The organism is Streptomyces sp. NPDC001027 (genome assembly GCF_040299045.1).
Taxonomy (GTDB): Bacteria; Actinomycetota; Actinomycetes; order Streptomycetales; family Streptomycetaceae; genus Streptomyces.
In genome coordinates, this window is sequence record NZ_JBEPBI010000049.1 from 1 (window position 1) to 48,258 (window position 48,258).

At 72.8% G+C, this 48,258-nt stretch carries 38 protein-coding genes and 1 pseudogene; 25 read left to right on the plus strand and 14 right to left on the minus strand.

Features of this window, described 5'->3' with window-relative positions; genetic code table 11:
* Window positions 1-136: 136 nt before the first annotated feature.
* The 5 genes from ABT300_RS16410 to ABT300_RS16430 all read left to right on the plus strand — a co-directional run bounded on the left by ABT300_RS16410 (window position 137) and on the right by ABT300_RS16430 (window position 5,490).
* Window positions 137-796: a TetR/AcrR family transcriptional regulator gene (locus tag ABT300_RS16410; protein WP_351675780.1), complete on the plus strand. Its 660-nt coding sequence runs from the start codon at window positions 137-139 to the stop codon at window positions 794-796.
* A gap of 152 nt (window positions 797-948) precedes the next feature.
* Window positions 949-1,563: a hypothetical protein gene (locus tag ABT300_RS16415; RefSeq protein WP_351675782.1), complete on the plus strand. Its 615-nt coding sequence runs from the start codon at window positions 949-951 to the stop codon at window positions 1,561-1,563.
* Window positions 1,564-1,734: 171 nt separating this feature from the next.
* Window positions 1,735-2,829, plus strand: a complete 1,095-nt coding sequence (locus ABT300_RS16420; RefSeq protein WP_351675784.1) for a GNAT family N-acetyltransferase — start codon at window positions 1,735-1,737, stop codon at window positions 2,827-2,829.
* Window positions 2,830-3,118: 289 nt separating this feature from the next.
* Window positions 3,119-4,474 (plus strand): hemolysin family protein, encoded by a 1,356-nt coding sequence (locus tag ABT300_RS16425; RefSeq protein WP_351675787.1) that lies wholly within the window; start codon window positions 3,119-3,121, stop codon window positions 4,472-4,474.
* A complete protein-coding gene (locus ABT300_RS16430) occupies window positions 4,471-5,490 on the plus strand; it encodes a hemolysin family protein (RefSeq protein WP_351675790.1) in 1,020 nt (339 codons plus the stop codon). The genes ABT300_RS16425 and ABT300_RS16430 overlap by 4 nt, the downstream gene beginning before the upstream one ends.
* Window positions 5,491-5,586: 96 nt before the next feature.
* Here ABT300_RS16430 and ABT300_RS16435 read toward each other — a convergent pair whose 3' ends face one another.
* Window positions 5,587-7,455, minus strand: a complete 1,869-nt coding sequence (locus ABT300_RS16435) for a thiamine pyrophosphate-requiring protein (protein ID WP_351675793.1) — start codon at window positions 7,453-7,455, stop codon at window positions 5,587-5,589.
* Between the two features lie 414 nt (window positions 7,456-7,869).
* On the opposite strand from ABT300_RS16435, the gene ABT300_RS16440 reads away from it, so the two are divergent.
* The 4 genes from ABT300_RS16440 (at window position 7,870) to ABT300_RS16455 (ending at window position 12,617) form a co-directional block, all read left to right on the plus strand.
* The gene (locus ABT300_RS16440; protein WP_351675796.1) at window positions 7,870-8,676 is read left to right on the plus strand and encodes an RNA polymerase sigma factor SigF; all 807 of its coding nucleotides are present in this window, start codon (window positions 7,870-7,872) and stop codon (window positions 8,674-8,676) included.
* A 481-nt stretch (window positions 8,677-9,157) separates the two neighbouring features.
* A complete protein-coding gene (locus tag ABT300_RS16445) occupies window positions 9,158-9,898 on the plus strand; it encodes a hypothetical protein (RefSeq protein WP_351675799.1) in 741 nt (246 codons plus the stop codon).
* A gap of 332 nt (window positions 9,899-10,230) precedes the next feature.
* Window positions 10,231-11,478, plus strand: a complete 1,248-nt coding sequence (locus ABT300_RS16450) for an aminotransferase class I/II-fold pyridoxal phosphate-dependent enzyme (RefSeq protein WP_351675802.1) — start codon at window positions 10,231-10,233, stop codon at window positions 11,476-11,478.
* On the plus strand, window positions 11,475-12,617 hold the full coding sequence (locus ABT300_RS16455; protein WP_351675804.1) for an MBL fold metallo-hydrolase: 1,143 nt from the start codon (window positions 11,475-11,477) through the stop codon (window positions 12,615-12,617). The genes ABT300_RS16450 and ABT300_RS16455 overlap by 4 nt, the downstream gene beginning before the upstream one ends.
* A 9-nt stretch (window positions 12,618-12,626) precedes the next feature.
* Here ABT300_RS16455 and ABT300_RS16460 read toward each other — a convergent pair whose 3' ends face one another.
* Together ABT300_RS16460 and ABT300_RS16465 are read right to left on the minus strand one after the other, a co-directional pair.
* Window positions 12,627-13,259 carry a DedA family protein gene (locus tag ABT300_RS16460; RefSeq protein WP_351675865.1) on the minus strand — a complete coding sequence of 211 codons (633 nt, stop codon included), beginning with the start codon at window positions 13,257-13,259 and terminating at the stop codon, window positions 12,627-12,629.
* 2 nt (window positions 13,260-13,261) lie between these two features.
* Entirely contained in the window at window positions 13,262-14,035 is a 774-nt protein-coding gene (locus tag ABT300_RS16465) for an MBL fold metallo-hydrolase (protein ID WP_351675807.1), read from the minus strand.
* A gap of 85 nt (window positions 14,036-14,120) precedes the next feature.
* On the opposite strand from ABT300_RS16465, the gene ABT300_RS16470 reads away from it, so the two are divergent.
* From ABT300_RS16470 to ABT300_RS16480, 3 genes are all read left to right on the plus strand, one after another.
* Window positions 14,121-14,531: a hypothetical protein gene (locus ABT300_RS16470; protein WP_351675809.1), complete on the plus strand. Its 411-nt coding sequence runs from the start codon at window positions 14,121-14,123 to the stop codon at window positions 14,529-14,531.
* Between the two features lie 143 nt (window positions 14,532-14,674).
* Complete coding sequence (locus tag ABT300_RS16475; RefSeq protein ID WP_502977949.1) at window positions 14,675-16,858, plus strand: phage holin family protein; 2,184 nt, start codon at window positions 14,675-14,677, stop codon at window positions 16,856-16,858.
* 225 nt (window positions 16,859-17,083) lie between these two features.
* Window positions 17,084-17,512 (plus strand): OsmC family protein, encoded by a 429-nt coding sequence (locus ABT300_RS16480; RefSeq protein ID WP_351675815.1) that lies wholly within the window; start codon window positions 17,084-17,086, stop codon window positions 17,510-17,512.
* A gap of 85 nt (window positions 17,513-17,597) precedes the next feature.
* Here the strand turns inward: ABT300_RS16480 and ABT300_RS16485 are convergent, their stop codons facing one another.
* The 4 genes from ABT300_RS16485 to ABT300_RS16500 form a co-directional block, all read right to left on the minus strand.
* The gene (locus tag ABT300_RS16485; RefSeq protein ID WP_351675818.1) at window positions 17,598-18,062 is read right to left on the minus strand and encodes a hypothetical protein; all 465 of its coding nucleotides are present in this window, start codon (window positions 18,060-18,062) and stop codon (window positions 17,598-17,600) included.
* The gene (locus tag ABT300_RS16490; protein WP_351675820.1) at window positions 18,059-19,819 is read right to left on the minus strand and encodes a right-handed parallel beta-helix repeat-containing protein; all 1,761 of its coding nucleotides are present in this window, start codon (window positions 19,817-19,819) and stop codon (window positions 18,059-18,061) included. Before ABT300_RS16490 ends, ABT300_RS16485 begins: the two co-directional genes overlap by 4 nt.
* A gap of 248 nt (window positions 19,820-20,067) precedes the next feature.
* Window positions 20,068-20,931, minus strand: coding sequence for a Sco1979 family transcriptional regulator (locus ABT300_RS16495; protein WP_351675823.1), 864 nt, complete (start codon window positions 20,929-20,931; stop codon window positions 20,068-20,070).
* Between the two features lie 111 nt (window positions 20,932-21,042).
* Window positions 21,043-21,909, minus strand: a complete 867-nt coding sequence (locus ABT300_RS16500) for a helix-turn-helix domain-containing protein (RefSeq protein ID WP_351675826.1) — start codon at window positions 21,907-21,909, stop codon at window positions 21,043-21,045.
* Window positions 21,910-22,225: 316 nt separating this feature from the next.
* Between ABT300_RS16500 and ABT300_RS16505 the strand changes: the two genes are divergently transcribed.
* The 3 genes from ABT300_RS16505 (at window position 22,226) to ABT300_RS16515 (ending at window position 25,425) form a co-directional block, all read left to right on the plus strand.
* On the plus strand, window positions 22,226-22,528 hold the full coding sequence (locus ABT300_RS16505) for a 4a-hydroxytetrahydrobiopterin dehydratase (RefSeq protein ID WP_351675828.1): 303 nt from the start codon (window positions 22,226-22,228) through the stop codon (window positions 22,526-22,528).
* A 35-nt stretch (window positions 22,529-22,563) separates the two neighbouring features.
* Entirely contained in the window at window positions 22,564-23,352 is a 789-nt protein-coding gene (locus tag ABT300_RS16510) for a class I SAM-dependent methyltransferase (RefSeq protein WP_351675831.1), read from the plus strand.
* 213 nt (window positions 23,353-23,565) lie between these two features.
* Complete coding sequence (locus ABT300_RS16515) at window positions 23,566-25,425, plus strand: rhamnogalacturonan lyase (protein ID WP_502977950.1); 1,860 nt, start codon at window positions 23,566-23,568, stop codon at window positions 25,423-25,425.
* 118 nt (window positions 25,426-25,543) lie between these two features.
* On the opposite strand, the gene ABT300_RS16520 is transcribed toward ABT300_RS16515, so the two are convergent.
* Both ABT300_RS16520 and ABT300_RS16525 read right to left on the minus strand, forming a co-directional pair.
* Window positions 25,544-28,210 (minus strand): cellulose binding domain-containing protein, encoded by a 2,667-nt coding sequence (locus ABT300_RS16520; protein ID WP_351675834.1) that lies wholly within the window; start codon window positions 28,208-28,210, stop codon window positions 25,544-25,546.
* A 384-nt stretch (window positions 28,211-28,594) separates the two neighbouring features.
* Window positions 28,595-31,510, minus strand: a complete 2,916-nt coding sequence (locus ABT300_RS16525; RefSeq protein ID WP_351675837.1) for a glycoside hydrolase family 48 protein — start codon at window positions 31,508-31,510, stop codon at window positions 28,595-28,597.
* A 266-nt stretch (window positions 31,511-31,776) separates the two neighbouring features.
* Between ABT300_RS16525 and ABT300_RS16530 the strand changes: the two genes are divergently transcribed.
* The 4 genes from ABT300_RS16530 to ABT300_RS16545 all read left to right on the plus strand — a co-directional run bounded on the left by ABT300_RS16530 (window position 31,777) and on the right by ABT300_RS16545 (window position 37,204).
* A complete protein-coding gene (locus ABT300_RS16530; RefSeq protein ID WP_351675840.1) occupies window positions 31,777-33,306 on the plus strand; it encodes a cellulose binding domain-containing protein in 1,530 nt (509 codons plus the stop codon).
* Window positions 33,307-33,366: 60 nt separating this feature from the next.
* Window positions 33,367-35,100, plus strand: a complete 1,734-nt coding sequence (locus ABT300_RS16535) for a glycoside hydrolase family 6 protein (protein WP_351675843.1) — start codon at window positions 33,367-33,369, stop codon at window positions 35,098-35,100.
* Between the two features lie 355 nt (window positions 35,101-35,455).
* Complete coding sequence (locus ABT300_RS16540) at window positions 35,456-36,388, plus strand: class I SAM-dependent methyltransferase (protein ID WP_351675846.1); 933 nt, start codon at window positions 35,456-35,458, stop codon at window positions 36,386-36,388.
* A gap of 114 nt (window positions 36,389-36,502) precedes the next feature.
* Window positions 36,503-37,204 (plus strand): SDR family oxidoreductase, encoded by a 702-nt coding sequence (locus tag ABT300_RS16545; protein WP_351675849.1) that lies wholly within the window; start codon window positions 36,503-36,505, stop codon window positions 37,202-37,204.
* Window positions 37,205-37,265: 61 nt separating this feature from the next.
* Here ABT300_RS16545 and ABT300_RS16550 read toward each other — a convergent pair whose 3' ends face one another.
* The 3 genes from ABT300_RS16550 to ABT300_RS16560 all read right to left on the minus strand — a co-directional run bounded on the left by ABT300_RS16550 (window position 37,266) and on the right by ABT300_RS16560 (window position 41,236).
* Window positions 37,266-38,102 (minus strand): aldo/keto reductase, encoded by an 837-nt coding sequence (locus ABT300_RS16550; protein WP_351675851.1) that lies wholly within the window; start codon window positions 38,100-38,102, stop codon window positions 37,266-37,268.
* A gap of 125 nt (window positions 38,103-38,227) precedes the next feature.
* Window positions 38,228-40,054, minus strand: a complete 1,827-nt coding sequence (locus ABT300_RS16555) for an AMP-dependent synthetase/ligase (RefSeq protein ID WP_351675869.1) — start codon at window positions 40,052-40,054, stop codon at window positions 38,228-38,230.
* A gap of 297 nt (window positions 40,055-40,351) precedes the next feature.
* Complete coding sequence (locus tag ABT300_RS16560) at window positions 40,352-41,236, minus strand: LysR substrate-binding domain-containing protein (RefSeq protein ID WP_351675853.1); 885 nt, start codon at window positions 41,234-41,236, stop codon at window positions 40,352-40,354.
* Window positions 41,237-41,546: 310 nt separating this feature from the next.
* Here ABT300_RS16560 and ABT300_RS16565 point away from each other — a divergent pair, with 310 nt between their 5' ends.
* Both ABT300_RS16565 and ABT300_RS16570 read left to right on the plus strand, forming a co-directional pair.
* Window positions 41,547-42,536 carry a bile acid:sodium symporter family protein gene (locus tag ABT300_RS16565; protein WP_351675871.1) on the plus strand — a complete coding sequence of 330 codons (990 nt, stop codon included), beginning with the start codon at window positions 41,547-41,549 and terminating at the stop codon, window positions 42,534-42,536.
* Window positions 42,537-42,684: 148 nt separating this feature from the next.
* Complete coding sequence (locus ABT300_RS16570; RefSeq protein WP_351675855.1) at window positions 42,685-43,212, plus strand: isochorismatase family protein; 528 nt, start codon at window positions 42,685-42,687, stop codon at window positions 43,210-43,212.
* 8 nt (window positions 43,213-43,220) lie between these two features.
* On the opposite strand, the gene fdhD is transcribed toward ABT300_RS16570, so the two are convergent.
* Entirely contained in the window at window positions 43,221-44,069 is an 849-nt protein-coding gene (gene fdhD / locus ABT300_RS16575; protein WP_351675857.1) for a formate dehydrogenase accessory sulfurtransferase FdhD, read from the minus strand.
* Window positions 44,070-44,076: 7 nt separating this feature from the next.
* A pseudogene (locus ABT300_RS16580) lies at window positions 44,077-44,190 on the minus strand (2Fe-2S iron-sulfur cluster-binding protein); the annotation flags it as partial.
* Window positions 44,191-44,306: 116 nt separating this feature from the next.
* Between ABT300_RS16580 and ABT300_RS16585 the strand changes: the two are divergent.
* From ABT300_RS16585 to ABT300_RS16600, 4 genes are all read left to right on the plus strand, one after another.
* Complete coding sequence (locus ABT300_RS16585) at window positions 44,307-45,641, plus strand: OFA family MFS transporter (protein WP_351675859.1); 1,335 nt, start codon at window positions 44,307-44,309, stop codon at window positions 45,639-45,641.
* Entirely contained in the window at window positions 45,607-45,744 is a 138-nt protein-coding gene (locus tag ABT300_RS16590) for an MFS transporter small subunit (RefSeq protein ID WP_351675861.1), read from the plus strand. The genes ABT300_RS16585 and ABT300_RS16590 overlap by 35 nt, the downstream gene beginning before the upstream one ends.
* A 181-nt stretch (window positions 45,745-45,925) precedes the next feature.
* Window positions 45,926-46,873, plus strand: a complete 948-nt coding sequence (locus ABT300_RS16595; RefSeq protein WP_351675873.1) for a beta-ketoacyl-ACP synthase III — start codon at window positions 45,926-45,928, stop codon at window positions 46,871-46,873.
* A gap of 498 nt (window positions 46,874-47,371) precedes the next feature.
* Entirely contained in the window at window positions 47,372-48,064 is a 693-nt protein-coding gene (locus tag ABT300_RS16600; RefSeq protein ID WP_351675863.1) for a GntR family transcriptional regulator, read from the plus strand.
* Window positions 48,065-48,258: the final 194 nt, after the last annotated feature.

Genomic DNA, 48,258 nt, shown 5'->3' on the forward strand with positions numbered 1-48,258 from the left:
GCCGTGCCGCCCATGCCGCCGCCGGCCCTGCCGCCGCTGACTATGACAGCGGTCATAGTAGCCGGTTCTATGACGGCGGTCATAGGGTGGGCGTCGAAGGGGCGGGAGCCGGACGGTGTGGCGTGGGAGGCGGGCGATGGCGGTGTCGGAGCGAGGACCGCGTGAGCGGATGGTCTTCAGTGCCGCACAGCTGATCCGGCGCGACGGCGTCGCCGCGACCGGGATGCGCGAGGTCGCCGCCCACGCGGGAGCGCCCCGCGGTTCGCTCCAGCACTACTTTCCCGGCGGCAAGGAGCAGCTGGTCAACGAGGCGGTGGGCTGGGCGGGCCGGTACGCGGGCAACCGGGTCGCCCGCTTCCTCGCCGCGCTGCCCGAGCCGACGCCCGGCGCCCTGTTCGCCGAGATGGTCCGGCAGTGGACGGACGAGTACGCGGCCGACGGCTTCGCGGGAGGCTGCCCGGTGGCGGCCGCCACCGTGGACTGCGCCCGTACCGCGCCGTCCAGCCGGGCGGCCGCGGCCGCCGCGTTCGCCGCCTGGACGGAGCCGGTGGCCCGCGCGCTCACGGACATGGGCGTGCCCGAAGAGCGGTCCGGCGCGCTCGCCACCCTCATGGTCAGCGCCCTGGAGGGCGCGCTGCTCATCGCCCGCGCCGAGCAGGACGTACGGGCGTTGCGGGCCGTGACCCGGGAACTGCGCCCCCTCCTGGACGCAGCGGCCGGCCAGGACGCGGCGTCGACAGGCCAGGACGCGGCGTCGACAGGGCAAGACGCGGCGCCGACGCGGCAGGACGGCTGACGGCAGGTCCGGCCGTCCGCTCGTCCGCCCTCTCCCGCCCTGCGCCCGTCCGGGTTCACCCGCAGACGTGACCGGTCGCCCGAACGTTCGCCCCCGGGGGTTTCGCCGTTCCGGACCGTCGGCACGCGTGTCTCCTCGACCATGGACGAGACATGACCGTGCACCCGCTCCCGCTCGCCTGCCGCGGCCTTCCGCACGCCGACGGCGCGGCCGGCGCCGGAGCGCTGTCGGCCGTCGGCCTGGCCGCGACCACGACGGCCCTGGCCGCCGCCGGCTATCACCTGGTCTTCGCGTGCACCGCCTCGTTCGCCGCCTGCCTGGCGGCGGCCCTGGTGTTCTTCACGGTCGCCCTGCTGCGGTCGGGCGCCGCAGGGTCCGGCACCCTGCTGTCCGACCTCGGCGCCATGGTGTCGGCGCAGGTCGCGGCGTGCTGCTGGTTCTCCTGCGCGGCCGCCGGCCCCGGCCCCGGCCCCGGCCCCGCCGAGGGGACGCTCCACGAAGGCGCGGGCGGTGCGATCCATCTGGCGACGACCCTCGTCACGGTCTGCGCGCTGCGCGCGGTGGCACGCTCGCGGTTCCGGCTCCCGGGCCGCGTCCAGTCGGGTCTGCGCAGCCTCTTCCGCCGTCTGTGCGCCCTGCTGTCCGCGCGGACGGCCACGGCCCCGGCCGGGGACCCGAGCCGCCTCCCGGGCGCCCGCCCGGCCGACGAGCGGTGCCTCTCCGAGGTGCTGCTCACCGGCGCGGCCGGTCGTCGCGGCCCTCCCTAGCACCGCCGCCGCACCCCGACGCCTGCACACCCCCGACGCGTCGTCGCACGCCGTCGCGCCGAACCCCCCGAACCCTCCCCCCCCAGGTCCGACCCGTCGCGCGCCTCGCAGGCCCCGGCGGGACGACCCTCTTGCCGCGAACCAGGAAGCCAGGGACCCCCCATGACGCCCATGACGACCCCCCGCATCGACATCGTGCACGCCCGCGACCTCACCCCGGGCGACCTCGCCCGCTGGAACGAACTCCGGGGCGCCGCGACCGCCGCACCCGCCAACCCCTTCATGAGCGCCGAGTTCACCCAGGCCATCGGCCGGGTCCGCCCCGACGCCCGCGTGGCGGTGCTGCGCCGCAAGCGGCAAGCGGTCGGTTACTTCCCCTACCAGCGGGGCCGATGGGGTCACGGCCGTGCGGTCGGCCTCGGGGTGTCCGACTGCCAGGGCGCCGTCCTGGACCCCGACGACGCGCTTCTCGACCCGCACCATCTCATGCGCGCCTGCTCCCTGAACGCCTGGGAGTTCAACCACCTCGAGAACGGCCAGGACCTCTTCCTGCCGTACGCGACGGGCCGGTTCGCGTCTCCCGTCGTCGACCTCGCCCACGGATACGCCGCGTACGAGACCCACCTGCGCGCCCACTCGCGCAGCCTGCTGAAAACGACCCGGGCCCAGGAGCGCCGCCTGGCCCGGCACCTCGGCCCGCTGCGGTTCGTCCACGGCGAACGCGACCCGGCGGCCCTGCGGACCCTCGTCGGCTGGAAGTCCGCCCACTACCGGCGCACCGGCCGCCGCGACCCCTTCACACAGCCGTGGATCGCCCAGCTCATCGCCCTGCTCGCCGCCTCGGACTCGCCCCACTGCTGCGGCGACCTCTCGGTGCTCTACGCCGGCGACCGGCCCGTCGCCGCCCACTTCGGTCTGCGCTCCCGCACCGTCCTGTCCTGCTGGTTCCCCTCCTACGACCGCAGCGTCGCCACCTTCTCCCCGGGCCGGATCCTCTACCTGCGCATGATCGAGGCGGCCGCCGCGTCCGGCATCGCTCTCGTCGACTTCGGCAGGGGCGAGGCCGCCTACAAGAACTCCTTCAAGACCGGCGATCTCATGGTCCACGAAGGAGCACTGCGCACGTCCGGCCCGGGCGCCGCCCTGCACTGGCTCCGCCGGGAGCCGCTGCGGGCGGTCCACCGGCTGGTGCGCGAACACCCCGCCCTCAAGGGAGCGGCGGTACGCACGCTGAGGGCCGTCGGCACGGTCCGGAACACGCCCTAGTTTCGCGAGGGGCCGGCGTGCGCGCGGGGAAACGCGGGATGGGGAACGGGGAGCGGGACGGTCTCAGCCGTCACGCGAACCGCACGAGCCTTCCCGCTTGCTTCACCGGGCGCCGGGAACTCGGACGTGGCCACGGTCGTTCCTCCTGTCACACCGCTACTTCAGGAGAGCAACGCTTGTCCGCCACGTCGACGGACCCCTCGGGGCACGATCCCCGGTCATCCAGCCACGTCCTGTCATCCCGCCACGCCCGGTCGCCGCGTGACGCACGGCAGGGCGGTGATGCCGCGTGAGCGCGACGAGCGCCGTGCTGGGCCTGCTGGCGGTCCTCGTGCTGACCGCCGGCACCGGCTACTTCGTCGCCCAGGAATTCGCCTACGTCTCCGCCGACCGGCTCGCCCTCGCCCGTGAGGCGCAGGCGGGGGACAGGAAGGCCGCCCGCGCGCTGACGGTGCTCGAGCGGCTGTCGTTCATGCTGTCGGGCGCGCAACTCGGCATCACCGTGACGGGCCTGGTCGTCGGCTTCGTCGCCGAGCCGTCGGTGTCCGCGCTCCTGGAGCCCGCGCTGTCCGGACTGGCCCTGCCCGACGCCGCCGTCTCGGTCGTCTCCGTCGTGATCGCCTTCGGCGGCGCGACGGTCGTCCAGATGGTGCTGGGCGAGCTGGCCCCGAAGAACCTCGCGATCGCCGTGCCCGAACGGCTGGCGAAGTCCCTCGCCGGTTCCACGATCGCGTACCTGAGGATCGTCGGCCCGGTGGTGCGCGTCTTCGACGGCGCGGCGAACAGGCTGCTGCGCGGGGTCGGCATCGAGCCCGTCGAGGAGCTGCACCACGGCGCCACCCTGGAGGAGCTCGGCCACCTCATCGGCGAGTCCCACGAGCAGGGAGAGCTGCCCGAGGACACGGCCGCACTGCTCGACCACGCCCTGGAATTCTCCGAGCGCACCCTGGACGAGGTGATGGTGCCGCGTGCGGACGCCGTCTTCGTCCGCAAGGACGCCAGCGCCGCCGAGGCGATCGACCTGATCGGCGTGCACGGGCACTCCAACTACCCCGTCCTCGGCGACCACCCGGACGACGTCGCCGGCGTGCTGGGCGTGCGCGAGCTGACGCGTCTGCCCGCGGGCCTGCTCACCGCCACCGCCGTTGGCACGATCGCCCGCCGTCCGCTCCTGCTGCCCGACACCCTGCCGCTCCCGAACGCGGTCGAGCAGATGCGCGAGCGCGGTGACGAGTTCGCGGTCGTCCTCGACGAGCACGGCGGTGTGGCGGGCATCGTCACCTACGAGGACATCGCCGAGGAGCTGGTCGGCGACATCGTCGACGAGTCCGACACCGTCACCGAACTCGCCCTCGCCGACGGAGAGGGCTGGGTGGTGGACGCCGGGCGCCGGCTCGACGAGGTGGCCGGCGCCACCGGCGTCGAACTGCCCGCCGAGGAGGACTACGACACCGTCTCCGGTCTGATCGTGGACCGGCTGGGCCGCTTCCCGACCATCGGCGACCGCGTCACCGTCGAGCTGCCGGACGGCGGCCGAGCCGTGATCGACGTGCACACGCTCAACCGGCACGTGCCCGAGCGCGTACGGATCGAGCGCGTGCAGATCGAGCGTCTGCGGAGCGAGCGATCGGAGGGGCAGGCATGAGTTTCCCGATGGCGCTCTTCGTCACCGTGCTGCTCCTGATCGGCAGCGGGTTCTTCGTCGCCGCCGAGTTCGCGCTGGTCGCCGCCCGACGGCACCGTGTGGAGAAGGCCGTGGCCGAGGGGCGGCGCGGCGCCCGGGCCGCGCTGGCCGGAATGCGCGAGCTGTCGCTGATGCTGGCGGGCGCCCAGCTCGGCATCACCGTGTGCACGCTGGGGCTCGGCTCGGTCTCCAAGCCCGCGATCTCGCACGAACTCGACCCCCTGCTGCACAGACTGGGCCTGCCCAGCTCACTGAGCTACGCGATCGCGTTCGCCGTGGCGATGATCGTGGTGGTCTTCCTGCACATGGTGGTCGGCGAGATGGCCCCCAAGTCCTGGGCCATCGCCCACCCGGAGCGATCGGCGATGCTGCTCTCGCCCGCCTTCCGCGGCGTGGTGAAGGCCGTACGGCCGGTCATCGGTCTGCTGAACAGGGTGAGCAACGCACTGGTACGACTGTGTCGCGTGACGCCACGCGACGAGCTGACCGCCGTCCACAACCGTGAGCAGCTCACCCATCTCGTCGAGGAGTCGCAGCGGCTCGGTCTGATCAGCGAGACGGACTCGGGGCTGCTCACCAGCTCGCTCACCCAGCCGCACAATCCGGTGAGCGACCTCCAGGTGCCCGCCGCGCAGATCACCTCGGTGCCGGCGCAGGCGGACATGGAGGAGATCCTCGCCCTGGCCGCCGCCCACGACCGCAACCGCCTGCTGGTGCGCGACGGGGACCGCGTCGTCGGCTCGGTGCACGCGCGTGACGCGCTCATCGCCCGAGCCCGCGGACGAACCGCGACCGCCCGTGACCTGGCCCGTCCGCTGCCGGAACTGACGGAGCAGGACACGATCAGCCACGCCATCGAGCAACTGCGCCGGCGCCGCGCCTCGCTCGCCGACGTCCGCGACGGCGCCGGCCGGCTCACCGGCATCGTCACCCTCGACGACCTGCTCGGCCGGCTGACGCACCCGCAGGGGGCGTAGCGGCCGTCGGGCCTCCCGAGCCGACCGCCGCCCCCTGCCCGCGGTGCGTCACACCGTCCCCGTCGGTCTGGGCCGGTCAGGGCCGGTCGCGGTCGGTCACGGCCGGTCGCCGCCCGGCTCCCGCCCCGGCAGGAACTCCTGGAGTTTCGCCTTGAAAGCCCGCCGGATCACCGCGCTCCCCTCGGCGTCGCCCGCGAGGACCGACGCGGCCGTGGCCTCCAGCCGCTCCCAGGTGGTGTGCGGCGGTAGCGGCGGCACGGCCGGGTCGGTGAGGAACTCCACGAGGGCGGGCCCGTCCGCCTCCAGGGCCGTCCGCCAGGCCTGCGCCACGTCCTCGGGCCGCTCCACGCGCACCGCCGTCAGCCCCAGCGAGCGCGCGAACCGCGCGTAGGACACGTCCGGCAGCTGCTGCGAGGGAAGGAAGGGCGGGGCGCCCTCCACGGCGCGCATCTCCCAGGCCCCCTGATTGAGTTCGCGGTTGTTCCAGACCGCGACGACGAGCCGCGGATCCCGCCACCGGTCGCGGTAGCGGGCCGCGGTGACCAGCTCCGCGAGCCCGTTCATCTGCATGGCGCCGTCCCCGAGCAGGGCGATCGCGGGCCGGTCCGGGTGGGCGAACTTGGCGCCGATGGCGTACGGCACCGCGCAGCCCATCGTCGCGAGCGTGCCGGAGAGGGACGCGCGCATACCCGGCCGCAGCGTGAGGCCGCGGGCGAACCACGTCGCCACCGATCCCGCGTCGCAGGCGACGATCGCGTCGCGCGGCAGCAACGGGTCGAGGACCCGGGCCACGTACTCGGGGTTGAGCGGATCCGCCGACAGCCCGGCCCGGCGCTCGGACACCTCCTCCCAGCGCCGGACGTTCGCCCGGACGGTGTCGAACCACTCGCGGCCGCGTTCCGCGCCCCGGATCAACGGGATCAGCCGCGTCAGGGTCTCCTTCGCGTCGCCGACCAGGCTCACCTCGTGCGGATGGCGCCGCTCGTTCGTCCGCGGATCGACGTCGATGCGCACGCCGCGCGCCCTGTCGGGCCCCGGCAGATGCCGCTCGTACGGGAAGGACGACCCGATCGTCAGCAGCGTGTCGCAGTCGCGCATCAGCTCGTAGGAAGGCCGGGTGCCCAACGGGCCGACCGCTCCCGTCACATAGGGGAGTTCGTCGCTGAGGACGTCCTTGCCGAGCAGCGCCTTCGCCACACCCGCGCCGAGCAGCCCGGCGATCCGCTCCACCTCCGCGCCAGCCCCGGCGGCGCCCCGGCCGACCAGGATCGCCACCTTGTCACCTGCGTTGAGGATCTCCGCCGCCTGCCGCAGCGACTCGTCCGACGGGACGTCGGCCTGAACAGGCGGCGGTACGGCCGTCGGGCCGCCCCGGTCCGGGCCGGGCGCCGTCGCCGTGAACTCGTCCTCGGAGGCCGCGGCCACGAGATCCTGGACGTCCGCGGGGATGACGACCACGGCCGGGCAGCGGTGGACGTACGCCGTACGGATCGCCCGGTCCAGGACGTCCGTCAGCTGTTCGGGGGCGGTCACCGTCGCCATGAACTCCGAGGCGACGTCCGCGAACAGCGTGTACAGGTCCACCCCGCGGCGGCCCGCGCCGCGCAACGCCGTGGCGTCCGCCGGCCCGTGCGCGGTCCCGGCCGTCACTCCGTCCGTCGTGCCGACGATCGCCAGGACCGGGACGCGGTCGAGCTTCGCGTCGTACAGACCGTTCAGGAGACGGACCGCCCCCGACTCCGAGGCCGCCGTGCAGACGCCCAGCCGCCCGCTGAACCTGGCGTAGCCGACGGCCTGGAGCGCCGACGCCTCCTCGTGCCGCGCCTGCACGAACCGTGGCTCGTCCCCGGCCCGCCCCCATGCCGCGAAAAGCCCGCGAAGGCCTCTGCCGGGGTACCCGAAGACATGCTCGACCCCCCAGGCGCGCAAGCGCCGCAGGACGTGGTCGGAGACTCTGACGCTCATGGAAGGGGCCTCCCGGGGCCGGGACCCACGCCCACCGGATCTCGGCGCGGGCGCGGGGGCGGGGTGGAGCTCGGGCTGGGGCTGGGGCTGGGGGCGGGTGTGGGTGTGGAGGTGGAGGTGGGTGGGGACGGGGACTCGGGCACGGGCAGGGAGTCGGGCACGGGCAGGGACTCGGGCGACGGGGGAGGGCTCGTGCGCCGGTTTGACGCGTGACGGGTGACCCGGACTCCGGCGGGAAAACCTGGACGGTGTTTGGAGGCGGGCGTCGCGGGCAGGCGCAGCCTCAGTGCTTCGGACCGGAGGCGCCTCCGTGGGAACGCCGCGCCGCGCGGCCCCCGGCAGGCCCGGTCGGGCCGCTGTCGCTTCCTGTGACCCGGCCAATCCCGAGCACGTCCGAGGGAGTTGCTGTACCTCATGTCGAACCGAGCGAACACCAGGCGCCACCCGCACGACGACGCCCCCGACACCGCCGACGCCTTCCGTGAACTGGCCGCCCTGCCCGCGGGAGGCCGGCGCGACGCGCTGCGGGACCGCATCGTCGAGGCCTGGCTCCCCATGGCCGACCGCCTCGCCGGACGGTTCCGCAACCGCGGCGAGAACCACGAGGACCTTCGGCAGGTCGCCGCCCTCGGCCTGGTCAAGGCCGTCGACCGCTACGACCCCGCGCGCGGGCACGCCTTCGAGAGCTACGCCGTGCCGACCGTGACCGGCGAGATCAAGCGGCACTTCCGCGACCACATGTGGACCCTGCATGTGCCGCGCCGGGTCCAGGACCTGCGCAACCGGGTGCGCGTCGCCGGACAGGACCTCTCCCAGACCGTCTCCGGACGCCGTCCCACCGTCGCCGAGATCGCCGAACGCGCGCAGCTCAGCGAGGAGGACGTCCGCACCGGTCTGGAGGCGCTCGACAGTTTCTCCGCCCTGTCCCTGGACGCGGAACTGTCCGGCAGCGAGGGCGGATACTCGCTGAGCGACGCGCTGGGCGCGGCGGACCCGGCGCTGGCCACCGTCGTCGACCGGGAGGCGGTCAGGCCCCGGCTCGCCGCCCTGCCCGAGCGCGAGCGGGCGATCCTGTACATGAGGTTCTACCGGGACATGACGCAGAGCCGGATCGCCGAGCAACTGGGCATCTCGCAGATGCACGTCTCCCGCCTCATCAGCCGGTGCTGCGACCGGTTGCGGGAACAGGTGCTGCAGGAGCCGCCGGAGCAGCCGCTGTAGCAGCCGTTGCTGCGGGAACCGCCGGGGTAGCCGCTGTCGCAACCGTTGTGCATGAGCCGCTGGAGTGACCCCTGCAGCAACCGTTGCTGAAACCCGCGCAGGACCGGCTGCGGAAACCGCTGTCGAAACCGTGGCGGGAGCGGCTTCGGAAACCGTTGCGGGAGCCGTGGGCGGGAGCCGTTGCGGAAACCGCTGTAGAAACCGTTCCAGGAGCCGCTGCGGAAACGGCCGTAGACACCGCTGCAGAAACCCTTGTGGAAACCCCCTGCAGACGCTGCTTCAGAAACCGCCGGCGAAACCCCTTCGGAACCCGCTCGGGAAATCGCCGCGGCGACGGCCGGGGCGGGGCGGCGTCACCCGCTTGGGGGCCGCCCGTCCCGCCAATGGCGTCCGGCCGCGCGCGTCCGGCGAACCCTCGGGCTGTGATGGCGGTGGGGCAGGAACGCCCCGCCCCGCTGTCACCGGCCGAAGGAGCCGTCCCATGGGTCGCACCGCCCACTTCCTCTCCGCCCTCGCCGTGGCCGGTGCCGTGCTGGTCGCCGCCGGACCGGCCGCGGCGGCCGACCCGTCGGCGGAGGTCAGCCCCGGCAGCGTCGCCCCGGGCGGCACCGTCACCGTGTCCGTCTCCTGCGGCGCGCTGGGCGTCGCCGCGCCTGAGACCCTCGAGGCCGCCTCGCAGGCCTTCGCCGACGGCGCCGTCAAACTGACCAAGGTCCCCGGCGGCGACGCGCAGGCGGACGCCGCCTACCAGGGCACCGCCGCCGTCGCCCCCGCCGCCGAGCTCGAGGTGAGCCCCGACGCGGTCGGACCGGACGCCGCCTGGACCGTCGACGGCGCCTGCCCGGCCGCGCCGGGCGGACCGGGGAAGCCGTGGAGCGCGACCCTGGACGTGGCGCGCACCCCGGCCCCGCCGTGCGGAGCGGCAGCCGGAGAGTCCTGCTCCACCGCCAAGCCCTGCCCCCAGCCCCTGACCGCCGCGCAGCCGCACCCCGCCGGCTGCCGCACCGCGCCGCCCTGCGGCCGGCCCGAGGCGCAGCCCCGCGGCGCCGCGTCGCCCACCGACTGCCCGCCCGCGAGCGTCGACCACGGAGTACGGGCCGGCGCGGGCGGCGCCTTCACCGACTCCGTTCCCGCGCTGGCCGCCGGGGGGCTGCTGATCGCCGGCGCGCTCGGCGCCGCCGTGCACCGGCTGCGCCGCCGCGGCCCCTCCGTCGACGCCTGACACCATTGCCCACCAGGCCGTGCTGTGACCGGCGCAACGCGCGAAGCCGACCATGACGCGCGGCCTCACCGGGTACTCGTCACCCAGGGGCACGCACCGCCCCGTACGAGACCTGACGCCCCGTACGAGCGCCGGGCCCCCTCCGAGACGTCACGCCCCCACGCCCCACGGGCCATGCCCCACGACCCGCGACGAGTTTGATGGGCAGGGCAGCGGGCAGCGGGCAGCGGGAAGCACGCGCACAGGCACAGGCACAGGCACAGCGCAAGGCAAGGCAAGGCAAGGCAAGACACCAGGACTGGGCGCCAGGCCGGGACTGCACGGAGGGCCATATGCGGCGGAGCGAACCGGAGGACCACGGCCCCGTCCGCTACGGCCCGCCGCTCCCCCCGGACGGCCTGCCGGTGCTGCCCGAACTCGCCGCGGTGCTCGCCGCGGCCGCCGACCGCGCCGACGGCGAGCCGGTCGGCGGCGGCCGCGACCTCCTCGACGCCGCCCGGGGCTACTGCTCCCGGCGCGGCGGCCCCGCCGAGCCGGGACGGGTCGTCGCCGGACCCGGCGCCCCCGCCCTGCTGCTCGCGCTGACTGCAGCCCTCGGCGGCGACGTCCTGGTGCCGCGGCCCTGTGCGGCCTGGTGGGCGCCGTACGCCCGGCTGCTGGGCAGGCCCGTGTTCCACGTCGCGACGCCCGCGGAGTGCGGCGGCGTCCCGGACCCGTACGCCCTGCTGGAGACCGTGCGCCGGGTGCGCGCCGAGGGGGGCGACCCGCGTCTGCTGGTGCTGTCCGTCGCCGACGACCCGACGGCCACCGTGGCGCCGCCGGAAGTCCTGCACGAGGCCGTGGAGGCCGCCGCGGGGGCGGGCCTGCACCTGGTCAGCGACGAGACCTGGCGCGACACCGTGCACACCCCGCAGGACACCGTGCTGGTCAGCCCCGCCGAGATGCTGCCCGGCGAGGTCACCGTCGTCAGCGACCTCGCCGGCGCCCTGCTGCCCGTCGGCTGGCCGGCGGCCGTCGCCCGGTTCCCCGCCTCAGCTGCCGGAGACGCCCTTCACGCGCGCGTGCTCGACGTGCTGACGGCCCTCGACGCCCGGGTGGCCGGGCCGGTCGCCGCCGCGGCCGCGTACGCGCTGACCGAGCCCGAGCCGGTGACCGCGCGCGCGGCCGCCGCCGTCCGCCTGCACGCGCACGTGGCGCGCGAGATGCACGCCGCCGTGGTCGCCGCGGGCGGCCTCGCCCTGCCACCGCGGGCCGGCCGCCACCTCTACGCCGACCTCGGCCCGCTGCGCGAGGCGCTGTCCGCCCACGGCGTGGGCGACGCACAGGAACTGGAGGACTACCTCTCCGCCCGGCTCGGCATGCCCGCGCCGGGCGGACACCGCTTCGGGGACGACCTCAGCGCCCTGCACGTCCGGTTCTCCACCGGCATGCTGCTCAATGGCGCTGACGCCCGGCGCACGGAACGCCTCACCTCGCCCACACCGTGGGAACTGCCCCACGTGCAACGCGCGTTGACGCTCATGAGATCGGTCTTCGACGATCTCGGTGACGAAGCTCAGCGATGGGAGCCTCCTCGATGACGCAGCAGTCCGAGTCGACCGCCACCAGCACCGTGGCCGGCGGGGCGGTCGGCGCCGCGCCGACCCTGTCCCCCCTCGCGCCGGCGCCCGCCGTCCCGCCGCTCGCCGCACCCCGGCCGCCTGGCGAGCGCCGGATCTGGCCGCGCACCTTCCACGACCGGCTCACCGCGCCGCTGCCCGGCCTCAAGGCCATCGCCCGGTTCGCCCGCGAAGGCTCCGTGCGCCCCGGAAGGGAGGGCCTCGCCGACATCCCCCGACTGCCCTTCGCGCCCGCCCCGCTGCCCCGCGTGGACGCCCGCACCCTCGCCGTCAGCTGGGCGGGGCACGCCAGCTGGGTGGTGAGCATCGGCGGCCTGACCGTCCTGACCGACCCGGTGTGGTCCCGCCGCATCCTCGGCACCCCGGCCCGTATCACCCCCGTGGGCGTCCCCTGGGACGCGCTGCCGCGCATCGACGCCGTCGTCATCAGCCACAACCACTACGACCACCTGGACGCCCCCACGCTGCGCCGACTGCCGCGCGACACACCGGTGTTCGTGCCTGCCGGGCTCGGACGCTGGTTCCTGCGCCGCCGGTTCACCCGGGTCACCGAGCTGGACTGGTGGGAGGCGGCCGAACTGTCCGGCGTGCGCTTCGACTTCGTGCCCTCGCACCACTGGTCCAAGCGCAGTCTCACCGACACCTGCCGCTCCCTGTGGGGCGGCTGGGTGCTGACCGCCCCCGACGGCCGGTGCGTCTACTTCGCCGGGGACACCGGCTACGGCCACTGGTTCTCCCGTATCGGCCGGCGCCACCCCGGCATCGACCTGGCACTGCTGCCGATCGGCGCCTACGACCCGCGCTGGTGGCTGCGCGACGTGCACTGCGACCCCGAGGAGGCGGTCCGCGCCGCCCTCGACCTCGGCGCGCGGCGCATGGCCCCCATGCACTGGGGCGCCTTCGTGCTCTCCGCCGAGCCCGTCCTCGAACCCCTCACGCGCGTGCGCGCCGCCTGGCAGAAGGCCGGCCTGGACCGCGACGACCTGTGGGACCTTCCGGTGGGAGGCTCGCGGGTGCTGGACGAGTCCCCCGACGGGAGGGACGCCCTGGCCGGCCGGGCCCGCGGGACGGGGGCCCTCAGGCCGTCCGGGTCCTCCTGAGGGGGGCGCTCAGGCCGTACGGGTCCCCCTGATCCGGCGCCACAGGGCCGGGGCCGCGCCGATCAGCAGGGTCAGGGCGACCGCGGCGACCACGCCCTCCCAGGGCTCGGGGAACAGCGAGCCGCCGAGGATGCCGATCAGCTGGTACGTCACGGCCCAGGCGAGACAGGCCGGAAGGTTGCCGCGGGAGAAGCGGCGCAGCGGCCACTTCGCCATCAGACAGGCCAGCATCACCGGGATGCGTCCCGCCGGCACCAGCCGGGACAGCACCAGCACCGTCGTGCCGTGGTCGGCGAGCTTGTCCTGCGCCTGCGCCAGCCGCTCCTCGGGCGCCCGCGAGCGGATCGCCTCCAGCCAGCGCGAGCCGTTCTTCGACCCCATCCCTCGCCGCCCCAGCCAGTACAGGGCCGCGTCGCCGCAGAACGCGGCCAGCGACGCCGTCACGAACACCAGGAGCAGCGAGAACGGGGCCTTCTGGTGGAACGCGACCACGGCCGCCGTGCTCACCAGCGCCCCCGTCGGCACCACCGGCACCAGCGCACCGATCAGCACCAGCAGGAACAACGACGGATAGCCGAGCGCCTGCTGCGTAGCCTCGGTCGGTATGACCGCGGTGACAGCGGTTGCCGCGGCGGCCGACACGGTCACCGCGCCTCCTCCAGGCGCACGCTCTCCCCGTGCCCCAGCCGGTGCACGGCCACGTCCGGCGCACGCTCCGCCGCGAGCCGCACGAACTCCTCGCCGGGCGCGTGGAACTCGTGGGGCCGCACCGCGTCCATGCCGATCGGCCAGTACGTGCCGTAGTGCACCGGCACCGCGCTGCGCGGCTCCAGCCGGGCCAGCGCCTCGGCGGCCCGTCCCGCGTCCAGGTGCCCCTCGCCGAGATGCGGGCCCCAGCCGCCCACCGGCAGCAGCGCCACGTCGACCGGCCCGACCTCCTCGGCCATGTCCTCGAACAGGCCGGTGTCCCCGGCGAAGTACGTCCGCGCCTCGCCCTCGACGACGTATCCGAGCGCGGGGGAGGAGCGTCGGCCGAGGGGCAGCCGCCGTCCGTCGTGCCGCGCGGGCACCGCCCGTATCCGGACCCCGTCCACGGTCGTCACGTCACCCGGCTCCATCTCGCTCAGCCGCAGATGCCGCAGCCGCCGCAGCCCGGGGACGGCGCGCGGCGCGCCCCGGGGCACCAGCAGGCGCGTGCCCGGCGCGAGGCGCGCCAGCGACGGCACGTGCAGATGGTCGGCGTGCAGGTGGGAGACGAGCGCGACGTCGGCGTTCCAGGCCCCGGGCGGGGGCAGCGCGCCGCGACGGCGGCGCAGATGTGCGAGGCGGCGGGCGAACAAGGGGTCGGTGAGCACACGCACGTCCGAATCCTCGACCGTGCAGGTCGCGTGACCCCACCACGTGATCTCCACCGGCACCTCTTTGCCTCCTTCGCGCGACTCCCCCGAAGCCTACGGGCAGGAGTAGGGTCGGCGACTGAACCCGGAGGTGAGGGGGGACGCCATGGGACCGCCGCGGGTCATGCGGGTCACCGCGATCGCGAGTCTGACGCCGCTCGAGGAACTGGACGCCGATCCCTTTCTCGTGGACTCCCGCAGCCAGCACGCGATGTGCGCGCGGTGGGCCGCGGAACGCGGACACGTCGTCAGCCGGGAACTGCTGGTGCGCGGACTGCGTCCCGACCACAGCGTGCTGTGGGACGGGGTGGTGCCCGGCGTCGACCTGTTCGTCGCGCCGAGCCGCCGGGTGCTGGAGAGCGCGCTGTCGTCCGTAGAGGAGTTCGCCGCCGAGTGCGCGCGGCGCGGCGTGCGGGTGGAGACGGTCGGCAGCGCCGAACCCGCCTACGACGCGCAGATGAAGGCCCGGGTGCACCGGAGGCTGTCCATGCCGACGGCCGGCTACGACGGCCGGTAGGACCCCCGTCCGCGTCCTCGTCCCCGCTCCGTCCCCGTTCCCTTTCCGTCTGCGTTCCCTCTCCGTCCGTGTCCTTGCGACGCCCGTGAGCGGCGTGATCCGAACGACCGGCCTCGGTCCCCCGGGGTGCCCCTCGCCGCGGTATGGCAGGGTGGAAGACGGCTCCCACGGGCGTCGGGGCCGGAACGCGAGGTGTACGGGGCGTGCGTGGGGTGCGATGGCGGCGGGCCGTCAGTCAGGCCGGGCGGAGCATCGCGGTGTGGGCCGTCTCCACTCTCACGATGCTCGTGCTGGCGGGGATCCTGCCGGACTTCCGGCTGCAGTCGCCCGACGGCGACAGCGCCACCACCGTCGCCGTGACCGCGGCCGTCGGCGCGGGCGTGTTCGGCGTGCTGTCCGCGCTGGCCTGGCCGCTGCTGGTCCGCCTCCTGCTGCTGGTGCCGGCCCTGGTGCTCGGCCTGCTGGTGTTCTTCCTCAACGGCTCGCTGCTGCTCCTCGCCCTGCGGCTGAACCCCTCCGGGCAGAGCGAGGCGGCCCCCGAGACCGCCGTCATCGTCGCCGCCGTGATGTCCGCCGTCGCATCCGCGACGGGCGGAGCCCTGGCCGTACGCGACGACGACGCCTACCGTCGCCGCCTGTACCGCCTCGCCGACCGTCGGCGCAGGGGCGGCCCCGCCTGTCCCGCCACCCACGGCGCCGTCTTCCTCCAGCTCGACGGCGTGGGCCACGACGTGCTGGTCACGGCCGTGCGGAAGGGGCTGATGCCGACGGTCGCCCAGTGGCTGGGCGAAGCGCCCGCCGAAGGCGGCGTGGGCGCACCGGGGCGCACGCCGCGTGCGACGCACCGCCTCACCCCCTGGCGCACCGACTGGTCCAGCCAGACCGGCGCCAGCCAGCTCGGCATCCTGCACGGCAGCAACCACGACGTACCCGCCTTCCGCTGGTACGAGAAGGACACCGGGGAGGTGATGGTCTGCAACCGTCCGACCAGCGCCGCCGAACTCCAGCGCCGCGCGGTCGAACGCACCGGTGACGGCGGACTGCTGTCGGCCGACGGCGCGAGCCGCGGCAACCTCTTCGGCGGCGGCGCCGACGAGCAGGCCCTCGTCCTGTCCATAGCCGCACGTCGGCGCAGCCGGGAGACCCGTTCCCGGGCCGGCTACTTCGCCTACTTCAGCGACCCCGCCAACGCCGTGCGCACCGCCCTGTCGTTCGTCGCCGAGGTCGTCCGCGAGATCGTCCAGTCCACCCGCGCCCGGCTGCGGGGCGACCGCCCGCGCGTGGGACGCGGCGGCCTCTACCCCTTCGTCCGCGCCTTCGCGACCGTCGTCGAACGCGACGTCGTGGTGGCCGCGGTGATGGGCGACATGCTCGCCGGCCGCACCGCCGTCTACGCCGACCTGGTGGCGTACGACGAGGTCGCGCACCACTCCGGGCCGCTCGGCCGGGACACCGAGCAGGTCCTCGGCCGGCTCGACCGGGCGCTCGCGCTGATCGAGACCGTCGCCGAGCACGCCCCTCGCCCCTACCGGATCGTCGTCCTGTCCGACCACGGTCAGAGTCCCGGCGAGACGTTCCGCACCCGCTACGGCCTCACTCTCGGCGACCTGGTGCGGGCCGGCTGCGGGCTGCCCGTGCCGCGCGGGGCGGAACGCACCCACAGCGGCGCCGAGGCCCGCGCGGCCGTCCGTGCGGCGCTGCGCCGCCCCGTGGAGGAGCCGTCCGGCAGCCGGGAGCCGTCCGGCCGCCGCTCGGAGCCGGTCGTGCTGGCCTCCGGCAACCTGGGCCTGATCTCCTTCCCGGACGTCCCGCACCGGATGAGCAAGGAGGAGATCGACGCCCGCCACCCCGCGCTGCTGTCCACCCTCGCCAACCATCCCGGTGTCGGCTTCCTGCTGGTGCGCAGCGACGAGCACGGCGGAGTCGTCCTCGGCGCGCACGGCGCGCACATCCCCCTCGACCGGCTCGACGAGCACCCCGGCCCGCTGGCCGTGTTCGGGCCGGGCGCGGCCGACGCCGTGCGCCGCACCCACACCTTCCCGCACACCGCCGACATCATGGTCAACTCCTGCCACGACCCGGCCGACGGCGAGGTCCTCGCCTTCGAGGAGCAGATCGGCTCGCACGGCGGCCTCGGCGGCGCCCAGGCCCGGCCGTTCCTGCTGTCCCCGCTGGCCCTGTCCGCGCCGGTCGGCGACGGCGGGGAACTCGTGGGCGCGGAACACGTGCACCGCGTCCTGCGCCGCTGGCTGCGCGAGTCCGACGGCCCCCAGGTCCCGCTGAAGACGGCGCGCGAGGAGCCCGCCCGGGAGGAACGCGCCGCCTGACGACGAAGACGCCCGACTGGCCCGCCGGGTCGACGAGTTCGCGCCGCGTCCGCAGCCGGTGGGACGCCGCGCGGGCGCGGCGCGGGCACGCCTGCGCGGCGCCGCCGGACCGACGGCTGCCGTTCACGGCGCGAGGCCCGGTGTTCCGGGTGCGGTGAGCCGGAGTGTGATCGGATGGGGGCACGCAATCCCGTCCACCGGGATCCCCATGCGAAAGGAAGAACCGTGGCCACCACGCGCTCCGCACACACCGTCTGGGAAGGCAACCTGCTCGAGGGCAACGGGGTCGTGACCTTCGACTCCTCCGGCGCCATCGGCCAGCAGCCCGTGACGTGGGCCGCCCGTACCCAGGAGGCGAACGGCAAGACCAGCCCCGAGGAGCTGATCGCGGCAGCCCACTCCAGCTGCTTCTCCATGGCCTTCTCGCACGCCCTGGCCGGTGCGGGCACGCCGCCCGCCAAGCTCGTCACCTCGGCCGACGTGACCTTCCAGCCGGGCGAGGGCATCACCGGCATCCACCTGACCGTGGAGGGCACGGTGCCCGGCCTCGACGAGGACGGCTTCCTCGCCGCCGCGGAGCAGGCCAAGGTCAACTGCCCCGTCAGCCAGGCCCTGAAGGCCGTCCCGATCACGCTGTCGGCCAAGCTCGCCTGACCGGCCGCCCGCGCCGGGCACGCCGGGCCGCTCCCGACGGACGGTCCGCGCGCCCGGCCCGGGCGGGCCCGCCCCGCCTCGCGGTTCAGACGAGGCCGGTCAGGCCTCGGATCGCGGACTGGGCCCATTCCTGCGCCCCCACGGCCGTTCCCGCCGCCAGACCGGTCGCCACGGGGGCGAGGGCTCCCTTGAGCGTGGTGACCGCACGGCGCACGCGCCCGGGCTCGGGGGAGTCCGGGCCGGTGATCTCCGCGATGACCTCCTCGGCCGCCGTCGCCGTGTCCGCGCGGTCGCCGTCGGCGAGGCCAGCTCCGGGCAGCTGCCGGAGCAGATCGGTCACCAGCGCCGAGAGTGCCTCGTAACCGGGCGCGACCGAACCGTCGTTGATCTGCTGGTTCTGGGTGACCGTCTCGTTGTTCCAGGCCAACTGGGCGTTCCCGACGCCCTTGTTGAACACCGGGCCGTCGTAATGGTTCACCTGCTGCGCACGGTTCGCGTCCTGCGCGTCCTGCGCGTCGTTCACGTCGTTCGGCACGTTCGGGTGGTTCACCGGCTGACTCCGTCCGGGTCGATGGCGTCGGTCTGCACGCCGCGGTCGCTGCCGTCGTCCGGGTGGCTCTGATGGGTCTGCTGCTGGACGACGTTGGTGTTGCCCCACGCCAACTGGGCGCTGTGGACGGCCTCCACGAACACGGGGCCGTGGTAGTTGTTCACGATCGTCGGCGGCGGGGCGGGCTCGGTGATCTCCCTCACCGGCAGCTCCGTGCGCAACGAGACCAGCTGGACGCGCCCGTTGTGCTGCACCGCCGTCCCCGACGTGCCCGTCACGCTGCAGTGCGCCAGCCGGCCGCCGCACTTCTCGTCGCAGCGCACCCCCGTGGCCGCGCAGTCCTCGAAGCGGCCGCCGACGACGTCCAGATACGCGGAGCCCGTCCCGCACAGTCCGTACGACTGCGCGCCCCTCACGGTGAGGTCGCGGGCGACGAGCCGCGCCGTGCCGAACGCCAGGGCCCCGCCGGTCTCCACCCCGGTGACGGTGCAGTCGTGCAGGTGCAGTTGGGCCTCCTCGCCCGCGCCGAACCCCAGCAGCCCGCGCTCGGCCGTGACCGACCTGAGCGTCACCCGGGACTGGCCGACGGCGGCCACCGCGATCATGTCGAAGTCGCCGAAGGCCACGCCGGTGAGCTCGGCCGTGGTGCCGCCGTCGCCCTTGGCGTCCAGCCCGAACGGGCAGCGCTCGACGCGGACGTCCTCGAACACGGCCTTGCTGCCGTCCCACACCCGCAGGCCGACGCCCGTCAGATCGCGCACACTGCAGCCGGCGAACCGGCCCCGGGCGCGGTCGGTGACGGCGATGCCCACATTGCCGCCCGAGACGCGGCAGCCGCTCACCAGTGGAGCGCCGCCCCGCGTCGACAGCACCGCGACATTGCCCGCGTCCACGACCTCGCAGCCCTCGAAGGCGCCACGGCCCGCGTCCTGGACGTGGATGCCCGTGTCGCGGCACCCGGTGAACACGCAGTCCCGCACCCGGGGGTCGGCGCCGCTCGCCACCACGATCCCGTTCTCGGCGTCGAGGACGCGGGTGTCCGAGACCGTGCCCCGGGACTGCTCGACGAACTCGAGCGCGGCCCCGTGCACGCCCTCGACACGGCAGCCCTCGACCGTCAGCTCCGCCTGCGCGTCCGCGATCACCGCCGTCCGCTCGGTGCCGGTGATCTCGCAGCCGACGAGCCGCGCCCAGGCGTCGCTGACCCGCACGCCGTGGATGCCGGCGCCGTCGATGCGGCTGTCGCGCACGGTGACCCGGGCGCTCTCGATCGCCGCGAGCGCGTTGTCGGCCGCGTCGGCGAACCGGCAGCGCTCGACGAGTCCGGCGCTGCCGGTGAACACGGTCCGGCCGAACCGGAACGCGCTGTCCGTCAGCGTCGCGGAGGCGCCGGGCGACACGTGCACGCACACCCCGCGGTGTGCCCGCACCTCGGTCCGGTCGAGAGTGAGGAAGCCGGTCCGGCAGTGGACGACCCCGGCGTCGGCCTCCCGGCCGGTGAGCACGAGACCGCGGACCACCACCGACCCGAAGGCGGTGAGCACGGTGCCCCGCGGCCCGCCCACCACCACGGAGCCGGGGTCGCCGGCCGCCGCCAGCTCGACCTCGCCGTGGACGGTGAGCTGCTCCTCGTAACGGCCGGGCGCGATCTCGATCCGCGCGGCGCGTCCGCGTGCGGCCGCGGCCCGCAGGGCGGAGCCGATGTCGGGGTGCGCGCCGCGGCCCCCGCCCGGAGAGACGACGTACTTCCTGACCATGCCCGCCTCCCCCGAAGCGCCCGTCTGTGCAGCACCGTCGACCGCCGACGGCTCGTGCCGCACTGTTGACCGTCCGTCACCGATGCTACCCGAGCGGGGCTGCCGTGCCGGGTGTGCGGCGAGGGGCCTTCACGGAACCTGTGCAGCCCCCGGCCCGGCCGGACTCCGCGACGCGGCAGGCGGCCGGCCGCCGTCGCGGGAGGGCCGGCCGCTGTCGCGGGAGGGGCGCGAGAGCTGTTGCGGGAGGGTCAGAGGCCGTCGCGGGCGTCCCGCAGGATCTGCTTGGTGTGCTCGGCGGACGCGGCGTGCGTCGTCATGTGGTCGAGGACCTCCAGATGGGCGGAGACCTCCTTGCGGACGTCGAGGTAGAGCGCGCCGGTCAGATACTCGGTCACGACCATGTCGGGCAGCTCGGGCTCGCCGAAACGGAACAGCGAGAACGGCGCGGACGTCCCGGGGTGCGGGCCCGCCGCGAACTCGGAGATCTGCAGAGTGATCCGGTCCCGCTCGGCGAACTCCACCAGCTTGTCCAGCTGTTCCGCCATCACGGCGGCGTCGACGCTCACCGGCCGGCGCAGCACCGTCTCGTCCATCACCACCCACAGACGGGGCGGGTCGGCGCTCTCCAGCAGCCGCTGACGCGCCATGCGCAGAGCCACGTGACGTTCGAGGGAGTCCGGCGTCGAGCGCCCGACGGTCCCGGCCTCCAGCACCGCCGTCGCGTAGGCCTCGGTCTGCAGCAGCCCGGGCACGAAGTGCGGCTCGTACGAGCGGATCAGCCGTGCGGCGCCCTCCAGGCTCACGTAGAGGCTGAACCACTCCGGCAGCACGTCGTGGTAGCGCTGCCACCAGCCGGGCCGGTTCGCCTCCTCGGTGAGCGAGACGAACCCCTCTGCCTCGCCCCGGGGGACGCCGTACGCCTCCAGGAGCACCTGCACGTACGGCACCTTCAGCGCGACGTCGGCCGTCTCCATGCGCCGTACGGTCGCCGGGGCGACGTGCAGGGCACGGGCGGCCTCCTCGCGGCTGAGGCCCGCCGCCTCGCGCAGTTCCTGCAGCCGTCTGCCGAGTACCACCTGGCCCACCGTGGGCGCGGGCCGTCGCTCACTCACCCCACGTCTCCCCTGCGTGTCGAGGCACGCGGGTCAGTGTGTCACGTCCGGGCCGCGATCTCACGGATAGCGGAAGGGGGCATTCAACGGGCCGCTCCGGCTGATCGGCCGTCAGCCGGCCAGATGGCGCAGGTACTTGGCCGTCGCGGGGTCGGCGGGCAGGAACGTCTCGACGGCGAGTTCGGCGACCGTCACGTCCATGGGGGTGTTGAAGGTGGCGACCGTCGAGATGAAGGAGAGGATCCGCCCCTCGTGCTCGATCCGCATCGGCAGCGCGAAATACGGGACGGCCTCGCCCGGTTCGCCGTCCGCCCCGACGCCCGCCGCCGCCCCGGCGCCCGGAGCCGCCCCGGTGTCCGCGACCGGATAGGCGGCCACCTCCTCGTACAGCTCCCGCAGCGGCTTCGAGCGGTACAGGGCGATCTGGCGCTCCATCTGCGCGAGCAGATGCCCGCGCCACTCGCGCAGGTTGCGGATGCGCGGTGCGAGGCCCTTCGGGTGGAGGGTGAGGCGCATCGCGTTCAGCGGCGGCTCCAGCAGGGACTCCGGGACGCCCTCCAGCAGCATCGTGATGCCCCGGTTGGCCGCCACCACGTCGTAGCGGGCGTCCATGACCAGCGCCGGATACGGCTCATAGCCCTGGAGCAGCCGTTCCAGGCCCGAGCGCAGCGCGTCCAGCGCCGGGTCGTCGAGCGGGGTCTGCGGATACCGCGGCGCGTATCCGGCGGCGAGCAGCAGGGCGTTGCGCTCGCGCACGGGCACGTCGAGCTGCTCGGCGAGCCGCAGCACCATGTCCTCGCTCGGCCGGGAACGCCCCGTCTCGACGAAGCTGACGTGCCGGGCCGACGAGTCGGCGCGCAGCGCCAGCTCCAGCTGACTCATCCGCCGCCGTTCCCGCCAGGCCCGCAGCAGCGGGCCCACGCCCTCGCCGCCGGGCCCCGCGGGGGCGGACTGCGTGCCGATCGCTGCAACGGTCATGCCCTCGACCGTAGTTCACCGACCGGAAGGGCATGCACCCGGCAGCCGCCCGGCGCGATCGGGGACGTGCCCGGCAGCCGCTCCGGCGCACGGACGCACCCCGCCCCTCGACGCCCGCCCCCCGACGCCCGATGCCCGACCCCCGACTCCCGACGCCTGACGTCCGACGGCGGGTGCGGGGCCGGGGCCGGGGCGGCCCCGGCCGGCGCGGGCGCCCGGATCGTCGTGTTCCCCGCGGAGCCCTGCTGACCAGGGCCGTCCCGGCGTTCCTGTGGCACGCTGGACGGGTACGCGACACCCACGAAGGGAGCCGGTCATGGCCGAACCGCTGTCGCCGAGCGAGATCGAGGAGCGTCTGGGCGAGCTGCCCGGCTGGTCCCTGGACGGCGGCCGCCTCACCCGCGCCTACCGGCTCGGCTCGCACTTCGCCGCGACCTCCCTGGTCATCCATGTCGCACAGATCCAGGAGGAGCTGAACCACCACTCCGAGCTCACCCTCGGCTACAACACCGTGTCGCTCAGCGTGCACACCCACAGCGCGGGCGGCGCCGTCACCGGTCTGGACGTCGAGCTCGCCCGCCGTGTGGAGGCCGTGGCCCCCGCGCACGGGGCGCACTGACCCGCCCGGCCGGGCGAGGGGAGGGGGGAGGGGCGGTGCTGGACTACGACGAGGAAGCCGAACGCTACGACACCCTGCGCGGCGGCGAGCCCCGGGCCGCCGCGGCGGCGGACGCCGTCCTCGGACTGGTGCCCGGCGGGGCGCGCAGCCTGCTGGACGTCGCGTGCGGCACCGGCATCGTCACCCGGCGGCTCGCCGACCGACGTGCCGGACTGCGCGTGACGGGCGTGGACCGGGCCCCGGCCATGGCGGGCCATGCCGCCGCCCGGCTGCCGGACGCGGTGGTCCTCGCCGACGCCCGCCGGCTCCCCTTCGGCGCGGGACGGTTCGACGCCGTCAGCAGCGTCTGGCTGCTGCACCTCGTGGAGGACCCGGCGGACGCGCTGCGGATCGTCGCCGAGTGCGCCCGGGTGCTGCGTCCGGGCGGGGTCTACGTCACCACGGTCGACAAGGGCGCGTCGCACAACGTGGGCAGCGACATCGATGTCGTGCTGGCCTCGCGCCCACCCCGGCCGGCTTCGGACGCCGCCGCGCTCGTGGAGTCGTACGCCGTCGCATCCGGCCTGGTCCCCGCGGGCCAGGCCCGCTTCGCCGGCCGGGGACAGGGTCGCAGCCCGCGTCGGGCCATCGCCGATCTGCGACGCGGCTGGTTCGTCACGCTGCCGCCCGGGCATCCGCTGGCCGACGGTTTCGCCGCCCGCCTCGCGGCCCTGCCCGACCAGGACCGGCCCCGCCCGGACCCCGTATTCGCCCTGAAAGCGTTTCGGAAACCGCTTCCCGGCCAGTTGCCGAAGGGGGGCGATCCAGGGCTGCGGGACGCCTGAACCCGGCCGCCCGACCCGGCAACTCGGGTGTCCGCGGCGGCGACTGGGAGAGCGGAAGCCGTCCGTCCCGCTCAGGAGGCACGCCCCGTGCAACAGCCGCACCCGCACCCGTTCCCCCTTCGGCAGTCGCGACCACCGTGGACGGAGCGGCCCGCGCCGTCGCGTCCGCGCAGGCAGCGCAGGCAGCGCAGACGAAGGGTCGTCCTCACCGCGCTGGCCTGCGCCGCCGTCCTGGTGGGCGCCGGACCGAACCTCCCCGGCGCCGGCGCGGCCCCCGCGCTCGAGCTCACGCGCACGCAGGCAGCCCCCCTGGCCGCCACCGCTCGCCAGGTCGAGGCCCTCGATCGAGGCGTCGTGAGCGTGCACACCGACAGCGGCAACCTGGTGAGCTGGCGCTGGCTCGGAACCGATTCCGACACTGTTTCCTTCAATGTGTACCGGGCCGGCACGAAGGTGAATCCGACGCCGGTCACCGGCTCCACGAACTACTTCCACTCCGGCGCCCCGGCGCAGGCCGACTACACGGTGCGCGCGATCGTGGGCGGCGTCGAACAGGCCGACTCCGTCCACGCGGTGCAGCTGCGCACCGGTTACCGGGACGTTCCGCTCACGCCGCCTGCGGGCGGCGCCACCCCCGACGGCGTGGCCTACACCTACGAGGCCAACGACGCCTCCGTCGGCGACCTGGACGGCGACGGCGCGCTGGACATCGTCCTGAAGTGGCAGCCGACGAACGCGAAGGACAACTCGCAGTCGGGCTACACCGGAAACACGTTCCTCGACGGTCTCACGCTCGACGGGACCCGCCTGTGGCGGATCGACCTGGGCCGCAACATCCGTTCCGGAGCCCACTACACGCAGTTCCAGGTGTACGACTACGACGGCGACGGCCGGGCGGAGGTCGCCGTCAAGACGGCCGACGGCACGGTGGACGGCGCCGGCACGGTGATCGGCAGCTCCTCCGCCGACCACCGCAACTCCAGCGGATACGTGCTGTCCGGCCCCGAGTACCTGACCATGTTCGACGGCCGCAGCGGCCGGGCGATGCAGTCCGTCGGCTACGTCCCGGCGCGCGGCTCGGTCTCGTCGTGGGGCGACTCGTACGGAAACCGCGTCGACCGTTTCCTCGCCGGAACCGCTTACCTGGACGGTTCCCGCCCGTCGCTGATCATGGCACGCGGTTACTACACGCGTACGGTGATCGCGGCCTGGGACTGGCGCGGGGGCGCCTTCACCCGCCGCTGGACCTTCGACACCGACTCCTCGTCCAACACCGGCAAGGGGTACGACGGACAGGGCTCCCACAGTCTCTCCGTCGGGGACGTCGACGGCGACGGCAGGGACGAGATCGTCTACGGCGCGATGGCGGTCGACGACGACGGCAGGGGTCTGTGGACGACGAGGACCGGGCACGGCGACGCCCAGCACCTCGCCGACCTCGACCCCTCACACGCGGGCCTGGAGTACTTCAAGGTCTCGGAGTCCGCCGGTCAGCCCGCCGAGCTGTACATCGACCCGGCGAAGGGCGCCGTGAAGTGGAAGCTGGCGGCCTGCTGCGACAACGGCCGTGGAGTCGCCGGCGACATCTGGGCGGGCAGCGCCGGCGCCGAGGCCTGGTCGGCGTCCGACGGCTCGATCCGCGACGCGTCGGGCGCGGCCAGGGGCCGGGAGCCGTCCTCCGTCAACTTCCTGTCCTGGTGGGACGCCGATCCCGTGCGCGAACTCCTCGACGGCACCCACATCGACAAGTACGGGCCGGCCTCGGACACCCGGCTGCTGACCGGCTCCGGGGTCCACTCCGACAACGGCACCAAGGCGACCCCTTCGCTGTCGGGGGACATCCTCGGCGACTGGCGTGAGGAGGTCGTCTGGCCGACCGTCGACAACCGGGCCCTGCGCATCTACTCGACGCCGTACGAGACGAGCACGCGGATCACGACCCTGCTGCACGACACGATGTACCGCACCGGCCTTGCCTGGCAGAACACCGCTTACAACCAGCCGCCGCACCCGAGCTTCTTCCTCGGGGACGGCATGGCCACCGCACCCAGGCCGGTTGTGTACACGCCCTGACCGTCGACGCGAAGGGCCCCGCCCGACATCCGGACGGGGCCCGTTCCGCGTGACGCGGCGGGTTCGGTTCTGGGGGTTTCTCAGCGTCCCGCAGAACGTGCCGTGCGGGACCCGCGGTTCAGCCCGACGAGCAACTGCGGTCCCCGAGCCGGAACGCCGTCGGTCTGGTGTTGGTACCCGACCAACTGCCCGTGAAGCCGAAGGCGACGGACGAGCCGGCCGCCACGTTGCCGTTCCAGGCGATGTTCTTCGCCGTCACCGCCGCACCCGACTGGGTGTGCTCGGCGTTCCAGATCTGGGAGACGCTCTGCCCGTCGGCGAACGTCCAGCCGAGGCTCCAGCCGGACCAGGCGCTCGTGCCGGTGTTGGTGAGCTTGACGTCCGCCTGGAAGCCGCCCGACCACTGGTTGGTGATCGTGTACGTCACCGCGCAGGCGCCTGTCGGGGTGGGCGTCGGGTCCGTGCCGCCCCCGCCCCCGCCCCCGCCACCGGTGTCGGAGGTGTCTCCGTAGATGACACCCCGGCCGTTGGTCGAGACGTACACCCGCCCGTACACCCGGGGGTCGCCGGTGATCGCCGCGCCCGTCCAACCCCACTGGTGGGCGTCGTCGTTGATGCGGGTCCAGGTGACGCCCTTGTCCGTCGAGCGGAAGACGCCCCGGACCCCGCCGATCTTCGCGCTGGCGTAGAGGGTCTGGTACGAGGCGCCCGCAGCCGCCTTGCCGAATCCGATCGTGTCGGCCTGCTCCACGGACGACAGCTTGGCGAAGGTGGCCCCGGAGTCGGTGGAGTGCCACAGCCCGTACGCCCCGTCGCTCGCCCCGCCGGCCAGCCAGACGTCGCCCTTGACGCCGGGCAGTGCCTTGAAGCGCACGCTGTCCCCGCTGGGCAGACCGCTCGCGGCCGACGCCGTGAAGGTCGCTCCGCCGTCCGAACTCACGTAGAACTTGCCGGACTTGAAGCCGTAGAAGGTTTTCGGGTCGACGCGGTCGGATTCGACGGTCGCGCCGGCGGGGATGCCGCTCGACGCCGACCACGAGGCGCCGAACCCGGTGGTGTACTGCACGCCGGCGCCCGCCGGACTCCACACGAATCGGCCGCCGTCCGCGGATGCGGCGACCGTGCCGCCGCCGCTGACGCCCGAAGGGTCGGTTCCCGCGAACCAGTTGGCGCCGTTGTCCGTGGAGAACGCCACATGCGGTCCCGAGTCGAGATTGCCGACCCGTACCACGGTGTCGGGCTTCGTCTCGGCGTAGTCCAGGCTCGTCGTCGTCGTGAAGTTCGGCGAGGCGAACATCATCGACGGCGCCTTGGTCAGGTCCGTGTGGCGGAAGCCGCCGACGTCGCCGAGGGCGCTCAGCAGCGGGGCGCCGGCCGGGGGAGAGGCGAGGTCGTTGACCGCCGTCTCCTCCAGGCCCTGCACCATCGGCCGGACGGTGAACCGGCCGCCGCTGTCCCACGCGGTGAGGTTCTCCGTGCCGTAGATCGTCGCGCCCGTCCCGTACATCATGCGGCTGGAGTTGAACGGGTCGATCTCCAACGCCTCGGTCATCCAGCCGAGTTTGGGAGACTGCTCCGGCGGCGACGGGTTCGCGCCCCATGTCAGCCACGGCGACGAGGACACGTCCATCGTGAAGCGGTCGGCGCGGTTGGGGTACGAGGTGTAGTCCCATGCCTTCGTCCAGGCTCCGCCGCTGTTCGTGGAACGGAAGATCTGGGTGTCCGGCCACCAGGAACTGTAGGCGGTGGCCATGACGGTGCCCGGCTTCTGACGGTCGACCGTCAGCCCGCTGAAGCCGTAGTAGGTGTCGGCCTCCGCCACCGGGGAGATGTCCGTCCAGGTCCCGGTGGCCGTCGCGTAGCGCCACAGCCGGCCCTTGCCGCCGTCGTACGGGCCGCCCTTGTCGCTGTAGGCCAGGTACAGGTAGCCGTTGACGGCGTCCAGCACGCCCTTGTGCGCGAGGTATCCCGTCGGCTGCCCGGCCAGCCGCGACCAGGTGGCGCCGGCGTCCGTCGAGCGGTACACCGCGTCGTCCTTGTCCGCCACCCCGACGTAGATGGTCTTCGTGGCGGCGCCGGACGTGCCCGTGGACTCGTCGAACGTGACCCACACGATGCCCTGGTTGTCGGACGCGTACCCGCTCGTGTCGGTCGGATCCTGCCGGTAGTCGCCGACGTTGGGGAAGTTCGCCACCTGCGACCAGCTGACGCCCGAGTCCGTCGACCGCCACAGGCCCTTGCCGCTCGGCGCGCCCAGGTACAGCACGCTGTCGCGGTTCGGGTCGACCGCGAGCCGTTCGCCCATGCCCCGGCCCGGCATGTTGCCGCCCAGCTTGAAGGGCAGGTCCGTCTTCTGCCAGCTCGCACCCCGGTCACCGGAGCGCAGCACCGCCCCGTTCCCCGGGTCCCAGCTGTTGGTGTACGTGCCGACCGCCGCGTACACCTTGTTCGGGTCGACGGAGTCGGAGGCCAGGCTCACCACGCCGGTGTGGCCCCAGTCCGCCCAGCCGACCGAGTCCAGCAGCGGAGTCCAGGTCTTGCTCGACTCCTGCCAGCGGTACGCGCCGCCGATGTCGGTGCGCGCGTAGGCGAGGTTCTTCTCCTTGCGGTTGAAGACGATGCCCGGCACGAAGCCGCCGCCGTCGATCCGGGCGTTCTTCCAGGTGTACGACTCGGCGGCCGGCGCCGCCTGCGGGCTGCCGTTCGCGGCCAGCACGGGCGGGCTGCCCGCGATCAGACCGGCGGCGAGCGCCAGTACGGCCGTCAGGATGCGGGTTCTTCGCACGGTGGGGGTCCTTCCTCGCGAAAAGCCAGGGGGAGGAGACGGGTGCGGGGGGAGAGATGCGGGACGTGCGGAGCGCGCGGGCGTCCGGGGCGCGGGCGTCCGGGCGGGACGTGACGTGACGTCGCACGGCGTGGCGTCGCGCGGTGCGGCACGGGCGTGACGTGCGACTGCCGGGCGGCCCCCTGTGCGGGTGGGGGCCGCCCGGCTGGACCCCGTCGTCAGGTGACGGGGCCACGTACGCGGAGCCTCGAGCGCTTCGCCGGAGGGCGGCGCCACCCCGTGTCCCCTGGCCCCGAGGGGCGAGGGGGCGCGGGGAGCCGCGCGGCCGGCCGCATCCGGCCCGCGGTCGGACGCCGCCCGGCCGGCGAGGCGCTCAGCGGGGGCTTATTCGAGAAGCTCCGCGTACGAGCCCATGGCCATGGCGATGTCCGCCTGGGCCCAGAAGCGGTGGTACGTGAACACGGGCGCGGCGCCGCCCGCGAGGTAGGCCTCGATCTTCGACCAGGCGGGGTCGTTCTTGTAGAAGGACCGCAGCGAGGTGAAGGTCGAGGAGGAGCTGATCGTGTCGCCGTTCGGCATCTTGCCGCTGAAGCCGCTCGGGACGTACACGGCGTCGTCGAAGCGGTTGTAGTCGGTGCGGGTCTCCGGGACCGCGACGCCGAGGGCGTCCCGGTTGTTGGCCCACATTCCGTCCAGGAGCGCCTTGGCCGTCGTCTTCGCCTCCGTGTCACCGGACTTGGCGGCGTAGTACGTCAGGGTCTTGGCGTAGGCCGCGGCCACGCCGACGTCGTCGGTGTAGTCGGCGACGGTGACGTGAAGTCCCGTGTTCGCGCCGGGACTCGACGCGTTCCAGGTGTCGGGCTGGCCCGACCACTGGAGCGTGGAGGGGATGCGGAAGGTGCCGTCCGGGTTGATCGTGGTCTTGGACAGCGCCCAGTCGACCCACTTGTCGAGGACCGCCTTCGCGGCGGCGTTCCCCGTCTGCTGGTAGTACTCGGCCACTCGCTCCATGGACCACGCCTGGAACCCGAACCACTGGTTGGACGGCGGGTCGTGGTAGACGGGCTGCTGGTCGTAGTACATGCCGTAGAAGGTCGACGTGCCGGCCGGGGGAGTCGCGTAGCGGCCCGCCCAGCTGTTCGTCGCGCCGCCGGCGATGGCGCCCTCGCTGGACTGCAGCCAGCGGTAGAACTCCATCTGCCGGGTGAGCGACTTCGCCCAGTCCGCCTGGCCCGTCGCCGACTTGGGCTTCAGGTCGGCGTAGCTGCTGAGCGCGTAGGCGGCCAGCGGGTTCTGGTAGCCGCCGTGGGTGTGGCTCGAGCCGATGCGCCACGCCCAGCCGGCGTTGGCGTCGGTGGCGCCGCCCCAGGCGTAGTACCAGGACAGCAGGTAGTGCGAGGCGTCCTTGCCGGCGCCGGCCGGGCAGGCGCTCGGCCCGACGCAGTTGCCGATCTTCTTGAAGTACTTGTCGTACATCGCGTACCGCAGGTAGTCGCCCATCTTGGCGGCCTTGCCGACGGCCGCGGAGACGTCGCCGCCCTTGCCCTGGGCCTTGGCCCAGATGTCCGCCCAGTACGCGGCCTGCACGACGCGTGCGTCGGCGTCCGGGGCGTTGGTGAACTTCCACTGCTTGGCGTAGGAGGCGTCACCGGTGAAGAGGTCCAGGTAACCGTTCTTGCCGCCGTACTTGAAGGCGTCGCACGTCGGTTGCGGAACCGTTTCCCACACCGATTCCTGTGCGCCGCGCTGGAAGGTGTTGATGTAGGAGGGGCCGGTGTCGGCCGGGCCTGCCCCGCACTTGCCGGGCGCGTTGCCGTAGCCGTAGACGTTGTCCACGTCCTGCAGCCAGTGCATGCCGTAGACGTCGTCGGTGCCGTAGGCGGACTTCAGCTCACCGGCGATCGGGTCGGATCCCACGGACACCCCGGTGTCCAGCTTCGCCGGGTACTCGTTCGGCGTGTCCAGCTCGGGGGCGTAGGTGGCCGGCTTGGACGCGTTGTAGAAGGAGTTCGTCGGCTGGTCGGCGTGGGTGGGGATCATGTACTTCTCCATGATGTCCCAGGCGCCGTTGAACTTGGTCCAGTCGCCGGTGATCTTCCCGTACATCGCCTGCAGCCACAGCAGGTAGCTGTAGGCCTCGGACGTGGTCTCGTGGCCCTGGTCCGGGGCCTCGACGATCAGCGTCTCGACCGAGTGGTAGGGAATGCCCTCGGGGGAGAAGTAGCCGTTCGCCGGGTTGGTGATCTTGCCGTAGAGGTCGAGGAACCGGGCGTCGTACGCTTTGGTCCCGGCGATCTCGGTGGCGGTGACCGTCGCCTTCGCGTGCCCGGCGGCGCTCGACTCGAAGGTCGCGGCGCCCGTGCCGGAGGCGTTGGCGGTGATGGTCACGGTCTGGGCGGTGTTCCAGTTCGCCGGGGTGAAGGCGAGGCTCGCGCCGCCGCTCACCGTCAGGCCCGTGTTGCCTGTGGTGCGGGCGGTCGTGACGGTCACGTTGGCCGAGGGCTGGGTCGACAGCTTCAGCGTGAACGTGCCCGTCTTGCCCTGCTGCACGGCCAGTTGGGTGGTGGAGGCGACCACTGCGGGCCCCGAGGCGACCGTGATGCCGACCGGTGTGGACGACGCCGACGCGCCCAGGCTGTCGTAGGCCTTGGCGACCAGGGAGTGGTTGCCCACGGACAGCCCCGAGGCGGACAGCGTGTACGGCGCGCTCGTGTCCGTGCCCAGCAGGGTCGTGTCGTCGTAGAACTCCATCTTGGTGATCGTCGCGTTGTCGGCGGCCGCGGCGGTCGCCGCGAGCGGCACCGCGCTGCCCTGGGTGTAGACGGCGCCCGCGGTCGGGCTGGTCAGCACCGTGACCGGCGGCTGGTGCGCGCCGACGCAGGGCGTGCCGTTGACCGCGAAGGCGGTGGGAGCGGCGTTCGCGCCGCTGTAGCTGAACTGCGCGCCCGTGCCGACGGCCGCGCCGGGGGCGATCGTCCCGTTGTAGGAGGCGTTGTTCACCGTGATCTGCTGACCGGACTGCGACCAGCTGCCGTTCCAGCCGTTCGACAGCTTCTGGTTGCCCGCGTAGGAGTACGTCAGGGTCCAGCCGCTGATCGGGTCGGCTCCCCGGTTGGTGAGGGTGAGGTCGGCGGTGAACCCGGAGCCCCAGTCGTTGGTCTTGTAGTCGACGCTGCACGCGAGCGCGGCCGCCTGGGCGGGTGTCGTACTCGTGCTGAGCATGGCGAGAGGGAGCGCCAGGGCCGCCACGGCGGCGGTCCACAGGCGCCGCGTCCCGCGACGTCTGCGTGAGGGTTTCATGGTGCTGGTTCCTCCTTGCGGCTCGGGGGAGTGGGGGGAGGAGCAACAAGCCTTGAACCAGTGGGAGCGCTCCCATAGTGGGGATGCGGGTGAACGCGGTCAAGATGCTTGAAGAGTCGAAAAGATTCGACGGCGGGAGTTGAGTAAAAGTCAGTCACCGCCACTGTTCTTTGCCAGCCCGTGGCGCTAACTTCAAGTCACCAGTGGGAGCGGTTCCATCAGTCGACGCGTCTGTCACGACGCGCCTGAGCTGCAAGGAGTCGCTCATGCGTCACCCCCCGCGTTCAGTACTTTTAGCCGTCGTCGGCACGGTCGCCCTCGTCGCGGGCGCCCTGTTGCCGGTCGTCACGGCGCAAGGAGCGGCGCCTTCCTGCACGGTGGAGTACTCGGTCGACAGCCAGTGGGACACCGGCTTCCAGGGCGCCGTGAAGGTCACCAACAATGCGGCGGCCATGAGCGGTTGGAGTCTCGCCTTCGACTTCGCGGGAGGCCAGAAGGTCACCCAGGGCTGGAACGCCAAGTGGTCCCAGTCCGGCGCGACCGTCACCGCCGCGAACGAGAGCTGGAACGGCTCCCTGGGCGCCGGCGCGAGCGTCAGCGCCGGATTCATCGCCTCGCGGACAGGGGCGAACGCCGCGCCGACCGCGTTCCGGCTCAACGGCACGTCCTGCAACGCGGGCAACGGTCCCACGCCCACGCCCACGTCCACCCCCACGCCGACCCCCACCCCCACGCCGACCCCCACCGCGCCGCCCTCGACCGACCCGCCCGGACCCGGTGACGCGCCGCCCGCCCTGCACGTCTCGGGCAACAAGCTCGTGGACGCCGCCGGGAACACCCGCCGACTGCTCGGCGTGAACCGCTCCGGCGGCGAGTTCATGTGCGTGCAGGGGCGCGGCATCTGGGACGGACCGGTCGACGACGCCGCCGTCGCCGCGATCGCCGCCTGGCACGTCGACACCGTCCGTATCCCGCTCAACGAGGAGTGCTGGCTGGGCCTTTCGAACATCGACCCCGCGTACCGCGGCGCGACCTACGTCAACGCCGTCAAGGACCTGGTCGCCCGCGTCAAGGCGCACGGCATGACCCCGATCGTCGAACTGCACTGGACGTACGGCCAGTACACCGGCAACTCGGCGGGCTGCTCCGACGTGCACGCCAGTTGCCAGAAGCCGATGCCCGACATGCAGTACACGCCGGCGTTCTGGTCCTCGGTCGCAGGCGCCTTCAAGAACGACACCGCCGTGGTGTTCGACCTGTTCAACGAGCCCTATCCGGACCGCGCCACCGCCACGACCTCCCAGGCGTGGCAGTGCTGGCGGGACGGCGGGACCTGCCCGGGCATCGGCTACGAGGTCGCCGGCATGCAGGACCTCGTCGACTCCGTGCGGGCGACCGGGGCCAGGAACGTGATCCTGGCCGGCGGGCTCGCCTACTCCAACGACCTCGGCCAGTGGCTGACCCACAAACCCACCGACCCCACCGGCAATCTCGCCGCCGCTTACCACGTCTACAACTTCAACTCCTGTGCCAATGAGAGCTGTTGGAACTCCACGCTCGCCCCGGTGGCCGCGCAGGTGCCGCTGGTGGCCGGAGAGATCGGCGAGAACACCTGCTCACACGGTTTCGTCGACCGCGTCATGAAGTGGTTCGACGATCGCGGACTGTCGTACCTGGGCTGGACCTGGAACGCCTGGGACTGCTCCACGGGTCCGTCCCTCATCTCCGCCTACGACGGGACGCCCACGGCGTACGGCATCGGACTGCGCGACCATCTGCGCGCACTCGACGGATAGGCGCCACCCGGCAAGCAACAGAACGGACCACACCCTCGACCACGAAGGAAACCCGCACTCATGAGCCGTAGCAGAACAGCGGTACTCGCCGCGCTGGCGCTGGTCGCCGGCGCCTCGGGGACGGCACTCGCCGTGGTCCCCGGCGACTCGGGGCTCGCCGCCGTCCCGTGCAGCGTCGACTACAAGGTGCAGAACGACTGGGGCAGCGGCTTCACCGCCGCCGTCACCGTCACCAACAACTCTGCCGCCAAGACGAGTTGGTCGGTGAAGTGGGCGTACGCCGGCAGTCAGAAGGTCACCAACGCCTGGAACGCGAAGGTCACCCAGTCCGGCACGGCCGTCACCGCCAACAACGAGACCTACAACGGGACGCTGGCGACCGGCGGTTCGGTCAGCTTCGGGTTCCAGGGCACCTACAGCGGCAGCAACGCCGTGCCCACGTCGTTCACCCTCGACGGTGTCACCTGCAACGTGGACGGCGGAACCGGACCCACCGATCCGGGACCCACGGATCCGGGACCCACCGGCCCCGGCACCCCGCCCACCAGGGTCGACAACCCCTACGCCGGGGCCAAGGTGTACGTGAACCCCGAATGGTCGGCGAACGCCGCCGCCGAACCGGGCGGCAGCCGCGTCTCCAACCAGCCCACCGGCGTCTGGCTCGACCGCATCGCCGCCATCAACGGCGCCGGCGGCCACATGGGGCTGCGCGCCCACCTGGACGCGGCCCTCGCCCAGAAGGGCAGCGGCGAGGAAGTCGTCCAGCTGGTCGTCTACGACCTCCCCGGGCGTGACTGCTCCGCACTCGCCTCCAACGGCGAGCTCGGCCCGACGGAGATCGACAAGTACAAGACGCAGTTCATCGACCCGATCGCGGCGATCCTGTCCGACAGCAAGTACGCCGGCCTGCGGATCGTCACGACCGTCGAGATCGACTCGCTGCCCAACCTCGTGACCAACACCGGCAGCCGGCCGACCGCCACTCCGGCGTGCGACGTCATGAAGGCGAACGGCAACTACGTGAAGGGCGTGGGCTACGCGCTGAAGAAGCTCGGCGCCATCCCCAACGTCTACAACTACATCGACGCCGGGCACCACGGCTGGCTCGGCTGGGACGACAACTTCGTCCCCTCCGCCCAGATCATGTACCAGGCCGCGACCGCCGAGGGCTCGACCGTCGACAACGTGCACGGCTTCATCACCAACACGGCGAACTACAGCGCCCTGAAGGAGAACAACTTCACCATCAACGACCAGGTGGCCGGCAAGTCGGTCCGGGAGTCCAAGTGGGTGGACTGGAACCGGTACACCGATGAGCTGTCGTACGCCCAGGCGTTCCGCAACCAGCTGGTCACGACCGGCTTCCGGTCGAACATCGGCATGCTGATCGACACCTCCCGCAACGGCTGGGGCGGCTCCGCCCGGCCCACCGGCCCGGGCGCCACGACCAGCGTGGACACCTATGTGAACGGCGGACGCTACGACCGGCGGATCCATGTCGGAAACTGGTGCAACCAGTCCGGCGCCGGACTCGGCGAGCGACCGAAGGCCGCTCCGGCCGCCGGGATCGACGCGTACGTCTGGATGAAGCCGCCGGGTGAGTCCGACGGCTCCAGCTCCCTCATCCCCAACGACGAGGGCAAGGGCTTCGACCGGATGTGCGACCCGACGTACACGGGCAACCCCCGCAACGGCAACAGCATGTCGGGCTCCCTGGGGAACGCACCGCTGTCCGGACGCTGGTTCTCGGCCCAGTTCCAGCAGCTGATGCAGAACGCCTACCCGGCGCTGTGACCGGTGAGCTGTAGCAGGTGAACGGATCCGCCCGGCCGTGAAACCGGCATCGGTGTGATCCGTCGGGCGGCCGGCCCTCCCGGGCCGGGCCCCGGCGGATCGCCGACCCGGCGGCCGGACGGGTCCCGTCCAGTCCACTTCCGTGGCCCCGGCTCTCCGGGGCCGGTCCGGCGCCGCGGCGGCCGCGCCGGACGCGGAAACGGAAGCTGTAACAGGCAGGGAGAACAGGCGGGGGAAACGGGTGCGGAACGGCTTGCCGTCCGCACCCGTCTTTTTGCCGTCCCGGCAACAGAAGTGGCACTCCCGCGGTGCGTCGGCGCACGCTGACGGCACACCGGACGAGAGGCTGACCACCATGGCGCACCACCCGCACGCACCCCACGCCGACCAGAACCCGCACGGTCACGGTCACAGCCACTCGCACGGTCCCGGCCGCGACCAGCGCACCGACGTCGACTGGGCCGGGATGGCGCAGCATCTGGAGGCGCAGGCCGAACTCTTCACCCCGCTGTACGAGCGGGCCCTGTCCTGGCTCGGCAGGGAAGTGACCGAGCCCGGGCTGATCGTGGACGCGGGCAGCGGCCCCGGGGTCGTCTCCTGTCTGTTCGCGGAGACCTTCCCCGGCGCGCGCGTCATGGCGGTCGACGGCTCCGAGCCGCTGCTCCGGCGGGCCGGGGAACGGGCGGCCCGGCTCGGGTACGCCGACCGGTTCGGCACCCTGGTCGGTGAACTGCCCGACGTGCTGGGCGAGTTGGACTACCCGGCCGACCTGCTGTGGGCCGGGCGCAGTCTGCATCACCTGGGCGACCAACGCGCCGCGCTGACGGCCTTCGCGCAGCGCCTCAGCCCCGGCGGAACACTGGCGATCATGGAGGGCGGGCTGCCGGCCCGGTTCCTGCCGCGCGACCTGGGCTTCGGGCGGCCGGGGCTCGAGGCGCGGCTCGACGTGCTGGAGGCGGAGTGGTTCGCGCGGATGCGGGCCGACCTGCCGGGCTCCGTGGCCGAGACCGAGGACTGGGCGGCGCTGCTCGGCGCCGCGGGCCTGAGGCACAGCCGCAGCCGCAGCTTCCTGCTCGACCTGCCCGCGCCCGCCCCCGACCGCGCCCGCGCCTACGTCGCCGCGATCCTGTCGAGGCTGCGCGAGGCCTTCGGCGAGGACCTCGACGCCGACGACCGTGCCACCGTCGACCGCCTCCTCGACCCGGACGACGCAGCGAGCGTGCACCGCCGGCCCGACGTATTCGTGCTCGCCGCCCACACCGTGCACACCGCTGTACGCGCGGGCTGACGGCGTGATCCGGCAGTGGGCGGCCGCCGATCGCCGTGCCTCTGAAGGCATTTGACTTCGAGAGCACTCCAGCTGATGGAATCCCCGCTGTACACCGAGACACAGGGGGCAACCATGACCGACTCTCCGGTCGCACTGATCACCGGCGGCGGCAGCGGCATCGGCGCCGCTGTCGCACGGCGACTGCTCGACCTCGGGCACCGGGTCGCCGTCACCGGCCGAGGCGAGGAACGGCTGCGCGCCTTCGCCGCCGGCCTCGGCGACCCGAAGGCCCTGTCGACGTTCGCCGGGAACGCCGCCGACTACGACAGCGTGCGGTCGGCGGTCGACCGTACGCTCGACGCCTACGGCCGGCTGGACACGGTCGTCGCCAACGCGGGAACCGCCACCCACGACTCGGTCGCCGAGGGCGATCCGGCCGGGTGGACCGACATGGTGCTGACCAACGTCCTCGGCCCCGCGCTGCTCATCCGGGCGTCGATCGACGCGCTGAAGGAGACCCGGGGACGGATCGTGCTCATCGGGAGCGTCGCCGGTTTCGTGCCGACCCCGGGCAACCTCTACGGGGCGACCAAGTACGCGGTCACCGGACTCGCGGAGAACACCCGCCGCCAGGTCACCGAGTGGGGCGTCGGCGTGACGCTGGTCGCGCCCGGCCGGGTGGAGACCCCGTTCTGGGACAGCTACGGCAGCCTGCCGCCCGGCCACCTGCTGACCGCCGACCAGATCGCCGACTCCGTCGTGTGGGCCGTCGGGCAGCCGGCCGGAGTCGACGTCAACACCGTCGTCGTCCGGCCGGTCGGGCAGCCCAACTGACGAGCCCCCTGACGCGCCGAGGGCGCCCCTGTCCGGGGCGCCCTCACGCGGTTCGGGCCCGTCAGCCGATGTCGAACGAGGCCGGGTCCGGACCGATGCGACGGTCCTCGTTCAGGGCGCTGACGGCCGCGAGGTCCTCGTCGTCCAGGCTGAAGTCGAACACGTCGATGTTCTCCTTGATCCGCGACGGCGTCACGGACTTCGGGATCACCACGTTGCCGAGCTGGAGGTGCCAGCGCAGCACCACCTGGGCGGGGGTGCGGTCGTGCTTGCGGGCGATGGCCACGACCGCCGGGACCTCGAGCAGGCCCTTGCCCTGGCCGAGCGGGGACCAGGCCTCGGTGGCGATGCCCCGCTCCGCGTGGAACGCGCGGGACTCCTGCTGCTGCAGATGCGGGTGCAGCTCGATCTGGTTGACCGCCGGCACGACCGACGTCTCGTCGATGAGCCGCTCGAGGTGCTCCGGCAGGAAGTTCGACACGCCGATCGCCTTGACCCGGCCGTCGGCGAGGAGCTTCTCGAAGGCCTTGTACGTGTCGACGTACTGCCCCCGGGCCGGCCGCGGCCAGTGGATCAGGTACAGGTCCACGTAGTCCAGGCCGAGCTTGTCCAGGGAGACGTCGAACGCCCGCAGCGTCGCGTCGTGCCCCTGGTCGGAGTTCCAGAGTTTGGTGGTGACGAAGACGTCCTGGCGGGGTACGCCGGAGGCGGTGAGAGCCTTGCCGGTGCCCTCCTCGTTGCCGTAGATCGCCGCTGTGTCGATGCTGCGGTACCCGGCCTCCAGTGCGGTGGTGACCGCCTGCTCCGCCTCGTCGTCCGGCACCTGCCAGACCCCGAAGCCCAGCTGGGGCATCTCGACGCCGTTGTTGAGGATGATCGGGGGGACCTTGCTGCTCACGAGCTCTTGATCCTTCGGTTGTCCGTCAAGGGGTACTCCCATCGTCAACGATCACGACGGTCGGTGCATTCCTCCCCCTCCGGTACCCGTTCTCCGCCCGTCCAAGACCTGGGGCCGGGTCCGGCTCAGGACCGGTACAGCGCCTCGACCTCGTTTGCGTAAGCGTTCTCGATCGCCTTGCGCTTCAGTTTCAGCGACGGGGTCAGCAGTCCGTGCTCCTCGCTGAAGGGCAGGCCGAGGATGCGGAAGGTGCGGATCGACTCCGCTTTCGAGACCAGCGTGTTGGCGGCCACCACCGCCCGGCGCACCTCCGCCTCCAGATCGGCGTCGCTGACCAGCTCCGACGGCGTCATCTGCGGTTTGCCGCGCATCTGCAGCCAGTGTTCGACGGCCTCCTGGTCGATCGTGATCAGGGCCGCCACGAACGGCCGGTCGTTGCCCACCAGCAGGCACTGGTGGACCAGCGGGTGGTCGCGCACCCGCTCCTCCAGCAGCCCCGGCGCGACGCTCTTGCCCCCGGAGGTGACCAGGATCTCCTTCTTGCGGCCGGTGATGGTGAGATACCCGTCCTCGTCCAGGGCGCCGAGGTCGCCGGTGGCCAGCCAGCCGTCGTGCAGGGCCTCGTCGGTGGCCTTGGGGTTGTTGAGGTACCCCTGGAAGACGTTGTCGCCGCGCAGCCAGATCTCGCCGTCGTCGGCGATGTGCACGGTCATGCCCGGGATGGCCTGGCCGACGGTGCCGTAGCGGGTGCGGCCGGGCGGGTTCGCGGTCGCCGCCGCCGTCGTCTCCGTCAGACCGTAGCCCTCGTAGATCTGCACGCCCGCGCCGGCGAAGAACAGCCCGAGCCTGCGGTCCATGGCCGACCCGCCGGACATCGCCTGCCGCACCCGGCCGCCCATGGCCGCGCGCAGCTTGCCGTAGACGAGCTTCTCGAACAGCTGGTGCTGCATGCGCAGCCCGGCCGAGGGGCCCGGTCCGGTGCCCCACGCCTTCGCCTCGACCGCCTCGGCGTACTGCACGGCCACGTCCACGGCCTTCTCGAACGGTCCCGCTCTGCCCTCCCGCTCCGCCTTGCGCCGTGCCGCGCCGAACACCTTCTCGAAGATGTACGGCACGGCCAGGAAGAACGTCGGACGGAACGCCTGGAGGTCGGGGAGGAGCGCGGACGCGTGCAGCTGGGGCTGGTGGCCGAAGCGCACCCTGCCGCGGATCGCGGCGATCTGCACCATTCGCCCGAAGACGTGCGCCAGCGGCAGGAACAGCAGGGTCGCCGCCTCGTCGCCCTTCCTGGAGTGGAACACCGATTCCCAGCGCTCGATGACGGTGTCCGCCTCGAACATGAAGTTGCCGTGCGAGATGACGCAGCCCTTGGGCCGGCCGGTGGTCCCCGAGGTGTAGATGATCGTCGCGGTCGAGTCGGGAGTGACCGCCTCCCGATGACGGTGGACGACCTCGTCCTCGACGGCCGCGCCGGCGTCGTACAGCTCCTGCACACAGCCGGAGTCCAGCTGCCACAGCTGCCGCAGCTGCGGAAGGCGGTCGATGACGGTGGCGATCGTCATCGCGTGGTCCTCGTGCTCGACGACGGCGGCCGTGCACTCGGCGTCGTAGAGCATCCAGAAGCACTGTTCGGCGGACGAGGTGGGGTAGACCGGCACCACCTGGGCGCCGACGGTCCACAGGGCGTGGTCGAACAGGGTCCACTCGTAGCGGGTGCGGGACATGATCGCGACGCGGTCGCCGAACCGGATGCCCTGGGCGAGGAGGCCCTTGGCCAGGGCGAGGACCTCGTCGCGGAACTCGGCGGAGGTGACGTCCCGCCATTCGCCGTGCTCGTCCTTGCGGCCGAGTGCGATGTAGTGCGGGTCTTCCTGGGCGTGCCGGAAGACGACGTCGGCCAGACCGCCGACCGGCGGTGGCAGCGCCAACGGAGGGTTGGTGAACTCCCGCAAACTTCGCACCCCGCTTTCTCAAGGCCGCACAGCGCCGTGAAAGCTACCCCACCCGGCGACAGGGCGGGAGGGGCGCACAAGGCGGGCGACGTTCCAGTCCACGCTGGTCAGGGCGGGAAAAAGGGCCCACAAGGGGAAGGGACGGACACAAAGCTGACGGTTGAGTAAGTTTCGGCACCGTAATCTCCACCGAATCCCCCCGCACCGCTTACGACGCCCACGCTCCCGTCGGGCCCCCCACGGCGTGGCAGGCCGGCTCGGGATGTGAGCCCGGGGTGAGCCCGGCGCGGAGGGCGGTCAGCGGGCCGGCCGAGGGGTGGCGGAGCGCCGGTGCAGCCGGTCGCCGCCTGCCATGATCGCCGCCGCCAGGGCGTCGGCGGCGCTGTCCGCCGACGTCCGCCGGCGCCCGTGCACCAGCACGAAGTCGACCCTGCCGAGCTCCGGCAGCCCGGCCCGCTCCACCCGCACCAGGCCCGGCGGGATCAGGTCCCGGGAGTGCGCCATCACGCCCAGGCCCGCGCGGGCCGCGGCGATGAGCCCGTTGAGGCTTCCGCTCGTGCACACGATCCGCCAGGACCGCCCCTGGCGCTCCAGCGCCTCCAGCGCCAGAGCGCGGGTGATGCCCGGCGGCGGGAACACGATCAGCGGGAGGGGTCGTCCCGGGTCCAGGCGCAGCCGCTCCGCGCCGATCCAGACCAGCTCGTCGCGCCACACCGGCTCGCCGCGTTGATCCTCGGGGCGACGCTTGGCCAGCACCAGGTCCAGCTCTCCCGCGGCGAGCCGCTCGTGCAGGACGCCCGACAACTCCACCGTCAGCTCCAGATCGACCTCGGGGTGGTCGGAGCGGAAACGTTCCAGAATCTCCGGCAGCCGGGTCAGCACGAAGTCCTCGGACGCGCCGAAGCGCAGCCGGCCGCGCAGCCGGGTGCCGGTGAAGAACGCCGCGGCCTGCTCGTGGACGTCCAGGATCCGGTGCGCGAACCCGAGCATGGCCTCGCCGTCCTCGGTCAGTTCCACCGAGTGCGTGTCCCGGGTGAACAGGGCGCGCCCGGTCGCGTCCTCCAGTCGCCGCACGTGCTGACTGACGGTGGACTGGCGCAGACCGAGCCGCCGCGCCGCCTGCGTGAAACTGAGCGCCTGGGCCACGGCGAGGAAACTGCGCAGCTGAGAGGGGTCGTACACACGCCCACCGTAGCGCCTCTCATCATGTTTCATGATGACAGTGAGTGCGGTGTACGGGATTCCCGATCACTGCCCGGGGGAGGACGATGGACACGAGCCTCCGGGTCCCGGCTGCGCAGCCCGGAGCGACGGACCGCAGACGCATGCCGATGCTCTGCAGACGTGTGCCGACGGTCCGCAGACGCATGCCGACGTCCGCAGGCGCATGCCGACGGGCCGCACGAGCAACAGACGGTAAACCCTTTCAGGAACAAGCACTCCTTCGAACAGCACGTGGAGCATCGTGAAACGCCTGCAGTGGCCGAGTCGGATGCCGGTCGACCCCTACCTCCTGCTGTTGCTGGCGACCGTCGGGCTCGCGGCGCTGTTCCCGGCGCGCGGCGCCGCCGCCGACATGGCGTCCGGCGCCTCGACCGCGGCCATCGCCCTCCTCTTCTTCCTGTACGGCGCCCGCCTGTCCACCCGTGAGGCGCTGGACGGGCTGAAGCACTGGCGACTGCACGTGACGGTGCTGGCCTGCACGTTCGTGATCTTTCCGCTGCTCGGCCTGGCCGCCCGCGGCCTCGTCCCGGTCCTTCTCACCCACCCGCTCTACCAGGGGCTGCTGTTCCTCACCCTCGTGCCGTCGACCGTCCAGTCGTCGATCGCCTTCACCTCGATCGCCCGCGGCAACGTGCCCGCGGCGATCTGCGCGGGCTCCTTCTCCTCCCTGGTCGGCGTCGTCGTCACCCCGCTGCTTGCGGCCGCCGTGCTCGGCAGCAGCGGGGGCGGCTTCTCCGCCGACTCGCTCCTGCGGATCGTGCTGCAACTGCTCGTGCCGTTCCTCGCGGGACAGGTGCTGCGCCGCTGGATCGGCGGCTTCGTCACCCGGCACAAGAAGGTGCTCGCGCTCGTCGACCGCGGTTCGATCCTCCTCGTCGTCTACACGGCGTTCAGCGAGGGCATGGTCCAGGGCATCTGGCACCGGGTGAGCGCGGCGCGGCTGGGCGGACTGCTCGTGGTGGAGGCCGTGCTGCTCGCGGTGATGCTCGCCCTGACCTGGTACGGCGGCAAGGCCCTGCGGTTCGGCCGCGCGGACCGGATCGCCCTGCAGTTCGCCGGGTCCAAGAAGTCCCTCGCGTCCGGACTGCCCATGGCGAGCGTGCTGTTCGGCGCGCACGCCTCCCTCGCGGTGCTGCCGCTGATGCTCTTCCACCAGATGCAGCTCATGGTGTGCGCGGTCATCGCCAGACGCCGGGCCCGCGATCCGCTGGAGCCGCCGGGCGAACGCACCGGCGAGCGGACTCCGGCGACGGCCTGAGACCGAGGGCGACGCCAGGCCCTCCGTTTGCGCCGTGCGCGCACCGGACCCCGGGGGCCGCGGGAATGCTCCGTCGAACGGGAGCAGTTCACCGGTCTGTTGATCCGGATCTCCGGCACGGACGGCTGACGGGGGATAACGTTCCGTCATGACCGTCCCCCTCGCGCTCGATCCCGCGCGCACCGCACTGGTCCTCGTCGATTTGATGGACCGCATCGTCGCCCTCCCCCTCGCGCCCCGCAAGGGCGCCGAAGTGCTGCTGACGGCCCAGGAGTTGGCGGAATCCTTCCGCTCGGCGGGAGCCCTCGTCGTGCTCGTCCGCGTCGAGCGTCCGGGGGTCGCCGAGCAGCCGTCCGGCAGCCAACTGGTCCAGGGTCTGCCACGGGAGGGCGATGTGGAGATCGTCAAGCGGACGATCGGCGCCTTCCAGGGGACCGGCCTGGACGACCGGCTCCGTGAACGGGGCGTCACCACCCTCGTGTTCGCGGGCATCGCGACGAATCTCGGCGTCGAGTCCACCGCCCGCGCCGCCGGCGACCTCGGGTACGACCTGGTCTTCGTCGAGGACGCGATGGCCGCTCTCACCGGCCCCGAGCACGATGCGTCCGTGAAGCTCGACTTCCCCCGTCTCGGCACCGTGGTCCACGCGGCCGACGTGCACTTCACGCGCGGCTGAGCCGAGGGTCAGGCCTGGGGGGCCGCGGCCCTCAGGGCTATGCGGTCCTCACCCGCGTAGACGTTCATGGAGCTGCCGCGCAGAAACCCCACCAGGGTCAGTCCGGTCTCCACGGCCAGGTCGACCGCCAGCGAGGAGGGGGCGGAGACCGCCGCGAGCATCGGGAGGCCCGCCATCACGGCCTTCTGCGCCAGCTCGAACGAGGCCCGGCCCGACACCAGCAGGATCGCCCGGGACAGGGGCAGGTCCCCGCTCTGCAGGGCGCGGCCGACCAGTTTGTCCACCGCGTTGTGCCGGCCCACGTCCTCGCGGACGTCGATCAGCTCGCCGTCCTCCGAGAACAGGGCCGCTCCATGGAGTCCGCCGGTCCGGTCGAACACCCGCTGCGCGTCGCGCAGCCGGTCGGGGAGGACGGCGAGCAGCTCGGGCTCGATCCGGAGCGGGGGAGCGTCGGCGACGGGCCAGCGGGTCGTCGTGCGCACGGCGTCCAGGCTCGCCTTCCCGCACAGGCCGCAGGAGGAGGTGGTGTAGACGTTGCGCTCGAGGGTGATGTCGGGGATCTCCACCCCGGGCGCGGTGCGCACGTCCACCACGTTGTAGGTGTTGCCGCCGTCGGCTGTCGCGCCCGCGCAGTAGACGATGTTCTGGAGGTCGCCCCGCTCGGCCAGCACGCCCTCGCTGACCAGGAAGCCGGCGGCCAGCGCGAAGTCGTCACCGGGCGTGCGCATCGTGATCGCCAGCGGTTTGCCGTTGAGCCGGATCTCCATGGGCTCCTCGGCGACCAGGGTGTCCGGGCGGGTGGAGACAGCGCCGTCCCTGATGCGGACCACCTTGCGTCGTTCGGTGACTCGTCCCATGTCGTGATCAGCCCCGGTTCTGTACGTGCTGGTGGCCGCAGCGGCCCTTGATGCGGGTGTTGCCGTGGGTCACCGGGTCGGCCTGCGGTGACGTGTCCTTCACGATCTCATTGTCCTGCACACGGTCGGGAGACCGGCCGGCTCCGACCGTTCGGCGCAGCTCGCATACCGCTCACCGCAATCGGCCGTCGCTCCCTCTTCTCAGCGTCGGAAACGGGTTTCTACCGTTCAGGTTTCATGAGTCCCCCCATCGCGCCGCCCGGCTGGAGCCGCTGGCTCGTCCCCCCTGCCGCCCTCTCGGTCCACCTCTCCATCGGCCAGGCCTACGCCTGGTCGGTGTTCAAACCGCCGCTGGAGTCCGCGCTCGGCCTCAGCGGCACGCAGAGCGCGCTCCCCTTTCAGCTCGCCATCGTGATGCTCGGCCTGTCCGCGGCGTTCGGCGGCACCCTGGTGGAGCGCAACGGGCCGCGCTGGGCGATGACCGTCGCCCTGGTCTGCTTCTCGTCCGGCTTCCTGATCTCCGCGCTCGGCGCGGCCGTCGAGCAGTACTGGCTGATCGTCCTCGGATACGGCTTCGTCGGCGGAATCGGTCTCGGAATCGGTTACATCTCGCCCGTCTCCACGCTGATCAAGTGGTTCCCGGACCGCCCCGGCATGGCCACCGGGATCGCCATCATGGGTTTCGGCGGCGGCGCGCTCATCGCCTCCCCCTGGTCGGCGCAGATGCTCGAGTCGTTCGGCGCCGACAGCTCGGGCATCGCCCTCGCGTTCCTCGTGCACGGTCTCTCGTACGCGGTCTTCATGTCGCTGGGCGTCCTGCTGGTGCGGGTGCCACGAGGTGAGCGGCCGGTCGCGGGCGCGCCGAGCGCCGTCGAGGGCGTGCAGGTCTCGGCGCGCAGCGCGGTGCGCACCCCGCAGTTCTGGTGTCTGTGGGTCGTGCTCTGCATGAACGTGACCGCCGGCATCGGCATCCTCGAGAAGGCCGCGCCGATGATCAAGGACTTCTTCGCCGACACCTCCACCCCGGTCTCGGCCTCCGCGGCCGCCGGTTTCGTCGCCCTGCTGTCCGCGGCCAACATGGCGGGCCGCATCGGCTGGTCGTCGACCTCCGACCTGGTCGGACGCAAGAACGTCTACCGTCTGTACCTGGGCGTCGGAGCCCTGATGTACGCCCTCATCGCTCTGATCGGCGACTCGTCGAAACCCCTGTTCGTCCTGTGCGCGCTGGTGATCCTCTCGTTCTACGGAGGGGGCTTCGCGACGATTCCGGCCTACCTCAAGGACCTGTTCGGGGCCTACCAGGTGGGCGCGATCCACGGCCGGCTGCTCACCGCCTGGTCGACGGCCGGGGTACTGGGCCCGCTGATCGTCAACTGGATCGCCGACCGCCAGGAGGAGGCCGGCAAGGACGGCTCGTCGCTGTACACGCTGTCCCTGTTCATCATGATCGGGCTGCTGGCCGTCGGCTTCGTCGCCAACGAGCTCGTCCGTCCCGTCCACGTCCGCCACCACGTACCCGTCCAGAGGAAGGCAGCCGATGTCGAACGACAGCAGCCCGAGTCCGCAGCCTGACCGGCGGCCGTTGATCGCCTTCGCCTGGCTGTGGGTGGGGGCGCCGCTCGTCTACGGGCTGTACGAGCTCGTCCGGAAGGCGACGCAACTCTTCACCGGGTAGCGGTGGTCGCGGGGCGTGTGTTCGGCGGGCGGGCGTTCGGCAGGTGAGCAGGCGTCCGAGAGCTATGGGGAAGCCGACAACGGCGGAACCGGTTTCCTGTCGCTTCACGCGCCCTCGTACCCGTGAGTCACTGATCAGACTGGTGGATCCCGCAACCCACGGCAACGAGGGGACCCACCACATGAACGGCTCGCGCATCACCGCCGTCGGCCACTACCAGCCCGCCAAGGTGCTCACCAACGAGGACCTGGCGGAACTGGTGGACACCAATGACGAGTGGATCAGGAGCCGGGTGGGCATCCGCACGCGCCACATCGCCGGGCCCGACGAGCCGGTGGACGAGCTCGCCGCGCACGCCGCGGCCAAGGCGCTCGCCACGGCGGGTCTCGCGCCGGACGAGATCGACCTGGTGCTGGTCGCGACCTCCACCGCCGTCGACCGCTCGCCCAACATGGCCGCGAGGGTCGCCGCCCGCCTCGGCATCCCGCAGCCCGCCGCGATGGACGTCAACGTCGTCTGCGCCGGCTTCACGCACGCGCTGGCCACGGCCGATCACACCGTCCGCGCGGGCGCCGCCACCCGCGCGCTGGTCATCGGCGCCGACAAGATGTCCGAGGTGACGGACTGGAGCGACCGCACCACGTGCGTGCTCGTCGGCGACGGAGCGGGTGCCGCCGTGGTCGAGGCCTGCCCCGACGGCGTCGAGCCCGGGATCGGGCCCGTGCTGTGGGGCTCGGTGCCCGAGATGGGGCATGCGGTGCGCATCGAGGGGCAGCCTGCACGGTTCGCCCAGGAGGGGCAGAGCGTGTACCGCTGGGCCACCACCCGGCTGCCGCCGCTCGCGCGGCAGGCGTGCGAGCGGGCGGGATTCAAGCCCGAGGACCTGGCCGCCGTCGTCCTGCACCAGGCGAACCTGCGCATCATCGAGCCCCTCGCGGCGAAGATCGGGGCTGTCAACGCGGTCGTCGCGCGGGACGTCACCGAATCCGGCAACACCTCCGCCGCCAGCATCCCGCTCGCCTTCTCCAAGCTCGTCGAGCAGGGCGCCGTCTCCACGGGCGACCCGGTGCTGCTGTTCGGTTTCGGCGGCAACCTCTCGTACGCCGGGCAGGTCGTGCGCTGCCCGTGACCTGCGAGCCCACGATCGTCTGCCCGTGACCCGCCGGCACGTGAGAGCCCGGACGCGATGGCGTGCCGACGGTGACTCGTGACGACGGCCGGCGACGTGCGACAGGTGAACGGCGACGGGTGCGAGGGCCGTGCGGGCCGTGCCGCGCGATGCGCGGACGGCGGCGGGGCGCGGCGAGTGTGCGGACGCGGTAGGCAGGTCGCGGTAGGCGTGCGCGAGGTCGGCGAGCCTCGTCCGACGGACCGCGCGCCGTAGACTGTAGACGAAAGACAATCGACCGACACCGGTTGCCGAAAGCGGCCCGGTCGACGGTCCCACCGCGCCGCACCTGTCGTGTGCGCGTCCACGGAGTGCGGCGTGCGCGGCCGTCATCACCGTCCGTCCGCCGTCCATGCCGCTCCGGTGTCCGGTGTCCGGAGTCGTTCGAGACGGCATTCGGCGCTCGGCACTCGCCCTTGCGGCCGACGCCGACCGGTGTTCGCCCAGGAGGGACCGACCATGGCGTCGACGGGACTGCCGCAGGGCGCGGTGCCCAAGCTCGAACGGCCCGGCCCGTTGCGCGACCGTGTCTACGAGGCGCTGCTCGAACTCATCACCACCCGTGCTCTGCAGCCCGGCCGGCACCTCGTCGAGAGCGAGCTCGCCGGTCACCTCGGCGTCTCACGGCAGCCGGTGCGCGAGGCGCTGCAGCGGCTCAGCACCGAGGGCTGGGTCGAGCTCCGGCCCGCGCAGGGCGCGTTCGTGCACGAGCCGACCGCGGAGGAGGCGGATCAACTCCTCACCGTGCGCACCCTGTTGGAGGCCGAAGCCGCACGCCTCGCGGCCGTCCACGCGGACGAGCGCGGCGTCGCGGCCCTGAACGAGATCCTGGCGCAGGGCGCGTCGGCCGTCACCGAGGACGAGGCGGACGCCGAGGAGGTCGACGTCGCGGTCGCCCTGAACGCCCGCTTCCACGCGAAGGTCGTCGAGCTCTCGGGCAATGCGGTCCTCGCCCGGCTGGCGGCCCAGGTCGACCGCCGGGTGCGCTGGTACTGCACGCCGATCGCCCCGCGGCGCGGCCGGCAGTCGTGGATCGAGCACCGCGACCTGATCGCGGCCATCGCCGCCCATGACGAACAGGAGGCCGCCCGGCTGATGCGCGAGCACACCGAGCGCACCCGGAATGCGTACCGCGCCCGCGCGACGTCCTGATCCGCGTGTGCGACGGACCGGCCGGTCCTCGGCCCTTCATCGGGCGCGGCCAGCGGATATGCAGGTGAGAGGCACGCCGAAAGCTTGGTATTGTTGTCCGTGTCGCCGCGGGGAACGTCTCGCAGGCGGCAGACACCTGGTCCGGGTGGCGGAATGGCAGACGCGCTAGCTTGAGGTGCTAGTGCCCTTTATCG

Bases quoted from the DNA above. Each gene is read 5' to 3' on its own strand.
- ABT300_RS16410 (WP_351675780.1), top strand. From the start codon at position 137: ATGGCGGTGTCGGAGCGAGGACCGCGTGAGCGGATGGTCTTCAGTGCC.
- ABT300_RS16415 (WP_351675782.1), top strand. From the start codon at position 949: ATGACCGTGCACCCGCTCCCGCTCGCCTGCCGCGGCCTTCCGCACGCC.
- ABT300_RS16420 (WP_351675784.1), top strand. From the start codon at position 1,735: ATGACGACCCCCCGCATCGACATCGTGCACGCCCGCGACCTCACCCCG.
- ABT300_RS16430 (WP_351675790.1), top strand. From the start codon at position 4,471: ATGAGTTTCCCGATGGCGCTCTTCGTCACCGTGCTGCTCCTGATCGGC.
- ABT300_RS16435 (WP_351675793.1), bottom strand. From the start codon at position 7,455: ATGAGCGTCAGAGTCTCCGACCACGTCCTGCGGCGCTTGCGCGCCTGG.
- ABT300_RS16440 (WP_351675796.1), top strand. From the start codon at position 7,870: ATGTCGAACCGAGCGAACACCAGGCGCCACCCGCACGACGACGCCCCC.
- ABT300_RS16445 (WP_351675799.1), top strand. From the start codon at position 9,158: ATGGGTCGCACCGCCCACTTCCTCTCCGCCCTCGCCGTGGCCGGTGCC.
- ABT300_RS16450 (WP_351675802.1), top strand. From the start codon at position 10,231: ATGCGGCGGAGCGAACCGGAGGACCACGGCCCCGTCCGCTACGGCCCG.
- ABT300_RS16455 (WP_351675804.1), top strand. From the start codon at position 11,475: ATGACGCAGCAGTCCGAGTCGACCGCCACCAGCACCGTGGCCGGCGGG.
- ABT300_RS16470 (WP_351675809.1), top strand. From the start codon at position 14,121: ATGGGACCGCCGCGGGTCATGCGGGTCACCGCGATCGCGAGTCTGACG.
- ABT300_RS16475 (WP_502977949.1), top strand. From the start codon at position 14,675: ATGGCAGGGTGGAAGACGGCTCCCACGGGCGTCGGGGCCGGAACGCGA.
- ABT300_RS16490 (WP_351675820.1), bottom strand. From the start codon at position 19,819: ATGGTCAGGAAGTACGTCGTCTCTCCGGGCGGGGGCCGCGGCGCGCAC.
- ABT300_RS16500 (WP_351675826.1), bottom strand. From the start codon at position 21,909: ATGACCGTTGCAGCGATCGGCACGCAGTCCGCCCCCGCGGGGCCCGGC.
- ABT300_RS16505 (WP_351675828.1), top strand. From the start codon at position 22,226: ATGGCCGAACCGCTGTCGCCGAGCGAGATCGAGGAGCGTCTGGGCGAG.
- ABT300_RS16525 (WP_351675837.1), bottom strand. From the start codon at position 31,510: ATGAAACCCTCACGCAGACGTCGCGGGACGCGGCGCCTGTGGACCGCC.
- ABT300_RS16530 (WP_351675840.1), top strand. From the start codon at position 31,777: ATGCGTCACCCCCCGCGTTCAGTACTTTTAGCCGTCGTCGGCACGGTC.
- ABT300_RS16535 (WP_351675843.1), top strand. From the start codon at position 33,367: ATGAGCCGTAGCAGAACAGCGGTACTCGCCGCGCTGGCGCTGGTCGCC.
- ABT300_RS16540 (WP_351675846.1), top strand. From the start codon at position 35,456: ATGGCGCACCACCCGCACGCACCCCACGCCGACCAGAACCCGCACGGT.
- ABT300_RS16545 (WP_351675849.1), top strand. From the start codon at position 36,503: ATGACCGACTCTCCGGTCGCACTGATCACCGGCGGCGGCAGCGGCATC.
- ABT300_RS16565 (WP_351675871.1), top strand. From the start codon at position 41,547: ATGCCGGTCGACCCCTACCTCCTGCTGTTGCTGGCGACCGTCGGGCTC.
- ABT300_RS16570 (WP_351675855.1), top strand. From the start codon at position 42,685: ATGACCGTCCCCCTCGCGCTCGATCCCGCGCGCACCGCACTGGTCCTC.
- fdhD (WP_351675857.1), bottom strand. From the start codon at position 44,069: ATGGGACGAGTCACCGAACGACGCAAGGTGGTCCGCATCAGGGACGGC.
- ABT300_RS16585 (WP_351675859.1), top strand. From the start codon at position 44,307: ATGAGTCCCCCCATCGCGCCGCCCGGCTGGAGCCGCTGGCTCGTCCCC.
- ABT300_RS16590 (WP_351675861.1), top strand. From the start codon at position 45,607: ATGTCGAACGACAGCAGCCCGAGTCCGCAGCCTGACCGGCGGCCGTTG.
- ABT300_RS16595 (WP_351675873.1), top strand. From the start codon at position 45,926: ATGAACGGCTCGCGCATCACCGCCGTCGGCCACTACCAGCCCGCCAAG.
- ABT300_RS16600 (WP_351675863.1), top strand. From the start codon at position 47,372: ATGGCGTCGACGGGACTGCCGCAGGGCGCGGTGCCCAAGCTCGAACGG.